At 32.0% G+C, this 57,671-nt stretch carries 59 protein-coding genes (1 of these 59 running past the window's edge); 37 read left to right on the top strand and 22 right to left on the bottom strand.

Annotated elements, in window-relative coordinates:
- From AC15TD_RS12830 to AC15TD_RS12795, 8 genes are all read left to right on the top strand, one after another.
- Positions 1 to 117: the 3' end of a TonB-dependent receptor family protein gene (locus tag AC15TD_RS12830; RefSeq protein WP_484452553.1), read on the top strand. Its footprint begins 2,184 nt before the window's first position; the window shows 117 of its 2,301 coding nt (coding positions 2,185-2,301); the start codon falls outside the window, past its left edge; it ends in the stop codon at positions 115 to 117.
- A 23-nt stretch (positions 118 to 140) separates the two neighbouring features.
- On the top strand, positions 141 to 1,262 hold the full coding sequence (locus AC15TD_RS12825) for a PQQ-dependent sugar dehydrogenase (protein ID WP_484452552.1): 1,122 nt from the start codon (positions 141 to 143) through the stop codon (positions 1,260 to 1,262).
- 4 nt (positions 1,263 to 1,266) lie between these two features.
- Positions 1,267 to 1,683, top strand: coding sequence for a c-type cytochrome (locus tag AC15TD_RS12820; protein ID WP_484452551.1), 417 nt, complete (start codon positions 1,267 to 1,269; stop codon positions 1,681 to 1,683).
- A gap of 64 nt (positions 1,684 to 1,747) precedes the next feature.
- Positions 1,748 to 2,353 carry a uridine kinase gene (gene udk, locus AC15TD_RS12815; protein WP_484452550.1) on the top strand — a complete coding sequence of 202 codons (606 nt, stop codon included), beginning with the start codon at positions 1,748 to 1,750 and terminating at the stop codon, positions 2,351 to 2,353.
- Positions 2,354 to 2,683: an FtsB family cell division protein gene (locus AC15TD_RS12810; protein WP_484452549.1), complete on the top strand. Its 330-nt coding sequence runs from the start codon at positions 2,354 to 2,356 to the stop codon at positions 2,681 to 2,683.
- Positions 2,676 to 4,049 (top strand): methylmalonyl-CoA mutase subunit beta, encoded by a 1,374-nt coding sequence (locus AC15TD_RS12805; RefSeq protein ID WP_484452548.1) that lies wholly within the window; start codon positions 2,676 to 2,678, stop codon positions 4,047 to 4,049. The genes AC15TD_RS12810 and AC15TD_RS12805 overlap by 8 nt, the downstream gene beginning before the upstream one ends.
- 1 nt (position 4,050) lies before the next feature.
- Entirely contained in the window at positions 4,051 to 4,707 is a 657-nt protein-coding gene (locus tag AC15TD_RS12800) for a hypothetical protein (protein WP_484452547.1), read from the top strand.
- Positions 4,708 to 5,131: 424 nt separating this feature from the next.
- Positions 5,132 to 5,608 carry a hypothetical protein gene (locus AC15TD_RS12795; RefSeq protein ID WP_484452546.1) on the top strand — a complete coding sequence of 159 codons (477 nt, stop codon included), beginning with the start codon at positions 5,132 to 5,134 and terminating at the stop codon, positions 5,606 to 5,608.
- A 93-nt stretch (positions 5,609 to 5,701) separates the two neighbouring features.
- Here the strand turns inward: AC15TD_RS12795 and hemL are convergent, their stop codons facing one another.
- From hemL to AC15TD_RS12775, 4 genes are read right to left on the bottom strand one after another with little or no spacing between them, the layout of a single operon-like run.
- A complete protein-coding gene (gene hemL, locus AC15TD_RS12790) occupies positions 5,702 to 6,991 on the bottom strand; it encodes a glutamate-1-semialdehyde 2,1-aminomutase (protein ID WP_484452545.1) in 1,290 nt (429 codons plus the stop codon).
- 17 nt (positions 6,992 to 7,008) lie between these two features.
- Entirely contained in the window at positions 7,009 to 7,794 is a 786-nt protein-coding gene (locus AC15TD_RS12785; RefSeq protein ID WP_484452544.1) for a glucosaminidase domain-containing protein, read from the bottom strand.
- A gap of 1 nt (position 7,795) precedes the next feature.
- Complete coding sequence (locus tag AC15TD_RS12780; protein WP_484452543.1) at positions 7,796 to 8,710, bottom strand: 1-aminocyclopropane-1-carboxylate deaminase/D-cysteine desulfhydrase; 915 nt, start codon at positions 8,708 to 8,710, stop codon at positions 7,796 to 7,798.
- A complete protein-coding gene (locus AC15TD_RS12775; protein ID WP_484452542.1) occupies positions 8,691 to 9,050 on the bottom strand; it encodes a hypothetical protein in 360 nt (119 codons plus the stop codon). The genes AC15TD_RS12780 and AC15TD_RS12775 overlap by 20 nt, the downstream gene beginning before the upstream one ends.
- 38 nt (positions 9,051 to 9,088) lie before the next feature.
- Here AC15TD_RS12775 and AC15TD_RS12770 point away from each other — a divergent pair, with 38 nt between their 5' ends.
- The 3 genes from AC15TD_RS12770 to AC15TD_RS12760 all read left to right on the top strand — a co-directional run bounded on the left by AC15TD_RS12770 (position 9,089) and on the right by AC15TD_RS12760 (position 11,760).
- Positions 9,089 to 9,247 (top strand): C1orf53 family protein, encoded by a 159-nt coding sequence (locus AC15TD_RS12770; RefSeq protein ID WP_484452541.1) that lies wholly within the window; start codon positions 9,089 to 9,091, stop codon positions 9,245 to 9,247.
- An 82-nt stretch (positions 9,248 to 9,329) separates the two neighbouring features.
- Positions 9,330 to 9,899 (top strand): DUF4136 domain-containing protein, encoded by a 570-nt coding sequence (locus AC15TD_RS12765; RefSeq protein ID WP_484452540.1) that lies wholly within the window; start codon positions 9,330 to 9,332, stop codon positions 9,897 to 9,899.
- Positions 9,900 to 10,002: 103 nt separating this feature from the next.
- Positions 10,003 to 11,760 carry an aromatic amino acid hydroxylase gene (locus AC15TD_RS12760; RefSeq protein ID WP_484452539.1) on the top strand — a complete coding sequence of 586 codons (1,758 nt, stop codon included), beginning with the start codon at positions 10,003 to 10,005 and terminating at the stop codon, positions 11,758 to 11,760.
- Between the two features lies 1 nt (position 11,761).
- Here AC15TD_RS12760 and AC15TD_RS12755 read toward each other — a convergent pair whose 3' ends face one another.
- Genes AC15TD_RS12755 through AC15TD_RS12745 form a run of 3 tightly spaced genes read right to left on the bottom strand, consistent with a single transcriptional unit; the run spans position 11,762 to position 13,856 of the window.
- The gene (locus AC15TD_RS12755; RefSeq protein ID WP_484452538.1) at positions 11,762 to 12,514 is read right to left on the bottom strand and encodes an enoyl-CoA hydratase/isomerase family protein; all 753 of its coding nucleotides are present in this window, start codon (positions 12,512 to 12,514) and stop codon (positions 11,762 to 11,764) included.
- Between the two features lie 54 nt (positions 12,515 to 12,568).
- On the bottom strand, positions 12,569 to 13,504 hold the full coding sequence (locus AC15TD_RS12750) for a pyridoxal-phosphate dependent enzyme (protein WP_484452537.1): 936 nt from the start codon (positions 13,502 to 13,504) through the stop codon (positions 12,569 to 12,571).
- Positions 13,497 to 13,856, bottom strand: coding sequence for a VOC family protein (locus tag AC15TD_RS12745; RefSeq protein ID WP_484452536.1), 360 nt, complete (start codon positions 13,854 to 13,856; stop codon positions 13,497 to 13,499). The genes AC15TD_RS12750 and AC15TD_RS12745 overlap by 8 nt, the downstream gene beginning before the upstream one ends.
- A gap of 119 nt (positions 13,857 to 13,975) precedes the next feature.
- Here AC15TD_RS12745 and AC15TD_RS12740 point away from each other — a divergent pair, with 119 nt between their 5' ends.
- Positions 13,976 to 14,281, top strand: a complete 306-nt coding sequence (locus tag AC15TD_RS12740) for a rhodanese-like domain-containing protein (protein WP_484452535.1) — start codon at positions 13,976 to 13,978, stop codon at positions 14,279 to 14,281.
- Here AC15TD_RS12740 and AC15TD_RS12735 read toward each other — a convergent pair.
- The 3 genes from AC15TD_RS12735 to alaS form a co-directional block, all read right to left on the bottom strand.
- On the bottom strand, positions 14,276 to 14,893 hold the full coding sequence (locus tag AC15TD_RS12735; RefSeq protein ID WP_484452534.1) for a DUF4230 domain-containing protein: 618 nt from the start codon (positions 14,891 to 14,893) through the stop codon (positions 14,276 to 14,278). The genes AC15TD_RS12740 and AC15TD_RS12735 overlap by 6 nt on opposite strands.
- Positions 14,894 to 15,366: 473 nt before the next feature.
- Positions 15,367 to 16,311, bottom strand: a complete 945-nt coding sequence (locus tag AC15TD_RS12730) for a GSCFA domain-containing protein (RefSeq protein ID WP_484452533.1) — start codon at positions 16,309 to 16,311, stop codon at positions 15,367 to 15,369.
- 3 nt (positions 16,312 to 16,314) lie between these two features.
- The gene (alaS, locus tag AC15TD_RS12725) at positions 16,315 to 18,927 is read right to left on the bottom strand and encodes an alanine--tRNA ligase (protein WP_484452532.1); all 2,613 of its coding nucleotides are present in this window, start codon (positions 18,925 to 18,927) and stop codon (positions 16,315 to 16,317) included.
- A 217-nt stretch (positions 18,928 to 19,144) separates the two neighbouring features.
- Between alaS and AC15TD_RS12720 the strand changes: the two genes are divergently transcribed.
- The 6 genes from AC15TD_RS12720 to AC15TD_RS12695 all read left to right on the top strand — a co-directional run bounded on the left by AC15TD_RS12720 (position 19,145) and on the right by AC15TD_RS12695 (position 23,605).
- A complete protein-coding gene (locus tag AC15TD_RS12720) occupies positions 19,145 to 20,116 on the top strand; it encodes a M23 family metallopeptidase (RefSeq protein ID WP_484452531.1) in 972 nt (323 codons plus the stop codon).
- Entirely contained in the window at positions 20,116 to 20,445 is a 330-nt protein-coding gene (locus AC15TD_RS12715) for a MerR family transcriptional regulator (protein ID WP_484452530.1), read from the top strand. Before AC15TD_RS12720 ends, AC15TD_RS12715 begins: the two co-directional genes overlap by 1 nt.
- Before the next feature lie 72 nt (positions 20,446 to 20,517).
- Positions 20,518 to 21,117, top strand: coding sequence for a LemA family protein (locus AC15TD_RS12710; RefSeq protein ID WP_484452529.1), 600 nt, complete (start codon positions 20,518 to 20,520; stop codon positions 21,115 to 21,117).
- Between the two features lie 6 nt (positions 21,118 to 21,123).
- A complete protein-coding gene (locus tag AC15TD_RS12705; RefSeq protein ID WP_484452528.1) occupies positions 21,124 to 21,561 on the top strand; it encodes a TPM domain-containing protein in 438 nt (145 codons plus the stop codon).
- 28 nt (positions 21,562 to 21,589) lie between these two features.
- On the top strand, positions 21,590 to 22,402 hold the full coding sequence (locus AC15TD_RS12700) for a TPM domain-containing protein (protein WP_484452527.1): 813 nt from the start codon (positions 21,590 to 21,592) through the stop codon (positions 22,400 to 22,402).
- Between the two features lie 54 nt (positions 22,403 to 22,456).
- A complete protein-coding gene (locus AC15TD_RS12695) occupies positions 22,457 to 23,605 on the top strand; it encodes a T9SS type A sorting domain-containing protein (RefSeq protein WP_484452526.1) in 1,149 nt (382 codons plus the stop codon).
- A gap of 4 nt (positions 23,606 to 23,609) precedes the next feature.
- Here the strand turns inward: AC15TD_RS12695 and AC15TD_RS12690 are convergent, their stop codons facing one another.
- From AC15TD_RS12690 to der, 3 genes are all read right to left on the bottom strand, one after another.
- Complete coding sequence (locus AC15TD_RS12690) at positions 23,610 to 23,795, bottom strand: hypothetical protein (RefSeq protein ID WP_484452525.1); 186 nt, start codon at positions 23,793 to 23,795, stop codon at positions 23,610 to 23,612.
- Positions 23,767 to 26,526, bottom strand: coding sequence for an outer membrane beta-barrel protein (locus AC15TD_RS12685; protein WP_484452524.1), 2,760 nt, complete (start codon positions 26,524 to 26,526; stop codon positions 23,767 to 23,769). The genes AC15TD_RS12690 and AC15TD_RS12685 overlap by 29 nt, the downstream gene beginning before the upstream one ends.
- Before the next feature lie 151 nt (positions 26,527 to 26,677).
- Positions 26,678 to 27,982 carry a ribosome biogenesis GTPase Der gene (gene der, locus AC15TD_RS12680; RefSeq protein ID WP_484452523.1) on the bottom strand — a complete coding sequence of 435 codons (1,305 nt, stop codon included), beginning with the start codon at positions 27,980 to 27,982 and terminating at the stop codon, positions 26,678 to 26,680.
- A 174-nt stretch (positions 27,983 to 28,156) separates the two neighbouring features.
- On the opposite strand from der, the gene AC15TD_RS12675 reads away from it, so the two are divergent.
- Positions 28,157 to 28,651: a GTP-binding protein gene (locus AC15TD_RS12675; RefSeq protein WP_484452522.1), complete on the top strand. Its 495-nt coding sequence runs from the start codon at positions 28,157 to 28,159 to the stop codon at positions 28,649 to 28,651.
- A 15-nt stretch (positions 28,652 to 28,666) separates the two neighbouring features.
- Here the strand turns inward: AC15TD_RS12675 and era are convergent, their stop codons facing one another.
- Positions 28,667 to 29,548, bottom strand: coding sequence for a GTPase Era (era, locus tag AC15TD_RS12670; RefSeq protein WP_484452521.1), 882 nt, complete (start codon positions 29,546 to 29,548; stop codon positions 28,667 to 28,669).
- Between the two features lie 152 nt (positions 29,549 to 29,700).
- Between era and AC15TD_RS12665 the strand changes: the two genes are divergently transcribed.
- Positions 29,701 to 32,940: a S41 family peptidase gene (locus tag AC15TD_RS12665; RefSeq protein WP_484452520.1), complete on the top strand. Its 3,240-nt coding sequence runs from the start codon at positions 29,701 to 29,703 to the stop codon at positions 32,938 to 32,940.
- A gap of 67 nt (positions 32,941 to 33,007) precedes the next feature.
- Here AC15TD_RS12665 and bamJ read toward each other — a convergent pair whose 3' ends face one another.
- Positions 33,008 to 33,736, bottom strand: coding sequence for a BamJ family beta-barrel-assembly machinery protein (gene bamJ / locus AC15TD_RS12660; RefSeq protein WP_484452519.1), 729 nt, complete (start codon positions 33,734 to 33,736; stop codon positions 33,008 to 33,010).
- Between the two features lie 644 nt (positions 33,737 to 34,380).
- Between bamJ and AC15TD_RS12655 the strand changes: the two genes are divergently transcribed.
- The 13 genes from AC15TD_RS12655 to AC15TD_RS12595 all read left to right on the top strand — a co-directional run bounded on the left by AC15TD_RS12655 (position 34,381) and on the right by AC15TD_RS12595 (position 49,019).
- Positions 34,381 to 36,576 (top strand): heavy metal translocating P-type ATPase, encoded by a 2,196-nt coding sequence (locus AC15TD_RS12655; RefSeq protein ID WP_484452518.1) that lies wholly within the window; start codon positions 34,381 to 34,383, stop codon positions 36,574 to 36,576.
- A 224-nt stretch (positions 36,577 to 36,800) separates the two neighbouring features.
- Positions 36,801 to 38,114, top strand: coding sequence for a TolC family protein (locus AC15TD_RS12650; RefSeq protein WP_484452517.1), 1,314 nt, complete (start codon positions 36,801 to 36,803; stop codon positions 38,112 to 38,114).
- 102 nt (positions 38,115 to 38,216) lie between these two features.
- A complete protein-coding gene (locus AC15TD_RS12645; protein ID WP_484452516.1) occupies positions 38,217 to 39,290 on the top strand; it encodes an efflux RND transporter periplasmic adaptor subunit in 1,074 nt (357 codons plus the stop codon).
- Between the two features lie 197 nt (positions 39,291 to 39,487).
- Positions 39,488 to 42,682, top strand: a complete 3,195-nt coding sequence (locus AC15TD_RS12640) for an efflux RND transporter permease subunit (protein ID WP_484452515.1) — start codon at positions 39,488 to 39,490, stop codon at positions 42,680 to 42,682.
- An 11-nt stretch (positions 42,683 to 42,693) separates the two neighbouring features.
- Positions 42,694 to 42,999: a hypothetical protein gene (locus AC15TD_RS12635; RefSeq protein WP_484452514.1), complete on the top strand. Its 306-nt coding sequence runs from the start codon at positions 42,694 to 42,696 to the stop codon at positions 42,997 to 42,999.
- Between the two features lie 101 nt (positions 43,000 to 43,100).
- The gene (locus AC15TD_RS12630; protein WP_484452513.1) at positions 43,101 to 43,289 is read left to right on the top strand and encodes a YgaP family membrane protein; all 189 of its coding nucleotides are present in this window, start codon (positions 43,101 to 43,103) and stop codon (positions 43,287 to 43,289) included.
- Positions 43,290 to 43,465: 176 nt separating this feature from the next.
- Positions 43,466 to 44,230: a ParA family protein gene (locus AC15TD_RS12625; protein ID WP_484452512.1), complete on the top strand. Its 765-nt coding sequence runs from the start codon at positions 43,466 to 43,468 to the stop codon at positions 44,228 to 44,230.
- A 3-nt stretch (positions 44,231 to 44,233) separates the two neighbouring features.
- Positions 44,234 to 45,145: a ParB/RepB/Spo0J family partition protein gene (locus tag AC15TD_RS12620; protein ID WP_484452511.1), complete on the top strand. Its 912-nt coding sequence runs from the start codon at positions 44,234 to 44,236 to the stop codon at positions 45,143 to 45,145.
- On the top strand, positions 45,135 to 45,719 hold the full coding sequence (locus tag AC15TD_RS12615; protein WP_484452510.1) for a DUF5683 domain-containing protein: 585 nt from the start codon (positions 45,135 to 45,137) through the stop codon (positions 45,717 to 45,719). Before AC15TD_RS12620 ends, AC15TD_RS12615 begins: the two co-directional genes overlap by 11 nt.
- An 11-nt stretch (positions 45,720 to 45,730) precedes the next feature.
- Complete coding sequence (gene dapB, locus AC15TD_RS12610) at positions 45,731 to 46,435, top strand: 4-hydroxy-tetrahydrodipicolinate reductase (protein ID WP_484452509.1); 705 nt, start codon at positions 45,731 to 45,733, stop codon at positions 46,433 to 46,435.
- 59 nt (positions 46,436 to 46,494) lie between these two features.
- The gene (gene lepB, locus AC15TD_RS12605) at positions 46,495 to 48,045 is read left to right on the top strand and encodes a signal peptidase I (RefSeq protein WP_484452508.1); all 1,551 of its coding nucleotides are present in this window, start codon (positions 46,495 to 46,497) and stop codon (positions 48,043 to 48,045) included.
- A gap of 45 nt (positions 48,046 to 48,090) precedes the next feature.
- Complete coding sequence (locus AC15TD_RS12600) at positions 48,091 to 48,711, top strand: WbqC family protein (RefSeq protein WP_484452507.1); 621 nt, start codon at positions 48,091 to 48,093, stop codon at positions 48,709 to 48,711.
- Positions 48,711 to 49,019: a DUF6122 family protein gene (locus AC15TD_RS12595; protein ID WP_484452506.1), complete on the top strand. Its 309-nt coding sequence runs from the start codon at positions 48,711 to 48,713 to the stop codon at positions 49,017 to 49,019. The genes AC15TD_RS12600 and AC15TD_RS12595 overlap by 1 nt, the downstream gene beginning before the upstream one ends.
- Before the next feature lie 8 nt (positions 49,020 to 49,027).
- Here the strand turns inward: AC15TD_RS12595 and AC15TD_RS12590 are convergent, their stop codons facing one another.
- From AC15TD_RS12590 to AC15TD_RS12560, 7 genes are all read right to left on the bottom strand, one after another.
- Positions 49,028 to 50,053, bottom strand: coding sequence for an endonuclease/exonuclease/phosphatase family protein (locus AC15TD_RS12590; protein ID WP_484452505.1), 1,026 nt, complete (start codon positions 50,051 to 50,053; stop codon positions 49,028 to 49,030).
- Positions 50,054 to 50,058: 5 nt separating this feature from the next.
- Positions 50,059 to 50,928: a rhomboid family intramembrane serine protease gene (locus AC15TD_RS12585; protein ID WP_484452504.1), complete on the bottom strand. Its 870-nt coding sequence runs from the start codon at positions 50,926 to 50,928 to the stop codon at positions 50,059 to 50,061.
- Positions 50,928 to 51,677, bottom strand: a complete 750-nt coding sequence (locus AC15TD_RS12580) for a rhomboid family intramembrane serine protease (RefSeq protein ID WP_484452503.1) — start codon at positions 51,675 to 51,677, stop codon at positions 50,928 to 50,930. Before AC15TD_RS12580 ends, AC15TD_RS12585 begins: the two co-directional genes overlap by 1 nt.
- 2 nt (positions 51,678 to 51,679) lie before the next feature.
- Complete coding sequence (gene mutL / locus AC15TD_RS12575; protein ID WP_484452502.1) at positions 51,680 to 53,530, bottom strand: DNA mismatch repair endonuclease MutL; 1,851 nt, start codon at positions 53,528 to 53,530, stop codon at positions 51,680 to 51,682.
- On the bottom strand, positions 53,531 to 53,821 hold the full coding sequence (locus tag AC15TD_RS12570; protein ID WP_484452501.1) for a riboflavin synthase subunit beta: 291 nt from the start codon (positions 53,819 to 53,821) through the stop codon (positions 53,531 to 53,533).
- 382 nt (positions 53,822 to 54,203) lie between these two features.
- Positions 54,204 to 54,689, bottom strand: coding sequence for a 6,7-dimethyl-8-ribityllumazine synthase (gene ribH, locus AC15TD_RS12565; RefSeq protein WP_484452500.1), 486 nt, complete (start codon positions 54,687 to 54,689; stop codon positions 54,204 to 54,206).
- A 1-nt stretch (position 54,690) separates the two neighbouring features.
- Positions 54,691 to 55,464: a tetratricopeptide repeat protein gene (locus AC15TD_RS12560; RefSeq protein ID WP_484452554.1), complete on the bottom strand. Its 774-nt coding sequence runs from the start codon at positions 55,462 to 55,464 to the stop codon at positions 54,691 to 54,693.
- A gap of 132 nt (positions 55,465 to 55,596) precedes the next feature.
- Between AC15TD_RS12560 and recF the strand changes: the two genes are divergently transcribed.
- The 4 genes from recF to AC15TD_RS12540 all read left to right on the top strand — a co-directional run bounded on the left by recF (position 55,597) and on the right by AC15TD_RS12540 (position 57,671).
- On the top strand, positions 55,597 to 56,676 hold the full coding sequence (gene recF / locus AC15TD_RS12555) for a DNA replication/repair protein RecF (protein WP_484452499.1): 1,080 nt from the start codon (positions 55,597 to 55,599) through the stop codon (positions 56,674 to 56,676).
- Between the two features lie 4 nt (positions 56,677 to 56,680).
- A complete protein-coding gene (locus tag AC15TD_RS12550) occupies positions 56,681 to 57,097 on the top strand; it encodes a lipocalin family protein (protein ID WP_484452498.1) in 417 nt (138 codons plus the stop codon).
- Entirely contained in the window at positions 57,097 to 57,393 is a 297-nt protein-coding gene (locus AC15TD_RS12545) for a DciA family protein (protein ID WP_484452497.1), read from the top strand. The genes AC15TD_RS12550 and AC15TD_RS12545 overlap by 1 nt, the downstream gene beginning before the upstream one ends.
- 86 nt (positions 57,394 to 57,479) lie before the next feature.
- Complete coding sequence (locus tag AC15TD_RS12540; RefSeq protein ID WP_303304059.1) at positions 57,480 to 57,671, top strand: cold-shock protein; 192 nt, start codon at positions 57,480 to 57,482, stop codon at positions 57,669 to 57,671.

The raw sequence follows: 57,671 nt of genomic DNA, 5'->3' as shown, positions 1-57,671 counted from the left end.
TATGCATCTCAAATCTTGATAAATGCATCAGGTTTTGGTGGTAGTGCACCACGTTACTACTATCCTGGAAACCCTTTAAATTATTTCACCGGAATTAATTTAAACTATATTTTTTAATGTATATTAAAAGCAAAAACAACATGAGGCACATTCATACATTACTTATTTTTACTTTTATTGCTTTTAGTGCTTGTGCACAACAAGCAGATTCTGAAGTAAAAGCAATAGACCCAGTAAATATTAATTATACGACAGAATTAGTGGTCCCTGATTTAAACATCCCTTGGGGAATGGTTTTTTTACCAGATGGTAGCATGTTGATTACTGAAAAAACTGGAGAAATAATTCATTTTAAAGATGGTGAAAAAACAGCCATTAATGGTGTTCCAGAAGTATATGTCCGTGGTCAAGGTGGATTATTAGACATAGAAATTCATCCAGATTATGAAACTAATGGGTGGATTTACATAACTTTTAGTTCAGCCGAAGGCGATAGCGAAGGTGGTAATACCGCTTTAATGAGAGCTAAGCTAATTGGTAATTCTCTAGTTGAAAAACAATTACTTTACAAAGCCAGTCCAAACACCAAAAAGGGACAACATTTTGGTTCTCGTATAGAATTTGATAATGATGGCTACTTATATTTTTCTATTGGTGAGCGAGGAGAACGTGATGTAAACCCACAAGATATCACCAGAGATTGCGGTAAAATTTACAGATTAAATGATGATGGTAGTATTCCTTCTGACAATCCTTTTGTTGGAACAGAAAATGCCAAAACTGCTATTTTTAGTTACGGGCACAGAAACCCTCAAGGCATGGTCAAAAACCCGTCAACGGGAGCTATTTGGGTTAATGAACACGGTCCACGAGGTGGTGATGAAATCAATATCATTGAAAAAGGAAAAAATTATGGATGGCCCGTTATTTCATACGGTATTAATTATAGCGGAACACCGTTTACAGATATCACAGAAAAAGAAGGTATGGAGCAGCCCCTATTTTATTGGGTGCCTTCTATCGCACCAAGTGGCATGGCTTTTGTTTCATCTGATAAATATCCAGAATGGGAAGGAAGCGTATTAGTTGGATCATTAAAATTTGAATACCTCGAACGACTCGTTTTAGAAAATAATAAAGTTATCAAACGAGAAAAATTATTTGAAAAAATAGGTCGTGTTAGAAACGTCATGCAAGGACCTGATGGTTACATCTATTTTGCTGTAGAAGGTAAAGGAATATTTAAAATTATTGAAAAATAAAAATATGAACTTATTCGCAACCTACTTTTTTGTAATTACATCTTTACCTTTATTAAACGCTGATAAAGACAATTACCAACAAATAGACCTTTTAAAAGAAAGCATAAAACGGGGTAGTGACATTTATGCCGATTTTTGTGTGTCCTGTCATTTACCTAATGGAGAAGGTGTCGAAAATGTATATCCTCCATTAGCAAAATCAGATTACCTTTTAAAAAACCGAGAAGCGAGTATTAGTGGTATTAAGTATGGACAACAAAAGGAAATAGTTGTTAATGGAAAAACATACAATGGCTATATGGCTCCTCTAGGTTTAAGCGATGATGAAGTAGCCGATGTCATGAATTACATCACAAATAGTTGGGGAAATAAAAATGACAAAATGGTTACAGAAGAAGAAGTTTCTAATATTAAAAAATAGATATATTACGCTTAAATGGTTTAACATTTAACTAACTTTGTAAACGTTTTTTAAACAAAAAATCATGCTTATAATAGGAATTGCAGGCGGTACAGGGTGTGGAAAGACAACAGTTGTAAACAAAATTATTGATGAACTTCCAGAAGGAGAAGTTGGTGTTATTTCGCAAGATTCTTATTATAAAGACACCTCACATTTAAGTTATGAGGAACGTATCAAGGTTAATTTTGATCATCCAAGATCTATAGATTTCACGCTTCTCGTTGAACATTTAGACTGTTTAAAGAGAAACATACCGATACCCCAACCTGTTTACTCGTTTGTAAAACACAATAGAACTGGAGATACAGTTTTAACACATCCAAGAAAAGTTATGATTGTTGAAGGGATTTTAATTTTTACAAATCCTGAATTGAGAGACATGTTTGATATAAAACTCTTTGTACATGCTGATACTGATGAACGTTTAATAAGGCGTTTAAAACGTGATATTACAGAACGAGGCAGAGATATTGAAGAAGTATTATCACGCTACCAAAACACCTTAAAACCAATGCATATGCAGTTTATTGAACCAATGAAGGAATATGCCGATATGATTATACCCAACAATAAACATAACCACGTAGCCATAGATATAGTTAAATCAATTATAACTCAAAAATTATAAATGTCAATTTTAAAGAGAAAATCAAAATTTCTAAAACCCTTCAAAAATGTGTTTCTACTCATTTTAGTTGTTTTTATTATTTGGATGCTTTTTTTTGATGCTAATTCTTACCTGATCCATCATGAATTAAATTCAGATATTGATGCTCTAGAAACTGAAAAGGAATATTACCAAAAAGAAATTGAGAAAGACAAAAAAGCGATAAAAAAATTAAGTACAGAAGACGGTGTAGAAAAATTTGCGCGTGAAGAATATTACATGAAACGTGATAATGAAGAGATATTCATTATTGAATATGAAGACAGCTTAAAAACTAGTAATAATGAGTAAGTTATTATTCGATGAATTTGATGCTGTTACTTCAAAGCAGTGGAAACAAAAAATACAATTTGACTTAAAAGGCGCGGACTACAACGATTTATTAATATGGAAAACGAGTGAAGCCATAAGTGTAAAGCCGTTTTATAATTCTGAAGATTTAAAAGATGTAATAACTTTTTCTAATACCAAAACTTCACAATGGAATATTTGTCAATCCATTTATGTGAATAATGTTGAGAAATCTAATAAAAAGGCACTTGATGTTATCAAAAAAGGAACTGACACCATAAAATTTATTATTCCTGATGATACCGTTTCAATACAAACACTTCTTGAAAATATAGATATTTCATTAACACCTATCCATTTTGAATTCCAATTTCTTTCAGAAACCTATATTCAGCAATTTTCTAAAATTCAAAATAAAGAAACCCTTTATATTCATAATGACATCATAGGAAATCTAGCTAAAAGTGGAAATTGGTTTAGTAATATTACAGATGATCATTTAAAATTTGAAAGTGCTGTTAACACATTAAATACTGTAAGTATAAATACATCTTTATATCAAAATGCAGGAGCAAGCATGCTACAACAATTAGCCTACGGATTATCTCATGCAAATGAATACCTAAATTATTTTGATTCTAAACTAAAAGAAGACACAAAAGAAAAATTAAAAGTTGTTTTTAATGTTGCTGTTGGAACTAATTACTTTTTTGAAATAGCAAAACTAAGAGCACTAAGAATTCTTTGGAGCACATTAGCCTCAGAATATGGATTTAACAACTCATGCTTTATAATTACAGAACCTACAAAACGCAATAAAACCTTATATGATTATAATACAAATTTGTTAAGAACCACAACAGAATGTATGAGCGCTGTTTTAGGTGGATCGAATACAGTTAATAATTTGCCATATGATGCCATATATCATAAAAATAATAAGTTTAGTGAAAGAATTTCACGGAATCAATTATTGATTTTAAAACATGAAAGTTATTTTTCGAAAGTAGATAATCCTTGTGACGGTTCGTACTACATAGAAAGCTTAACGAATCAATTATCAGAAAAGGCCTTAGAATTATTTAAAAATATTGAAGCTCATGGAGGTTTTCTTAAACAATTAAAAGAAGGCACCATACAGCGAAAAATAAAAGAAAGTGCTCATGCCGAGCAAAAATATTTTGACCAAGGAAAAAAAATTATATTAGGAAGCAATAAACATCCTAACCCAAATGATACTATGAAACATGAATTAGAACTTTATCCTTTTGTAAAAACTAATCAGAGGAAAACTTTAATTGAACCTATTATAGGAAAACGATTAACTGAAACATTAGAACAAGAACGATTAAAAAAAGAAATTTAAAATGAAAACAAAAATTCACCTTATTACTTTACTACTTCTCTTTACTATTTCTAGTTGTAAAAAAGAAAAATCATTTACTGATTTTAAATTTTCAGATAAGCCTTCAACGTTAGCATGTGAAAATATCAACATAAAACTATATAACGAAGCCCTTTATAGCTTTGAAGAAGATATTACTAATTACTTTGGAAAAGGCAGACTAAATACTCAATCCGCTTATTCACAATTTCTCAGACTATCTACTTACAATAGAATACCCTTCAAGGACTTAGTTTCTGAGCATAGCTATAAAGTATTTCAAGCACTAAAAGAGGATTCTAATTTGTGGGATTTAAACAATAGCAAAAGCCATTTAAATTATAATAGTAGTTTAATTAGTTGCATCTCTAAAAACATTTCTGATCTAAATTTAAAAACAACATTTAATGCCTTATTATCAACTAATAGCATGAGTCCCGAATTATTTGGCGCTCCTTTAGCATCAAATTTTAGATTAGCATTTAGTGATAAATATTTAGCCTCCTATATTGCTTTTGACTTGTTCTATGCCAAAATGCTAGACGTTGATTTTTCTCAAGTTGATTTTAATTCTGTTGAAAAAACAAATAAAGTAGAAAGAAAGATTGAAAATAGTCTTAAAGAAGATATAAATGAATAAATGTAACGTATTCAAAAATTAAAAAGCCAGCAATTTATAATTGCTGGCTTTTTATAACTAACCAATTTAACTAAACTAACTTAAAAATCTAAACTTAAATCCTTTTAAACTTTCTAAAAAAAGGGCTATGACTTTGATTTCTTATGCAAAGACACATAAAATTGACCTAACAAGATCTATAATTTAGAAATGTTTAACATCAAATTCCAAAATTTTATATCTTCCTTAAGACTTACTTGAACAAGTGTTAATTTTTTAAGATAAAAGTCACTTGATTACCTAATTATTTAGTACAACAAAGTTTATGTTTTGAATTTCATAAACATTCATATTTATGTTAAACCAAAGTTAAAATTTATCACACCATTAAACCTTTTCAGAAATATAAAGTCCTAAAGGCAATAAACACTTAAATAAATACATTATGAAAAAAATAGTTTTTATAGCTCTTTTATTAATAGTTAACCAGGTAAATGCGCAACAAAAGCAACGTGCTAATAAAGAACGTGGTGAAAAAATGGAACGGTTTAGCGACATGACTCCAGACGAAATAGCAACATTACAAACAAAAAAAATGACTTTACATTTAGATTTAAATGAATCTCAACAAAAAGAGATTAAAAAATTAAATGTTGAAAATGCTAAATCAAGAAAAGCTAAGATGGAAGCTTTTAAAGCTCAGAAAGAAAATGGTGACATGCAAAAACCTTCAAAAGAGGAACGTCTTAAAAGGATGAATGAACGTTTAGACAACCAGATTGAGATGAAAGCAAAAATGAAAAAGATTTTAAATGACGAACAATATGATAAATGGGAGAAATCTCAAGAGCGTATGAAAAATAAAAACGAAAGAATGCCAAAACGAAAAGGCCAAAAACAAGGTCAGCGTCTCGGCAAATAAAAAACAAACATGTTAGTTAGATATATAGTTTGTTGATTGATTTTAGTTTAGTTTAAAGCCTTTCCGTATTTGGAAAGGCTTTTTTTTTTAACATTACAACAATGTGCTTGTTACTTTTTTAACAGCTTCAATGGTGGCATCTAAATCTTTATAAGTTAATGCATCGGTAATAAACCAAGTTTCAAAAGCACTAGGCGCTATATAAATGCCCTCATTTAACATCCCATGAAAGAATTTTTTAAAGCTTTCATTATTACCTTTTGCCGATGTTTCGAAATCAACAACCTCATCTTCTGCAAAATGAATAGAAATCATAGATCCTACTCTGTTAATGGTATGAACAATATTATTCTCATTTAATACTTTAGTAAAACCTTCATGTAAATAGGCAGTTTTTTCGGCCAGTCTTTTAAAAATCTCCGAATCGTTATTTAATGTTTCTAGCATAGCTAAACCTGCTGCCATAGCTAATGGATTCCCACTTAAAGTTCCTGCTTGATATACGGGCCCTAAGGGAGCCAAATGATTCATAATTTCTTCCCTAGCAGCAAAGGCTCCAACCGGCAAACCACCTCCAATAACTTTTCCAAAACACACGATATCTGCACTGATATTAAAAAGTTCTTGAGCGCCTCCTTTTGCTAATCTAAAACCCGTCATAACCTCATCAAAGATGAGCAAAATATCATGTTCGTTACAAAGTAATCTTAGCGCTTGTAAAAAACCTTCTTTTGGCGGTATGCAACCCATATTTCCTGCTACTGGCTCAATAATAACACAAGCTATTTCACCCTTATTAGCATCTAAAAGTTCTTTCACATTATCAATATTATTATAGGTTGCTAGTAAGGTATCCTTAGCTGTTCCCTCTGTAACTCCCGGACTATTAGGTGAACCAAAAGTAACGGCGCCACTTCCTGCTTGAATTAAAAAAGAATCACTATGCCCATGGTAACAACCAGCAAACTTTACAATTTTATCTTTTCCAGTAAAACCTCTAGCTAGTCTGATAGCACTCATACAAGCTTCTGTTCCTGAATTAACAAAACGAATTTTGTCAATATTTGGTACCATAGATACAGCTAGCTCTGCAATTTGAGTTTCAATTTCCGTAGGCATACCAAAAGACGTTCCTTTTTTTGCTTTTTCTACAACGGCATTAACCACAGGTTCATAGGCATGTCCTAAAATCATTGGCCCCCATGAATTGATATAATCTATCAACTTATTACCATCTTCATCGTATAAATAAGCGCCTTTGGCTTCTTTTACAAAAATAGGCGTTCCGCCTACTGCTTTAAAAGCTCTCACTGGTGAATTCACACCACCCGGAATCACTTTTTCAGCTTGTGCAAATAAGTCACTACTACGTTTATAATTCATAAACTATCTTAATTTATTTAATTAGAACTTACAACCAGTTCTTGTCCTATGTTTATTTCTATTCCTGTTAATCTGTTTAAATTTTTAAGCTCTTCAACTGTCAATTTATATTTTCTTGAAATAGAATACAACGTATCTCCTTTAACTACGACATATGTTTTAGCCGTGTTGTCTTCTTTAATATTATAGGTTTTATCGTCTTTTAATATGTCTCTATCAAATTTATACAACTCATAACGTTCAATCAAACTAATTAACTTATCAGGATATTTTCTATCTGTTGCATAACCGGCTGCTTTTAATTCTTTTGCCCATCGTTTATAATCATCTTTATCTAAATCAAATAGCTTAGAATAACGACTGCGAGTTGACAAAAACAAAGAATGATCTCTGTATGAATATTTTGCATTCTTATATTTTCTGAAACATTCTTGTGATTTATCATCATCATGGTAAATTCTTGCGCCAGTCCAATCATGACATTTTATTCCAAAATGATTATTGGCTTCTAATGAAAGACGACCTCTTCCAGAATTAGACTCAAGTATTCCTTGCGCTAATGTTATACTTGCAGGAATTCCATATAAATGCATTTCATTTTGAGCAATGGCACTAAAAACATCTATATATTCTGGAGTAGAATTAATTTTAATACTTATATAATCGGAATCATTATCGCCATTTTCCACTGTTACAACCTTCTCTATTGTTGTTTTTGATGTGCGTTTACTTGAACTGCTTTTCCTCGAACCACAGCTAAATACAAAAGCTCCTAAAAACAACAGCACTACTATTTTCTTCATTTTAATAATCAATTAATGGCATTTTTTTTTGTTTTAAAACCATATTCATTCCTAATATTCCTTGTAATCCTCCTGTATGAACTGCAAGAATTTTTGAGCCTTCAGGAAAATATCCTTTTTCAATTAGATCATAAATCCCGTACATCATTTTTCCTGTATAAACAGGATCAAGTTGTATTTTATTGTCTATTTTAAATTGATTTATAAATTCAATTAATTCTATATTAATTTTAGCATAACCACCAAAATGGTAATCTGTAATAATATTCCAATTTTTATTGTCTACAAATTTACTAATATCTTCTTTTAAAAAAGAACCTTTTAAGACAGGAAATCCTAAAATTTGTTGACTAACATAAGAACTATTAATAATACCTGCAATAGTACCACCAGTTCCAACAGCTGTGCATACAAAATTAAAAACCTTATCTTCTTTTGCTAATATTTCCTCCGTACCTCTTATAGCTAAGGCATTAGTTCCTCCTTCAGGAACCAAATAAAATTCAAGAAATTCTTCCTGTAATTTTTTAATAAAAGAAGGTTTATACTTTTCTCTATAAAATTCTCTAGTTATAAACTTAAACTGCATTCCACAAGACTCTGCAAATAATAACGTTGGATTATCCTGAATCTTATCTCTAAGTTCGTTACCTCTAATAACACCAATGGTATTAAGACCAAATTCTTTACCTGCATATGCAACTGCCGCTATATGGTTTGAAAACGCCCCTCCAAATGTGAGCAATGTTTTAAAGTCCAACTTTTTAGCTTCTAGAATATTGTATTTTAATTTTCTGTATTTATTGCCAGAAATGAATGGATGAATCTTGTCTTCACGCTTTAAAAATAATTCAACACCATAATCTCTAGGCAACAAAATGGGTTGATTTATACTTTTATTTAATTGAAAAACCATGGCCACGAAGATACTTTAAAAATTTCCAAATATCCCTTTCATTAAGATACTTTGCATTGGACTCATTAAAAAATGCTTCTCGTTCAAAAGAAATATTTTTATAGGCCAAATGCCGATTCTTATAATATAATAATCCAATTAAATATTCAACACCATACCATATAAAAAATGGAACAATTAGTAACTCTACCTGCTGTTTTAAATGAATTCTTTCATGGTTTATTAAAACCTTATCTTTTTTAAAATGCAGATCTCTTACAAATATAAAAGGAAAGATAGCGATACCTTCATACCCTTTTGGAACTAGATATTTAGAACATGAAATCATAACCGTTAGCATTTAAAAATCAATCCAATTTACATTATCTTTGTAATAATATGAAGAAAATTATTCCCATTGAAGAAGGAGATTACTATTTAACACCTGAAGGTTATAGGTGTTTTACAGAACAATATCTTTTAAAAAGAGGTTATTGTTGTGAGAGTGGTTGCAGACACTGCCCTTATGGGTTTAACAAAAAAACTAACAACTTATAAAACAGAACATAAACCAATATATACGACTAGCCTTGGTATGATTATTGATGATAATTTGACAAATAAACTAATTTATATAGCTATGAAAAAATTAATAAAAACACTCTCTTTTTTAGCATTGCTTATAGTTTTAACCTCCTGTAGCTCAGTAAGAGTTGCTGCAGATTATGATAAAAATGCAAATTTTGAAAATTACAAAACCTTTGCTTTCTTTAAAACAGGAATAGACAAAGCTGAAATTAACGATTTAGATAAGCGTAGAATTTTACGCGCTATTGAATCAGAACTTTTAGCAAAAGGATTTACAAAATCTGAAACACCAGATTTACTGGTAAGCCTTTTCACTAAGTCCAACCAACGTGTTGATGTTTACAACAATGCGTGGGGCATGGGCGCATGGGGATGGGGCGGTTTTGGTCCATGGGGAGGATATGGCCCTGGTTGGGGCTGGGGTTGGAACCAACAACCTACCGTTTCAACATCAACAGAGGGAACACTGTTTGTAGACCTTATCGATGCTAAAAAGAAAGAATTGGTTTGGCAAGGAATGGGTACTGGCTATTTAAGCAGAAACATGGAGAAAAAAGAAGAACGTATTAAAGAGTTTGTATCTTCAATAATGGAAAAATATCCACCTGGATTATCCAAATAAAACTTAAAAAAGCGACTCTATGGGGTCGCTTTTTTATTTAACATCTTGCGCTTCAAATTATTATACTTTATTTGTATTTTTACTAAAACCACCAATAAAAAATATGGATAACTCTATAGAATCGAACGACATATTAAATCGCTTACCCAAGCATTTGAGGCAGTTTATAAAACCTCAAAATTACCAAGACTATTCCGCTATTAACCAAGCCGTTTGGCGTTATGTGATGCGAAAAAATGTAGATTTTTTAAGTAGCGTTGCGCATCAGTCTTATTTAGATGGTTTAAAAAAAACAGGGATTTCAATAGATAGCATTCCAAATATGTACGGTATGAATCGTATTTTAAAAGATATTGGTTGGGCTGCGGTTGCAGTAGACGGTTTTATTCCTCCCAATGCATTTATGGAATTTCAGGCCTATAACGTATTGGTTATAGCCAGTGACATCAGACAATTAGAACATATTGAATATACACCTGCACCCGATATTATTCATGAGGGCGCTGGGCATGCACCCATTATTGCCAATCCAGAATATGCTGAATATTTGCGCAGGTTTGGCGAAATAGGCTGTAAAGCCATTTCTTCAGCTAAAGATTATGAGTTGTATGAAGCCGTAAGACATTTATCTATTATTAAAGAAGCTCCAAACTCTAATAAAGACGATATCGCTTCTGCGGAAAAAAAAGTTGAGACATTACAACTAAACATGGGTGAACCTAGTGAAATGGCTCTTATTAGAAACCTTCATTGGTGGACTGTTGAGTATGGACTGATAGGAACAATAGAAAACCCAAAAATATATGGTGCTGGTTTATTGTCATCTATTGGAGAAAGTGCTTGGTGCATGACAAATAAGGTTGAAAAAATCCCTTACACCATTGAAGCAACCTATAAAGATTTTGATATTACAAAGCCACAACCTCAACTTTATGTAACCCCAGATTTTGCCCATTTAAGTTTAGTCTTAGAAGAATTTGCTAATACCATGGCATTGCGTAAGGGTAGACTTTCTGGTGTGAAAAAATTAATTAATTCACAAGCATTAGGAACAGTTGAACTAAGCACGGGTATTCAAATTTCTGGCATTTTTAGCGAAATTATTGAAACTAATGGAAACCTCATATATATTCAAACTAATGGAGAAACTGCCTTGTCATACAGAGAAAAAGAACTTGTTGGACATGGCACTAAAAACCATAAAAATGGTTTTGGCTCTCCTATAGGAAAACTTAAAGGTATCAATATAGCGATTGAAGATATGAGTCCGCGCGATTTAAGTGCTTATAACATTTATGAAGAAAAAACAGTGACCTTAGAGTTTGAAGGAGGTTTAACGGTTACTGGCGAAATTATTACAGGAAAGCGTAACTTACAAGGAAAAATAATACTTATCAGTTTTAAAAACTGCACGGTTAAACATCATGATACTGTTTTGTTTAAACCTGAATGGGGAATTTATGATATGGCAGTTGGAAAACAAGTTGTTTCAGCCTTTTCTGGACCAGCCGATTTAAATAGTTTTAACTTGATTACGCATATCCCAACTTCTAAAACCATTCATATAAAAAAGTCTAAAAAACAATTAGAATTAGAAGGCTTGTATCAGCAAATTAGGGACTATAGAGAAGAAAAAAACAAGACCATCTCAAGAACAAAAGTTTTAGAACAGTTAATTGATAAACATCCTACCGATTGGTTATTACCTGTAGAAATTTATGAATTAGCTTATATAGGAAATGAAAAAAATCTGTGTAATAGTATTTTAAAACATTTAGAAACCATTAAACAAAATCGACCAGACGTTGGAAAATTAATTGATGATGGTTTATCAATTATTAAAAAACCTATTAAAGTTTAAATTATTCCCTGAAACGTTTTAAAGTTTCTTTTGTAAACTTGCTTAATACGAATTTACCACTAATTTGGGCTCGCTTTTCAAGTAACTTATCCCAATGCGCAGTATTTTCCCAAAAAACAGTTTTGATTTCTTTTAAAACTTCAGGATTATAGCCTGCTAATCTTTCAGCAAGACCTTTTACAGCTGCATCCAATGCTACTGTGGTTTCAAAAACTTCGGCATATAAGCCTTTATCCTTTGCGAAATCTGTAGAAAAAAATGTTTCTGCATCGATAGTCATTTGAGACATGGCTGTTTTACCCATTTTTCTTGAAACAACAGGTTCAATAACAAAAGGACCAATACCAATACTTAACTCACTTAATCTTATGGAGGCGTAATGCGTTGCTAAGCAATAATCTGTGGCAGCCGCTAAACCAACACCACCACCAACCGTTTTTCCTTGAATACGACCAATAATAAGTTTAGGGCATTCACGCATAGCGTTTATAACCTTGGCAAAACCAAGAAAAAAATATTTACCGGTTTCTTCATCATTAATAGCTATAAGCTCATTAAAACTAGCACCAGCACAAAATGTTCTATCGCCTCCGCTTTTTAAAACAATAACTTTTACATCGTCATTAGTTCCTGCATCAAAAATAGTTTGTTGTAAACGTGACAACAAATCACTTGGCATAGAGTTTCTATTAGGATGAAAAAACTCAATGTAACCAACTTTATTTTCTATGTTAAGTGTTACGTAAGGCTGCATATTTTTTTATTAAAACGATAAATCATATTTTATTCAAACTTAATAATAAATTCATCAAAATGGCAGGTTTGACAAATCAACATTTCCGCCTGAAAGAATAATACCAATACTTTTATTTTTAAAATCTTCTTTGTTTTTTAATAATGCCGCAAAGGCCACAGCACTAGAAGGTTCAACAACAATCTTCATGCGTTCCCAGATAAATTTCATAGCTCGAATAATATCTTCCTCTTCTACTCTAATTATTTTTTCAACATACTTTTTAATAATTGGAAAATTTCTATCTCCTAAAAAAGTTCTTAAACCATCTGCAATCGTATTAACTTGCTCATTAAATTCAATATTGCCGCTTAACAAAGACCGATAAGCATCATCAGCATTTTTAGGTTCACCGCCAATAACTTTACAATACTTTGAGAAATAGTTCGCTGCTAAAGCAGTACCAGCAATTAAACCGCCACCACCAACAGGAGAAAATACATAATCTAAATCTGGATACTCTTCAAACAATTCAATTGCTGCAGTACCTTGACCGTAAATCACCTGATCATCATTCGAAGGATGAATAAATGTGGCGCCTGTTTCCTTCTGAACTTTTTCCGCCATTTCTTCTCGTGCTATAGGAGTTGAATCACATTCTATGATGTTGCCTAAATAGGTTTTAACTGCATTTTTTTTAACTTGTGGTGCATTTTTAGGCATGACAATATAAGCTTTAATACCTATTTTTTTTGCTGCCAAAGATAAGGCCTGAGCAAAATTCCCAGAAGAATGCGTGACAACACCTTTACGTCGTCCTTCATCAGACAAACTTAAAATAGCATTAGTAGCACCACGTATTTTAAAAGCACCCATTTTTTGAAAATTCTCGCATTTGAAATACACCTTTGCTTGAGTCATTTCATTTAAAAGCTCTGAAGTTAATATTGGTGTTCTATGAATATAAGGCTTTATACGTTCATGAACTTGTGTAAGTAGCTCTTTATTCATTATCTAATTTAAAGTGTGGATTATAAATAATACCTATAATATTCTGCCATGGATCATAAACTGAAGCAACCATTAATTCTCCGCCAACATTATTTGGTGCTTCGTGGGATTCAGCGCCTAAATCAATTAAGTGCGCATAGGTTTTAAAAATATCATCAACACCCCAATATGATATAACACTTTCTCCTTTTTCTTTTTCTTCTGGCAATAAACCTAATTCATACCCTTTAATGTTAAAGCCCACATAAAAAGGTTCGTCAAAGTATGGTTCAGTTTCAAAAGCTTTAGAATACCACAATTTTGCGGCTTTTAAATCCCCTATTTTATAAACTGTTGTTCTTAGTCCTAACATGCGTAAAAAAAAATATATTCTCTATTTTAAGGTTTGAAGATAATAAAAATTTAGGTTGTAACACTTGTTACACACGTTTCAAAAAAAATTAAAGTAATTTGCGTAAAATTTTAAAACATATGGGATTATTAGATTTTCTAACAGGAAATAAAACTGAAAAAATAAATGACTTTACTTCAAGAGGTGCAGTAATTATTGACGTAAGAACTAAGGAAGAGTATAGACAAGGTGCTATTCCTGGTTCAAAAAATATTCCTTTACAGATTATAAATTCACAAATTACTACAATAAAAAAGTTAAACAAACCTATTATAACGTGCTGTGCGAGTGGAATGCGTTCTGGTAATGCTGCTAGCATTTTAAATAACAACGGAATTGAAAGCATTAACGGTGGCGGTTGGACCAGTTTAAGGGCTAAACTATAATTTAATAGTTTTTTGTAGTCCCTCAAAATTACGTATTGGACTTTCGTTATATTGAAGTTTCCAGCCTAAAGAATTTGTTAAAATATAGAATTTCGACAATTCACTTATTAATCGGTTTTTAGCGTTTAACTTTAAATCAGACGCGTCTAACTTTTTAATAAGTGATGCTTTTACGGCATTCTTTATCTGGTTATAATCTTTGGCTTCAAAAGGGTTTAAAAAATCAGATTTTATATCGTAATATTCTAAATCTGGATTTATTTTTATTTCTTCTTTTGGAATACTTATAATAGTTAGTGTTTTTGATACTTTATCTACAGAATATTCAATTTTACTTAAATCATATGATATCGTAACATCTGCATTAACTACCACGAGTGCCTTTTTTTCTGAAGTAAAATAATCACCAAAAATCTCCTTTGAATTTCTGTAATTAAACACTTCGCTAAAATGACCTTCGGTAACAATAAGCTTTCCAACATTCTTAATTTGCCCTTGAATAAGTTCAGAACTTTCTTGAAGCACTATGTTGTCTGTTTTTTTATCTCCACAATATTTAAAAGTGAACAGTATAACAATCGTAATAAAAACACCAAATAAAATTTTTCGCATGTGCTAAATTAACAATATTTCAGGATTTTAAGTCTTTTAATTGTTATCACAGACTTGAAGTTGTATAAAAAGAAAAAACATCAGTTTCATTGGACTAAAAAAGTCTATCTAATATTTATCTCAAATTATTCCGTTTTGCTTTTTGTTAGTTTTCTTTCTTATGTTGAAAAAAATAAAAACACTATAAAACGAATCAGAACAAATAATGTGATTATTTCTTTCGAAGATTGTCACTGATTTATAATATTTACTTAAATGGTTAATAAAAAAACACCAGTTGTAAATCATTTAAGTGATTTTGCAACTGGTGTTTAATATTTGAACTGATTAATAGCAATGTTAATTTAACTCAATAAAAAGTAGTTTAATCAATTTTTCGTTAAAAATATGATTAAAAAAGATTAAGTGTTTTTTTTTAGAGAGGACACTATCACTCCAAATTTAACAAAAGGCTCAAAAACAAGATTACTTTTTTAAAAATTGATATAAAGAAACTTTTTTTGAAGTTCTATTTTTTTAGTTTCTAAATTTTGCAGAAATAACTGATGTGCTTTTGACTCTGGATTAAAAGGTTTATGTAGCAATCCTTTTTGAATAACATCAACCTCATCCATAGTTTTTAAAGCTTGTTCTGAAATCCATCCCTTTATGAATTTATCCCATATATAATTGATAGCCGTGTTATTTGGATGAATCATATCTTCTTCATAAAAACGATAATCACGAAGTTCATCCATCATAAGTTCATAAGAAGGAAAATAATACAATTGATTATTTATTACCTTATGAATTGCAGAAATTAAATGGGCTTTACTTTGGGCATTCTCAATAAAACCATCTTTTAAATGCCGCACTGGAGATACTGTAAAAATAATAGAGGCCTCAGAATTAACTTTTTTAACAAGATTTATAATATTTTCAAGTGATTGAATCACTTCTTCAAGGCTCATCAATTCTTTTCGAAACTGTTTTTGCGGAACTTTATGGCAATTGGCAACTATCGAGTTTGTTTCAATAAAACGATACATCCATGTAGTTCCTAATGTAATGATAATATGCGTAGATGCCCGTATTTGTTCATTTGTTGATTTAATAATTGTATTTAAATCATTTAACAAATTTTCTTTTGAAGTATTGCTTAGTTTAGAATGCGTATCAAAACAATGCCACTGTTCATTATGAAAAAATATATCATTTTCTGAATAAATTTTTCCTTCAATAGCATGAGATATTAAGTTTTCAATACCCTTTGGATGAAATAAAATACCAAACGGATTTTGAAGATTCTGAAACTTAAAATAGTCTAACTTTTTGCCAATATTATCTGAAAAACAAGACCCTAATAACAACACATTAGAACCGTAGTCTATTAAATTATGAGACTGCTTTTCTATTGGTATTTGGGTTTGTAGTTGCAAATTTTATAATATATAATCTTTTGCTTTTTCTAAGGCATCATTAATTCCTTCAGGTTTTTTACCACCTGCCGTTGCAAAAAATGGTTGTCCGCCGCCGCCACCTTGAATAAATTTACCTAGTTCCCTAACTACCAAACCCGCATTTAGATTTTTTTCTGCTACTAATTCTTTTGATATATAACAGGTGAGTAACGCTTTTCCGTCATTTTCTGAAGCAAAAAGTAAGAATAAATTTTTTAATTCACTTCCTAATTCGAAACATAAATCCTTCATTCCTGAAGTATCTAAATCGAGTTTCTTTGCTAAAAACTGAATACCATTTATTTCGGTTAATTCACTTTTAAGTTCACTTTTTATGTTTTTGGCTTTGTCCTTTAGTAAACTTTCAATCTGTTTTTTCAGACTTGTATTTTCTTCTTGTAAATGTTGAAGTGCTTTAACAGGTTCTTTAGCATTATTAAGCAAACTTTTTATTTCAAAATAAGCACGGTTATTTTCAAAATAAAAATCTTTAACGGCGTCGTTAGTAATCGCTTCAATACGACGAATCCCAGAGGCTACAGCTCCTTCGGACACAATCTTAAAATGCCAGATATCGGCGGTGTTTTTAACGTGTGTACCTCCACATAGCTCAATAGATTGACCAAAACGAATAGCCCTAACCGTATCACCATATTTCTCGCCAAACAAGCTCATAGCACCTTCTGCAATAGCATCTTCCTTTGAGATATTTCGCTTTTCGATTAAGGGTAATTTACCTTCAATTCTTGAGTTTACAAAGTTTTCAACGTCACGTAATTCTTCAACCGTTAATTTTGAGAAATGTGAAAAATCAAATCGTAAATGTTTTGAGTGAACAGCACTTCCCTTTTGTTCTACATGAGTTCCTAAAATTTCGCGTAATGCCTGATGTAATAAATGCGTTGCTGTATGATTGCACTCTGTTCTATATCGCTGTTTTGCATCTACAACCGCTTTAAAGTTTTCGCTGATATGATTGGGTAAACTTTTAGCAAAATGAATAATCACATTATTTTCCTTTTTAGTATCAACAATATATACCACCTCACCATGAATATCCTCTAAATACCCTTTATCACCAACTTGTCCGCCACCTTCTGGATAAAATGGTGTTAAATTGAACACCAATTGATAGACATCACCGTCTTTCTTTGAAGTTACTTTTCTATATCTCGTAAGTTTTACATCTGCTTGTAACGCATCATATCCAATAAATTCTTGTTCGGCATCTTCAAGTAAAACCGTCCAGTCTTCAGTTGATGTTTCACTTGCAGCTCTTGACCGATTTTTTTGCTTTTGAAGTTCTGCTTCAAAACGCTTTTCGTCTAATTTCAAACCCTTTTCACTTAAAATAAGAGCCGTTAAATCTATGGGAAACCCATAAGTGTCATATAATTCGAATGCTTTTTCTCCTGAAACAGTATCGCCTTTTGTCTCTTCAACAATACGATTTAATAAGACTAAACCTTGATCTAAGGTTCTTAAAAAAGAGTGTTCTTCCTCTCTAATCACATTTTCAATGAGGTGTTTTTGTACTTTTAATTCGGGAAACGCTGAGCCCATTTTTTTACTTAAGATATCAACTAAACGATAAATAAAAGGTTCCTTTTGGTCTAAAAACGTAAAACTATAACGAATAGCCCTACGTAGAATTCTTCTAATTACATAACCCGCACCTGTATTGCTGGGCAACTGACCGTCTGCTATTGAAAATGCTACAGCTCGAACATGGTCTGAAATCACGCGAATAGCCACATCTACCTTTTCATCTTTACCATAGGCTTTATCAGTAATGGTTTCAACCTCTCTAATTATTGGTGTAAACACATCAGTATCATAATTAGATTGTACGCCTTGTAATACCATACACAAACGTTCAAAACCCATACCTGTATCAATATGCTTATTTGGCAACGGTTCTAAACAACCATTAGCTTTACGATTGTATTGCATAAACACCAAATTCCATATCTCTACTACTTGAGGATGATCTTTATTTACTAAATCTTTTCCTGGTATTTTTGCTTTTTCTTCATCAGAACGAATATCAACATGAATTTCGCTACAAGGGCCACAAGGACCTTGATCTCCCATTTCCCAGAAGTTATCCTTTTTATTTCCCATAAGGATACGATCTTCAGATATTAATACTTTCCATAAATCGTATGCTTCTTGATCCAATGGAATACCATCGGCCTCATCGCCTTCAAAAACAGAGACATAAAGAATGTCTTTATTTATACTGAAAACCTCAGTCAAAAGTTCCCAAGACCAAGCGATTGCCTCTTTTTTAAAATAATCACCAAAACTCCAGTTACCAAGCATTTCAAAAAGTGTATGATGATAGGTATCATAACCAACTTCTTCTAAATCGTTATGTTTTCCTGAAACACGTAAACATTTTTGAGAATCTGCAATTCTGTTACTTTTTGGCTTGGCATTTCCTAAGAAATACTCTTTAAAAGGTGCCATTCCTGAATTAACAAACATTAAGGTTGGATCATCTTTTAAAACCATAGGCGCAGATGGTACTATACGATGCTTTTTATCTTCAAAAAACTTTAAAAATTTAGAACGAATATCTTGAGATTTCATTGATATAAAATGGTTACTATGTTGTTAAATTATATTAATTGCAAAACAATCTTTATCTTTACTCTTCATTTTTAAAAATTTATTTTGGAGAGACAAAGCTACAATTATACTGGCATAATGGTATTATAATAATATTTTTGTAGGTTTAATCGTTTGCTTATAAAATTTAATAATAAATTGCGTGATATTAAAATGCAAAAATAGTATAATTTAAGTAATGAGTAAGGTAAAATATTATTACGATTCTGAATCGCTTTCTTACCGAAAAATAGTCCGCCAAAAAAGGACTACGGTAAAATATGCATTCATGTTTTTATTAGGTTCTGCTCTTTTTGGTTTTCTTTTTGTTTTCATTGCTAGCCAGTACGTTGAATCTCCTAAAGAAAGAGCTTTAAAAAGAGAATTGCAAAACGCTCAACTTCAGTTTCAATTACTCAATAAAAAAATGCAAGAAGCAGAAACTGTTTTAGCGCAATTAGAAGATAGAGATAATAATATTTATCGAGTTTATTTTGAAGCAAACCCAATACCAGACGAGCAGAGAAAAGCAGGGTTTGGAGGTATAAACAGATACAAAAGTTTTGAAGGTTTTGATAATTCAAAACTCATTATTGAATCTAATAAACGTATAGACATTTTACAAAAGCAAATAGTAGTTCAGTCTAAATCACTTGATGAAATTGCTAAACTTGCTGAGGAAAAAGAAAAACTTTTGGCTTCAATACCAGCGATTCAACCCGTAAAAAATGAAGATTTAAAACGTATGGCTTCTGGTTACGGCATGCGTTCAGATCCGTTTACCAAAGTTAGAAAAATGCATTGGGGAATGGACTTTACAGCACCAAGAGGAACACCTATATACGCTACTGGTGATGGCGTTATTGTGAGAGCAGATGCTGGCGCAACAGGGTATGGCAAACACATAAGAATTGATCATGGGTATGGATATGTTAGTTTGTACGCGCATTTATACAAATATAACGTTAAGAAAAATCAGAAAGTTAAACGAGGTGATTTAATTGGGTTTGTAGGAAGCACTGGTCGTTCTCAAGCACCTCATTGCCATTATGAAATTTATAAAGATGGACAAAAAATTAATCCTATTAACTTCTACTACGGAAGTTTAACGGCTGAAGAATTTAATAAGCTTCTAGAACATGCGTCACTAGAAAATCAATCATTAGACTAATGCATATAGACTTACCTGAAAAGCGATATTATGGCATTGGAGAAGTAGCGAAAGCTTTTGGTGTAAATGCATCACTTATCCGATTTTGGGAAAAAGAGTTTGATGTACTAAAACCAAAAAAGAATGCCAAAGGGAACAGAAAATTCACTGCAGAAGATATTAAAAATCTAAAGCTTATTTATCATTTAGTAAAAGAAAGAGGTTTCACTCTTGAAGGTGCAAAAACACATCTTAAAGAAGAAAAGCAAAAAACACTTAATAAATTTGAAATTATTAGTAAATTAGAAGATATTAAGAATAAACTGGTTAAAATAAAAAATCAGATGTAACATTTCTTTAGCTTTTTCAACTAATAATATAATCGCAGGTAATAAAAACGTTAACACTAAAACTTTAAACACATGAAAAAATGGTTGATCCCAGTAATTATAATAGTTGTTGTAATTTTTGGAATATACAAATGGGCTGTTGGATTTAATAATAATGCCGTTAGGTTAAATGAAAATGTAAGTGAAGCTTGGGGAAATGTACAAACCTCATACCAGCGCAGAAATGACCTGATCGGGAATTTAGTAAACACTGTAAAAGGTGCTGCAGATTTCGAACGTAATACATTAACCGATGTTATTGAAGCACGTTCTAAAGCAACACAAACTACAATAGACCCCGCTAATATTACTCCAGAGCAATTAAAACAATTTAACGAAGCACAAGGTGGTTTAAGTAGTGCGCTTTCAAGATTGTTGGTAACTGTAGAACGTTATCCGGAATTAAAAGCCAATCAAAATTTCTTAAAGCTCCAAGACGAATTAACAAGCACAGAAAACACGATTCAAACAGCTAGAACAAGATATAACGAAGCGATTAAGCCTTATAACAATCATGTAAAAACCTTCCCTAATTCCGTTTTAGCAGGGCTTTTTAATTTTGATGATAAACCATATTTTGATGCAGAAGCTGGAGCAGAAAGACCAGTTGATGTAGAATTTGACTTTAACTAAAAAACTATGTCTAAAGTAGAAGGTTTTCTTTCTAAAAAAGAAGAAGAGGAAATCATTGAAGCTATAAGAATAGCGGAATTAAATACGTCTGGCGAAATACGTGTACACATTGAGAAAACAACAAAAAAAGATGCTTTCGACCGTGCCTTAGAAGTATTTCATTATTTAAAGATGGATAACACCAAAGAACAAAATGGTGTACTTATTTATGTTGCTGTTAAAGATAAAACCTTTGTAATCTATGGAGATAAAGGTATTAATGATGTGGTTCCAAAAGATTTTTGGGATAGCACCAAAGATGTTATGCAATCTCATTTTAAATCGGGCAATTTTAAACAAGGACTTATTGATGGTGTTTTAAAAGCTGGTAAAGAATTAGAAAAACATTTCCCATGGGAAAAAGGCGATGTAAACGAACTATCAGATGAAATTTCTAAAGGTTAATTCTAACATGCTCAACTCTGTTTTAAACATGGAACTATCAAAAAAGTTAAACATCTTATTTCTAACTTTTTTTATAGGGCTTTTTTCATTCAACACTACGTTTGCACAATTTGATATTCCACCAATTCCTGAAGAGCAAACTAGCGTCTACGATTATAATAAGCTCTTAAAAAATTCAGAAAAGTCTACGCTCGAAAACAAACTTATTAAATACTCAGACACGACCTCTACTCAAATCGTTGTCGTTATAATAAGCACAACAAAAGGCGAAAATATTGGCCTTTTAACGCCAAGATGGGCGCAAAAATGGGGTATTGGACAAGCTAAAGAAGATAATGGTGTTTTTATTTTATTGGCTGAAGATGATAGAAAAATATGGATTTCACCAGGTTATGGTGTTGAGGACAGATTAACGGCTGGTATTGTTGGAGAAATTACTAGAAACGTAATTATTCCAGAATTCAAAAAAGGAGATTACTATCAAGGATTGAATCGAGGTGTCGATACTATTTTTCAAGTTTTAACCGGCGCTTATGAAGGTACCAGAAAGGTTGATTCGCCTTCTTTTCCGCCGCAATTACTATTTATACTTTTCATTATTTTTATTATTATCATTATTTCCATTTCTAAAAACAAACGTGGAGGTGGAAACGGAAGAGGTGGTAATAAAAATGGTGGTTTTGATATTTGGGATGCCATTATTCTAAGCAATATGGGTAGAGGCAGCTTCGGAGGTCGTTCATCGGGCAGCGGTTGGGGCGGAAGCTCTGGTGGCGGTGGCTTCGGTGGTGGCTTTGGCGGTGGCGGATTCTCTGGTGGTGGTGCTGGTGGTAGTTGGTAGGTTTTTCTATAAGTATTTTTCTTATCTTTCACCGAAAGAAAATTACAACCAACCATGAAATATATTCTACTATTATTAATCAGCTTTTATACTGGATTTGTTTTAAATGCGCAATCTGTAACATCTTCAGATAAATTTAATTTACCTGAAACCGTTAAAGAAACATCTGGTCTTATTTTTTATAACAATACTTTAATTACACATAACGACAGCGGAAATGCTGCCGAATTATATGAAATTAACACCATCAACGGGAGTATTACGCGCACAGTGACCATTACTAATGCAACCAATACAGACTGGGAAGATATTGCGCAAGATGATACTTATATATACATAGGCGATATTGGGAATAATAATGGTACCAGAACTGATTTAAAATTTTATCGCGTTTTAAAATCTGATTTTGAATTGAATACTAGCATAACCGCCGACATTATTAATTATTCGTACGCCGACCAAACCGATTTTACTTTAAGTCCACAAAACAATAATTGGGATGCTGAAGCTTTTGTGGTTTATAATGATTATTTATTAATCTTTTCAAAAAACTGGGTTAATAACGAGGTGGATGTATATGCCATTCCAAAAACTATTGGAATGCAGAGCGCTGCTAAAGTTAGCAGCTATAATTCGCAAGGCCTAGTTACAGGAGCCGATTTAGTAGATACTAATAAAATATATCTTTCAGGTTATTCAATAGCTACGAATATTACACCGTTTTTAATTGAAATTTATAATTTAAATATAAGTACACCTTCAAACCTTGATGTCTTTGCAAATAGCGATACCATTAAATTGAATAACTTTTTACCTTTGGGAAATCAAGTAGAAGGCATCTGCTTTATTGAGACGATTAATTCAACAGACAAACTTTATATCTCTAATGAAGAACTCTCAATTACGTCACCTTTCGCTTTAACTTTCCCTTCGAAACTTAGAGAGTTAACCATGGATAATTCAACTTTAAACACAAAAAAAGTTGGCATGCCAAGTAATATTCAGTTGTACCCTAATCCTTTCGTTAATGATATCCGATTGAATAAAAAAGTAGATGAAATAAAAATTTACAATAGTTTAGGAATATGCGTTTTAAAAACAAAAAAGACTGATATTATGGACACTTCGTTTCTATCTTCAGGTGTCTATATAATTTCTTTACAGGATCAAAACGCCATTATTACAAAGAAAATAATAAAGTAACCTATTACTTTTTACGCATATATACATTAATAGAAACTCCAGTAAAATCAAAATGCCCTCTTAATTTATTCTCAAGAAAGCGCATATATGGTTCTTTTAGGTATGGTGGTGAATTTCGAAATAATGCATTAAATTTAATAATAAAAAAAATAGTAACATTCTTAATGTTTGTGAAACCTTTCTCTATCATTTCCTATTTCTCCTGCCTTTCCTAAACTATTAAATTTCCAACTAAAGCTTAGCATAAAATATTGTTCTAAAACAGTACTTTGTGAATCTTCAATATAATTTGAAGTTGCTATGCGTCTTGCATTCGTATTCTGGTTCAATAAATCGTAAACTTTGAATGTTATATTTCCATTGTTTTTAAGCACAGAATAGGCCAATGTTGAATTCCAAAACCAAGCGCTTTTTTGAAAACCTGGTGCAATATTAGGATTGTAGTTAAACTGGATATCGTTTCGCCACTCGAATCCTTTTGGGAAAAAAGTGGCTGAATTTAAATTAAGAGAATGGCTAATAAATTCTTGATTATCAATATTTTCAATATCAAATGTATTTTTGGTAAAAGACAAATTGTATCGTGGATTAAATTCTAATACATCTTTCCAAACGAAACGAAGTCCAAGTCTTGGAGATATTGAAGTATTTGTACTAGTATATTGTATTCCATTATTAAAATTCACAGACCGTGTAATATTGGGGCCCACTCCAGCATCAAAACTAACCGTTCTTAAACTATCTATTTTAACTTTTTTATTTACTGACAAATACCCATTTAATTGATAAGCCCCATTTACATTTGCAAATGTCGTTTCTCTAACTAAATTTTCATCAATTATCGTTTTTCTAACAACGGTATTATTGTCAAAATTCGCACTTAAATACCCATAAAACCCAGATCCTTTTTGAAAATCGAAAGCATTAAAACGCATATAAACACGGTGACTATTCTCTGGTTCTAAATTAGGATTACCGACAACGGTATTTAATGGATTTGAAACATTTCTGAATGGTTGTAAATTGGATAGTTGAGGCGGATTATTATTTAATCTATAACCAAACCTAAGCGAGGATTTAGGACTAAATCTATAACGAAATCTAGATCTTAATTCAATAGCTTCAAAATCGCGTTTTATACTAAATTCTGGTCTAAGATTATCATTGTTTTCTAAAATTCTAAATACATAAGATGTTTCAAAACTAGCTGACCAATCTTTTTTTTTATATTCAAGTTCAATGGATGGTGTACTCCTTTCATTTATATATTGAAAATCAGTACTCAATTCAGTATTAAAAATAGAATACTCATTTGTGATTTCATCCTTATCAAATGTGCTTTTTCTATCCTCTTGTTTATTTCTGTCATAATCATATTGTAATTCTAAAAAGAACTCTTTCCCAATTAATGGCAGTCTATATGTTACTCTTGAATTAAAACTATTAATCTTGTTTTCACCATCAGTATATTGATCTCTAATAATATCTTCAGGATTATCTCCCAAAATATTGGTTTCAGAGTTTAAGTAATCATCACTTTCTCTAATATTTATTCCATTTTCTATACTAAATCTCAAAAATGCCCCATTTGAACCAAATCGTTTTGTTATATCAATATCATTGTTAAAATTTTTACCAAATGTTTCAACACTTGATGCTAACATAGATTGATTAATTAATACATTTAATTCATCTGACGACGTTTCATCTTCCGAAAAAACCGTTTTACTTTTTGAATATCTAAAAGAAGGCTCTATATTTATCAATAAAGTAGAATCAACTTTTATATCAAACTCAAAATTTGCGCTGTGACTATCACTATCATTAAAACTATTACTATTAGATGTTGTAAAATATCTAGAATCTGCTAAAATATTCTCTCTATTACTCGTACTTTTATTCTCTGAGTTACTTCCTGAATAAAAATAATTTGCAGCAACATCAAATTTTTCGCCAAACTTATCTGCATAGTTTGTACCATAGTTTTGAGATTCAGTAATTCCTTGTCCGCCACCAAAAGATCGTCCGTTAAAGTTAATATTACCCCCACCAAACATTTTTCGTATTTCTCCAAAACTAAACCCAGGAGAATTAATATCATTACCGCCTGCTAAAAAACTAATGCGCCGGTCATTATCAAAATAATTAAACATGCCTGCATATTCATAATGATTATCTGTACCAGCACCAGCTGCCACACGACCAAAAATACCCTTATTATTTTCCTTCTTAATTACTAGGTTTATGGTTTTATTTTCACCATCTACTTCTTCACCCGTAAAGGCTTGATCTTTTGTTTTAGTATCTAAAACCTGGATTTTTTCAACAATATCTTTGGTTAAATTTCTAGTCGTGATAGTTGGGTCGCTACCAAAAAACGGTTTGCCGTTTACCAATATCTTATTAACTTCTTTTCCATTAACTGTAATGGTTCCTTCTTCACTAATTTCAACCCCTGGTAGCTCTTTTAATAAATCTTCAACGTTAGCATCTTTTTTAGTTTTAAAAGAATTAACATTAAATTCCATGGTATCTCTTTTTATTATAATAGGTGCAACAGATGTAATGATGATTTCGTCTAATGTATTTGTACTTGATTTAAGAATGATATTCCCTAAATCTATTGTTTCTGTATCTAAACTAATAGCTTTAAAATAGGTTTGATACCCAATGTAAGAAACATAAAAATTCGCTTTTTTATATGGTGTTTTATTTTCTAATATAAATTTTCCGTCCTTATCTGAAATGGTATAAGTAATTAAAGTACTATCATTAACTTGTTGAAGATATATAGTTGCAGATTCTAGAGGTATTTTATCTTCTTCGGAAATTAAAGTGCCTGAAATTTTAAAGGGTTTAGATTGAGCAAAAGAGTTGATAAAAAATAACATCAATATAAATCCACAAAAATACGTTCTCATTTTGTTGTTGTTCTAGGCTAAAAATGTTTGACCTTCTGGGTTTTAAAAGGTTTAAATGTGATTACTTGTTTTATGAAAACATTAACATTTATCAAAAAAAAACCAAATTTAGATTTCAAGAAAAAAAATGCTCTTAAAAAGAGCAAATAACCTATTTCTTTCTCATATACACACTAATAGGCACCCCATGAAAATCAAAATGCTCACGCAACTTGTTTTCGAGAAAGCGTTTGTAAGGTTCTTTTACATATTGCGGTAAGTTGCAAAAGAAGGCAAATTGTGGTTGTGGTGTTGGCAACTGCATGATATATTTTATTTTTACATACTTTGCTTTATACGCAGGCGGTGGATAGTTTTCAATAATGGGCAGTAAGATTTCATTAAGCTTACTGGTTTTTATCTTTTTAGAACGATTTTTATATACTTCAACAGCCGTTTCTATGGCTTTATAAATACGTTGTTTTGTGAGTGCAGATATAAAAACAATAGGGATATCTGTAAACGGTTCCATTTGTTTTCTTATCGTTTTTTCATAATCTTTTACAGATTTATGGTCTTTTTCTACCGTATCCCATTTATTAACTAAAATAACAATCCCTTTTCGGTTTCGCTCAGCCAACCAAAATATATTCTGAACCTGTCCATCAAATCCACGATTGGCATCTAAAACGATTAAACACACGTCTGAATGTTCAATAGCACGCACACTTCGCATAACAGAATAAAACTCTAAATCTTCTTTAACTTTTGCTTTACGTCTTATACCAGCTGTATCAACCAAATTAAACTCAAATCCGAAGCTATTATATTTTGTGTCAATAGAATCACGAGTTGTTCCAGCGATATCGGTAACAATATATCTATCCACACCCATCAACGCATTAATAAACGATGATTTTCCTGCATTTGGGCGACCAACTACAGCAAATCTTGGCAGTTCATCTTCTACAATAGTCTCTTTTTCCGGTAAGGCTTTAACTAAAGCATCTAGTAAATCACCTGTTCCGCTACCATTTATACTAGCAATAGTAAAATATTCACCCAATCCTAATGAGTAAAATTCTACAGCATCTTCAGCTCGTTTCGCATTATCAACTTTATTAACAACAAGAAATACGGGCTTATTTACCTTTCGTAATAACTTAGCAACATCTTCATCCATACCAGTAACACCAGTCTCTACATCAACCATAAAAATAATAGCATCAGCTTCATCAATAGCCAATTCTACTTGTTTATCAATCTCTGCCTCAAAAACATCATCACTTCCTAAAACATAACCACCAGTGTCAATAAGCGAAAACTCTTTACCATTCCAATCACTCTTTCCGTAATGCCTATCTCTTGTAACGCCACTTACGGCATCTACAATGGCTTCTCTGCGTTGTATCAATCGATTGAAAAATGTTGACTTCCCTACATTTGGCCGTCCTACTATGGCAACTATATTACTCATGTTGTTTATGTTAATTGTAACAGCCTAAGGCTGATTTAATTATTTAGCATGGTTGGCTAAATTTTTTGCAAAAATAGAAAATATACCCTACGTAATTGTCTTTTTTACCAACTATTAAATTGTTTAGTTTTTTGAAGAAAAAATAGTATTTTACTATCCTTAAAACCAAACTAGATGTCAACCGCCAATACCATTGTATTAAGACCACGTTTTAAAATAGAAATAGAACGTGATAATGAAACTGTTTTAAAAGCTTTTGAAATTGCTAAAACATCACAAAAAAAATTTATTGTAAACCTCATTGATAATCATGTTTTTATAAAATTCCCAAAACAAGAACAGCATTTTTGGTCACCTCAGCTTCACCTTGAAATTGATAACGAAACACATAATTCTTGTGTTCTACATGGGTTATATGGTCCAAGTCCAACCGTTTGGACGCTTTTTATGTTTTTGCATTTTATGGTTGCAGGTTTATTTATTGCCTCTTGTATTTGGGCATATACTAACTGGCGTTTAAATTCTAGTTACTCGTTACAAGTAAGCCTCATGATTTTTATGGTAATCGTTTGGTTTGTGCTTTATTTTGCCGGCAGCATTGGTAAAGTTTCTAGCAAAAGTGACATATTAGAACTTCAAAAGTTTATGAACGGTATTTTAGAAAACTAACGCTCTCTTTCTTTTTTACTTCTGATTGTAACCGAAACGTTTTAGCTGGTTTGCATTAGAACGCCAATTTTTATTTACCTTAACATACAACTCAATATGTATTTGTTTTCCAAAGAATTTTTCAAGATCTTTTCTAGCCTCTACTCCTACACGTTTTAAAGCACTTCCTTTATGACCAATAATAATTCCCTTTTGAGTTTCGCGCTCCACCATAATGACTGAGCGAATTCTAATAATAGTTTCTTCTTCAAAAAATTCTTCTGTATCTACCTCTACGGCATATGGAATTTCTTTTTTATAATGAATAAGAATTTTTTCTCGTATGGTTTCATTAATAAAAAAACGTTCGGGTTTATCTGTCAACTGATCCTTCGGATAAAACGCAGGTGATTCTGGAAGTAATTCAATAATTCTATTAAAGACTTCCTTCACATTAAAACCTTGTAATGCAGACATTGGGAAAATTTCCGCATTAGGGACCTTTTGCGTCCATAATTGAACCTGTGTTTCAAGTTGGTCTTGATTGGAAATGTCTATTTTATTTAAAAGGAGTAATACTGGTATTTTAGAACTTGTAATTTTATTAAAAAAAACCTCATCCTTTAACTCTTGTTCCCCTATTTCAACCATATACAATAACACATCAGCATCCTCAAAGGCCGATTTCACAAAACCCATCATAGATTCCTGGAGCTCATATGCAGGCTTAATAATCCCTGGGGTATCTGATAAAACCACTTGAAAATTCTCGCCATTTACAATGCCCAAAATTCGATGCCTAGTTGTTTGGGCTTTAGATGTGATGATAGATAATTTCTCACCTACAAAGGCATTCATAAGTGTAGATTTACCTACATTTGGATTCCCAATAATATTTACAAAACCTGCTTTATGCATTCTAATCTTAAATTAAATACAAATATAGTACTTATAGATTTGTAACTAAAAAGCATATTGATTTATTAAAATATAATTTGATTAGGAAACTTTTATTCTTAAGATTTATAGTAACTTGTTAAACTGAATTTTTATCAATCAAAGCAGATCTTATGAAAAATTTATCCTTTTTACTTACTTTTTTATTTTTGGGGTCAATCCACGCCCAAATAAGTGGAAAATTAATGCAGTATCCAGATGTTTCAGATACACATATTACTTTTGTTTATGGCGATGATGTTTGGATTATGCCGAAATCTGGAGGAGTCGCAAATCGACTAAGCTCTCCCGAAGGTGCTGAAAGTTTTCCTCGATTTTCTCCTGATGGAAACATGATTGCTTACACAGCTAATTATCAAGGCAATGATGATGTATTCGTTATTGAAGTGAATGGAGGAATCCCAAAAAGATTGACTTATCACGGTATGCCGGATCGCGTTTTAGGATGGTCACCAGATGGGAATTCTGTTTTGTTTGCTTCGTCACGGGAAAGTGGACGCCAACGATATAGCCAGTTTTACACAATTTCTATAACAGACGGAACACTTACTAAATTACCTGTTCCATATGGAGAGTACGCTTCATTTTCTGCTGATGGACAAAAAATAGCCTATACAGACAGAACGAGAGTACATAGAAATTGGAAACGATATCGTGGTGGCACAGCTCCGGACATTACCGTTTTTGATCTTAAAACATTTAAAAGTGAAAATATTACCAATAATATCGCTAATGATGAATTACCAATGTGGGTTGGAAACACGATATACTACATGTCTGATAACGGCCCCAACAAAAGAAATAATCTTTGGAAACATAACAATGAAACTAAAATCAATACGCAATTGACGCATTTTGTTGATTATGATATTACATATCCAGAAAGCAGTACTTCAGATATTATTTTTGAAGCTGGCGGCAAATTATATCTATTTAATTTGGAAACTGAAAAAAGCAGTGAAGTTAATGTTCAAATAATTTCAGATCAAAAAAATCTCATTTCTCAACAAAAAAATGTTGCCGCATTTATGTATGGTGCAACGCTTTCCCCAGACGGGAACAGGGTTATTGTTGAAGCAAGAGGAGACTTATTTAATTTACCTGCTAGCGAAGGATTTGTATCAGACATAACAGCTTCATCAGGAATAGCCGAAAGAGAACCTTCTTGGTCTCCAGATGGAAAACATTTAGCCTATTGGAGTGATGCTTCAGGTGAATACCAGTTGGTTTTACACGATGTAAAAGGTATTCAAAAATCAAAATCTCTAACCAATTTTAAAACCGGGTTTAATTATTCCATTTTTTGGTCGCCAGATAGTAAAAAAATTATGTATGTTGATCAAGCAATGAATATTAATTGTGTTGATATTAATACTGGAGATGTTGTTCAAGCTGATAAAGGAAATTATATGTTTGAAGGAAACTTACAAAATTTTAAAGTTAGTTGGTCTCCAGACAGTAATTGGGCTGTGTATTCTAGAAGTAGAGATAATCGTTCTAAATCAGCTCTATTCCTTTATAATGTTCAAAACAAAAAAGTGTCTCAGCTTACTTCAGGATACTATAGTGATAGTAATCCTACTTTTAGTACCGATGGTAAATATCTATTCTTTACAACTAGTAGAACGTTTAATCCTGTTTATTCAGATTTAGATAATACCTTTATTTATCCAAACTCTACCACGGTTGCTGTTGGAACCTTAAATACCAAAGAGGCGTCTTTATTAGAAGTTAAAAATGATGCGATAGGGGATTCGAAGAAAGAAGAAGAAAAAGAAAAAGATTCCGATAAAGAAGCTAAAAAAGAGATAGCCAAAACAGTTATAGACATCAACGGATTCGAAAATAGAGTAGAAATATTGGATATACCTGCAGGTCGGGTAACCAATTTACAAGCAGTTGATGGCAAATTATTGTTTACAAGGTTTCCAAATTCTGGGGCTAGTGAAGAGGAATCACCTAAATTAAATTATTATGATTTTAAAGAACGGGAAGTTAAAACAATAATAAACAAAGTTTCTAATTATAAAGTTTCGGCTAATGGAAAAAAAATATTAGTGTTTCAAGAACAAAAACTTGCCGTTATAGAGATTAAAGCAGATCAAAAAATAGACAAAACCGTTCCTACTGATAAAATGATTATGAATGTTGTTCCTAAAGAAGAATGGAAGCAAATTTTTAATGATGTTTGGCGATTTGAACGAGATTACTTCTATGATCCTAACATGCATGGCGTAGACTGGAATACGATGAGAACCCGTTATGGTAATTTAGTGGACCAAGCTAACTCTCGAAATGATGTAAACATTATTATTGGCGATTTAATTGCCGAATTAAATGCCTCTCACACCTACAATGGCGGTGGTGATATTGAGCGTGCACCTAGAATGAACGTTGGGTATTTAGGTGCTGATATTAGTTTAGAAAATAGTTACTATCAAATTAAAAAAATTATTTCTGGAGCTCCATGGGACACAGAAGTGCACTCTCCATTATCTAAACCAGGTGTGAGCATAAATGAAGGAGATTACATATTAGCAGTAAATGGTCTTCCTATTGACACCACAAAACCTTTTTCATCATCACTACAAGGATTAGGAGATGCTACCGTACAGTTAACAGTCAACAATACACCGTCAATAATTAATTCAAAAAAAATTATTATTAAAACCATGTCTTCCGAAACAAGGTTGCGCCATTTAGCCTGGATTGAAACTAATAGAAAAAGAGTGGATGAAGCAACAAAGGGTAAAATAGGATATGTGTATGTACGTAGCACAGGAATTGATGGTCAAAATGAATTAATCAGACAATTTTATGCACAAATGAACAAAGAAGGTTTGATTATAGATGAAAGATTCAATAGTGGAGGACAAATTCCTGACAGGTTTGTAGAATTATTAGATAGAGATCCATTGGCTTTCTTTGCGGTAAGAGACGGAAAAGACTGGGCGTGGCCACCATCAGGTAATTTTGGCCCAAAAATTATGCTTATTAATGGGTTTAGTGGTTCTGGCGGTGATGCCTTTCCTGATTATTTTAGAAAAAGAGGCTTGGGCCCTTTAATTGGAACACGTACTTGGGGTGGTTTAATTGGTATTTCTGGTGCGCCTAGCTTAGTTGATAACGGGCGCATAACAATACCAACTTTTAGAATGTATGATTCAAACGGTGAATGGTTTAAAGAAGGACATGGTGTAGATCCCGATATAGAAGTTATTGAAGATTTTGAAAAACTGGCAAATGGGACAGATATTCAGCTTGAAGCTGGAATTGAAGAAGTCTTAAAATTGCTTAACAGCAATAATACATTTAAAAAACCTGAAAGACCAGCGTACGAAAACCGAAACTAAGGTCTTTAAACAAAAAAACAGGAAGCTAAACTTCCTGTTTTTATTTATAATTTATGTTTAAATAATTTTAATTAACTATTTCTAAAAGCTCAACTTCAAATACTAAAGCAGTAAATGGTTTTATTGGTCCTCCTTGACGTGGAGTCCCACCATAAGCTAATTCTTGTGGAATAAAGAATTTATATTTTGATCCAACTGGCATTAATTGCAATCCTTCAGTCCAACCTTTAATTACCTGTGTTACTCCAAATTCAGCCGGTGTACCTCTGTCTACAGAACTATCAAATACAGTTCCATCGATTAAGGTTCCATGATAATGAACTTTTACTTTCGACGCTGTTGTAGGTTTTTCTCCAGAACCTTCTTTCATAACGATATACTGTAAGCCGGTTTCAGTAACTTTTACACCTTCTTTAGTTTTATTTTCTTCTAAGAATTTCTCACCAGCCACTTTATTATCATTAAATTGCTCTTCAGCTTTTGCTAAAGCTTCTGCTTGTTGTTTTTCTCTATCTGCCTGCTGCTTTTTGGTCATATAACTTTTTATAATCTCTTGAACAGCTTCTTTGTCAATTAATACATCTGATGAATCAACAACTGACATGTATCCTTGAATAAATAAATCGTTGTCAAACTCTGTGAATGATGTTCCAACATTTCTAGCAACATCCATTCCTATTGCGTAACTAACAGAATCAATTTCTGTTTCTAATGATTTTTTTGAAACACCTTGACTATTACATGAAGATACTATTGCTGTTAAAAATAGAACTCCTAAAAACTTAATTAATTTCATTTGTCTTTATTATTTAAAATTTGAGCAAAAGTAATAAATTTTATATGAGAAAGGAAACAGTGTTTGTTACAATTTTCTTAAATAAAAAATGTGCTTGCAATTTATAGGTTCTTTTAAATAATTAAATACTAAAATTCTGCAACAAAAGTAATATTTATATTAATAAAGAGTTTTAAGATTTAAATACTTCTTCAGAAGACTAAAGCCGAGGATATAAGAAAATGGAGTGTTTCAATTTTATAATATCATGATTTAGACAAGAATATTCATTATTGTTATTTCATTTTATGGCTGTTTTTTTTTGGTGGTGAGGGAAATCTTTTTATCGATTTACATTTGATGAGGTAAATCCATGTTCCACATAAAAATAATGTTATTATTACTAGAAGACATTGCAACACCTCAAAATAAATTAACCTTCATATTTGGAATATTTTTTTTTATTTGATTTCTAAATGAAGTAATCTTTGGTATTTCTAAGTTTGCTTTACTTTTTTTTAAAACAAATCCTATTAATTGTTTAAAGGCGTACATCCTAATAGCTAACAAAAATCATATTTATTTTCATCTTCAATCTTTATCTTGTAGTTATTCAACAATAAAACAAAAAACAAATTTAAAAAATACCTAAATTATCTATACTAATGAATAAACTAAAGTTAGAAATAGGTGAAATTAAACATATTCGAAAAGCTCGAAAAATTGAGCAAATTTTGTGTAAAAAAAAAGGTATTAATCATGTTTCCGTTTCAACTTTAGGATTAGTACAATTGGAATGGGATGAGAACAAGACAAATCAATCTGAGATTATTGAATCGATTAAAAAATTAGGTTTAATTATTAATCATTTACAGAATGGCAAGGAGCAAGTTAATCAAGAACACAGCAAACAGATATCTTCCATTCTCCAAATTTTAGGAGAAAACACTGAACTCTATTTTGCGATAATTAGTGGTGTATTCTGGATATTAGGCGTTATTTTTTCATTTATGTATAGTACTCCAGAAAATGCCTCTACCATTCTTTATATTATTGGAGGTGTTTTTGGAGGCGTATTTACTTTAATTACAGCAGGTAAAGATTTAATTAAGGGAAAATTTGAAATAGATTTTCTAATGCTTTTTGCAGCAGTAGGCGCATCCATACTAGGAAAATGGGGAGAAGCTGCTTTGTTGCTTTTTTTGTTTAGTTTGGGACATGCTCTCGAGCATTATGCCATGAAGCGGGCAAAGAAGTCTATTACCGCTCTTTACGATTTAGTCCCTCCTATGGCCTTGGTTAAACGAAATGGAGAATTGACCGAAGTACATATTGAACAGCTCAAATTAGGAGATATTATTACGGTAAAGCCAAATTCAAAAATTGCTGCAGATGGTGCAGTTACAAAAGGAACAAGCCCCGTGAATCAAGCATCTATCACTGGCGAAAGCATACCTGTAGATAAAAGACCCAATCACAATTGGCAAAATGAAAATGAGATTAATAAACTTCTTCCACAACACCGGGTTTTTGCAGGCACTATCAATGGCAGTGGCGTACTGGAAATTAAAGTATTAAAGGAAGCAAAGGATAGTACACTTTCCCGACTCATTACCTTGGTAAAAGAAGCTGAAACACAAAAATCACCAACACAACATCTCACTGATAAGTTTGAAAAATATTATGTTCCTTCTGTTTTAGTTTTAGTTGTTTTATTACTGTTCGTATTCGTCGTTTTTGATGAAAACTTTCAAGAAAGTTTTTACAGAGCAATGTCTGTGCTAATAGGGGCGTCACCTTGTGCATTGGCAATCTCTACACCAAGTGCAGTATTAGCCGGGATTTCTTGCGCCGCCCGCCATGGTGTTTTAATTAAAGGGGGGCGTCCCCTTGAGGATTTAGGTGGATTAAAGGCAATAGCTTTTGACAAAACAGGAACGCTCACCAAAGGTAAACCCACCTTGACTCATGCCATTCCATTTGGAAACACCACCCAATCACAACTATTAAAAATTGCGGTTGCTGTGGAAGCGATGAGTGACCATCCATTGGCTGCCGCGATAGTTGAAGGAGGGAAAAAAGAATTATTAGACATCACTGTTCCTAAAGCTGAAAACCTAAAATCATTAACTGCAATGGGTATTCAAGCTAATTTAAAGGGTAGCTTAGTCCATATTGGTAATCGAAGACTTTTTGAAGAATTGACGGGAGAAAAGGTTCCTGAAGAACTTGACTTAAAAATGGCAGAACTCGAATCGGGAGGACATACTACCATGATTATCCATAAAGATAATGAATACCTAGGAATTGTTTCTGTGATGGATATTGCCCGCCCTGAAGCTGCTTCCACCCTTGCTACTTTGAAAAAAATGGGAATTAAACGTATGATTATGCTGACTGGTGATAATCAAAAAGTAGCTAATGCAATCGCCAAGCACATTGGAATTACAGACCCAATGGGTAGTTTATTACCTGAAGATAAAGTAAATGCCATAGAACAATTAAAACAACAATTAGGAAAGGTAGCAATGGTTGGAGACGGTGTAAATGATGCTCCTGCTATGGCAAAAAGTACAGTCGGTATTGCTATGGGTGCGGCCGGTTCAGACGTTGCTTTGGAGACAGCGGATATTGCTCTAATGGCTGACAAACTTAGTAATCTTCCTTTTGCAATCGGTCTTAGCAGAAAAGCAAAACAAATCATAAAACAAAATTTAGTTATCAGTTTGGGAATGGTAGCCATTTTAGTTCCAATGACTATCATAGGAACAATAGCTATTGGACCAGCCATAGTGGGTCATGAAGGTTCAACTTTATTAGTCGTAATTAATGCTTTGAGGTTGTTGAGATATGAAATTTAAAATGTTTAAAAAAAATAAAGATGATGTAGAACTATGTATACACAAAACTCTATTTCTATAATTCTAAGTAACAAAGGTTACTAAATAACTATAGGAACACCTATACATTTGCACTGTTAAATAAATTTAAATTATAACATGTGTATAATCATATAATTAAATGATAATCAAAGATATTTTTTATGCCAATTACATATAACCTCTAAAACAAACAATATAAACAAATGAAAATCACCATAAGCACATTAACTTTAAGTTTTTTAGGCTTTGTTTCTATACTGAATGCACAAGATATTGTTACAATATCTAAAACGGAGGTATTTAACAGGGTTAAAGAAGACAACCAGACAATAAAAATTTCTCAAGAAGATTTTAATCAGGCTCAAGCAGATTTCAGGCAAACCAATGCCGTTTTTTTACCAAATATTGCCATTTCACACACGGGTATTTCAACAACCAATCCGCTAATGGCCTTTGGATCTAAATTAAATCAAGAAGTATTAACTGCAGCCGATTTTAATCCTGCCTTATTAAATGATCCCGATCGCATCGAAAACTTTTCAACACGCATTGAAGTTAAGCAACCACTTATTAATGTAGATGGTTTTTATCAGCGTAAAGCAGCTAAAAATAAAATGGAAGCCATGAACTTAAAAACGGAACGTACTCAAGATTATTTGATGTTTGAAGTTGATAAGGCTTACATGCAACTTCAATTAGCTTATAAAGCCTTAGATGTTATTGAAAAAGCACTTAAAGCTGCCGAGTCTAACAAAGAATTAGCCGATAACAGTTTTAAACAAGGCTATTTACAACAAGCCGATGTATTGGCTGTAGAGGTTAGAGTTACTGAAGTGAAAAATCAATTACAAATGGCTAAAAGTAATGTTGAAAATGCTTCGAATTATCTATCATTTTTAATGAACGATCTTAGTAATGCCATATTAAAACCATCAGATAGCTTAACAATTACTAAACTTAACTTAGTCACAGCGTCTCAAGTCTCTGAAGACCGATCGGATATTAAAGCCATGCAAATGGCTGCTGCTGCTTATGAAAGCATGAATAAAGCAGATAAAATGACATTCCTCCCTACTTTAAATGCCTTTGGAAGTTATGAAATATATGACGACCAGATATTTCAAGGCGATGCGAACGGCTACTTAGTTGGCGCACAATTGAGCTGGACTATTTTAGACGGTACTAAGCGTTTTGGAAAAGCTCAAAAAAGTAGAGCTGAATATGAAAAATCAAAGCTTCAATATGAACAATATATTTCTCAAAGTCAATTAGAACTTAATAAAGCCAAGCGCATGCTTATTGATGCTCAAAACAAATTAAAACTCACAAAACTTGCTATGGAGCAATCTCATGAGTCTCTAAGAATACGGACGAATCGATTTAAAGAAGGTCTAGAAAAAACATCAGATTTATTAATAGTAGAAACACAATTTGCACAAAAGCAACTAGAATATTACCAAACCATTTTTGAATATAACTATGCGCAAGCATACTTACAATTTTTAACGAAAGCATAAAAAATTAATATAGATGAAATGAGCTTCCTCAATACTGTTGATATCGACAAAAAATGTATTAGCGAATTACATCTAACCTCTAAAACAATAAAATTAATATAGATGAAAACAAAATATACAATAGCCTTTTTAGCCTTCACCTTTTTTGCCACTAGTTGTGGTAGTGAAGAGAAAAAAACCATGGCAGACAATACGCCAATTTCGGTAATTATAAGTTCTGAAAACGAAAATAACAACAACCCTTTTATCACTACAAGCGGAACCATTCAAGCTGTTAACAGCGCTAATTTAAGCACACGTATGATGGGTTTTGTTACCAAAATACCTGTCAATGTTGGTGACAACGTAAAAAAAGGACAGTTATTAGTCGCTATTAATAACGCAGATTTACAAGCAAAACTATCGCAAGTTAATGCAGGTATTATTGAAGCGACTGCTGCATTTACTAATGCTGAGAAGGATTATAATCGCTTTAAAAACTTGTTTGCAGAAAACAGTGCCTCTCAAAAAGAACTTGATGACATGACGGCTCATTACAATATGGCTAAAGCCAGATTAGAAGGTGCCAAACAAATGAAAAACGAAGTCGATGCACAATTCGCTTATGCTAATATTCGCGCGCCTTTTGATGGTGTTGTTACCGGTACCTTTATAAAAAATGGCGATATGGCAAACCCTGGGATGCCTTTAGTTTCTATGGAAGTCCCAGGACATTTTGAAGTGATGGCTATGGTACCAGAAAGTGAAATCTCAAAAATAACATCGGGTACCTCAGTAAATGTCATTGTAAAATCAATTGACAAAACTGTAAAAGGTACGGTTACTGAAATTAGCACCTCTGCTAAAAATACAGGCGGTCAATATCTCACAAAAGTATCTTTAGGAAAAACAGATGCTTCTATTTTATCAGGCATGTTTGTAACGGTTCAATTCCCTATTGAAAAACAAGAAAAACCAGATATGGTTTTAATATCAAAAGAAGCACTAGTTACTAAAGGTCAGCTTTATGGTGTTTACACCGTTAGTGAAAGTAACACTGCCTTATTACGCTGGTTGCGTATAGGAAGAACCTATGGAGACCAAGTGGAAGTATTGTCGGGATTATCATCAAATGAATCCTATATTATTTCCGCTGACGGCAAATTATATAATGGAGCTAAAGTTACTATTCAATAATTTAAAAAAACGCGTTAAGGATAGAAGCGGCATCCTTTTTTGAAATAGAAAAGTCAATACGAGAAGCAATAGCGACGAAGTAACCTGCTTGTTATTAGACAGATTGCCACAGTAAATTTAAAAATTACTTTGTAATGACCAAATCAAAAAAGATACAGCGGATAGCCTGTTAAAACGCCAAAAAAAAATACAAAACCATGCAAGAAGGAATTTCAGGTAAAATTGCCCATTTTTTCATCAATTCAAAACTAACTATTTTACTGATGATTGGCCTGATGGCCATTGGTGTATACAGTTCATTTCTTATACCAAGAGAAGAAGAACCACAAATAAATGTCCCGATGGCCGACGTGATGGTTGGTTACCCAGGCGCAAATCCAACCGAGGTTGAAAACAGGGTTGTAAAACCTTTAGAAAAAATCATATCAAACATTAAAGGCGTTGAACACGTTCATAGTATGGCCATGAATGGCCAAGCTGTTATGGTGGTTCAGTTTTATGTTGGTGAAGATACCGAACGCTCTTATGTAAAGTTATATGATGAGTTGATGAAGCATGAAAACATGTTTCCAGAAGGTGTTTATAAACCCATCATTAAAACGCGCTCTATTGATGATGTCCCTATGCTTGGCTTAACACTTTGGAGCGAAAACTATGACGACTATCAATTACGTCAAATTGCAGAAGAGTTAACATCTGAAATTGAAAAAGTAAAAGATGTGTCTATCACAAAAGTGATTGGCGGAAGAAACAGAGAATTAAAAGTCATTCTTGATAAAGATAAAATGACTGGAAATAGTGTTGATGCATTGGGAATTATGCAGATGATTAAAGCCAACAATAGTAGCTCTCAATCTGGAAGTTTTATAAATAACGATACTGAATATTTGATTACAACCGGACGTTTTTTAGAAACAGCTAAAGATGTTGAAAATTTAGTGATCGGTGTGAATCAAAACCTGCCCGTTTATTTAAAACAGGTAGCTACAATTCAAGACGGTCCATCGTCACCAAAAACCTATGTGTCTTTTGGCTTTGGAAAAGCCAATGAGGATTTTAAAGACTACAAATCAGATTATCCAGCGGTTACTATTTCTGTTTCAAAAGTAAAAGGTGCTGATGCCATGAAAATATCTGAAAAGATATTAACCCATGTTGATAGATTAAAAGCAACCCTAATTCCAAGTGATGTTCATATTAATGTTACCAGAAATTATGGAGAAACAGCATCTGATAAAGTAGGCGAATTACTTTTGCATTTAGGTGTTGCCATATTAGCAGTAACCATTTTAGTGATGCTTGCTATGGGATGGCGTGGAGGATTAGTGGTATTCTTCTCTGTACCGTTAACCTTTGCCTTAACTCTATTTGCTTATTATATGTTAGGCTATACCCTAAATAGAATTACGTTGTTTGCTCTAGTATTTGTCGTTGGTATTGTAGTAGATGACAGTATTATTATAGCCGAAAATATGCATAGGCATTTTAAAATGAAGCGCTTACCGTTTAAACAAGCTGCCATTTATGCCATTAATGAAGTAGGTAACCCAACTATTTTAGCAACTTTTACCGTAATCGCTGCCATATTACCTATGGCATTTGTTTCTGGGATGATGGGGCCTTATATGAGTCCCATGCCCATTGGCGCCTCTATTGCTATGATCTTGTCATTATTTGTTGCCTTGACAGTGACGCCTTATTTGGGTTACCACTTATTACAAGAAAAAGATACCCAAGCCCACAAGGAAGAGGAAGGTTTAGAAACAAGTAAAATCTACAAAGTTTACAAAAAAATTGAACAGCCCTTTTTAGATAGTTCTAAAAAACGTAACATCATGTTTATCATTACCATCGTTTTACTTTTAGGCTCTGTCTTAATGTTCTTTACAAAATCGGTGACTGTAAAAATGTTACCGTTTGATAATAAAAATGAGTTTCAAGTGGTGATTGATATGCCCGAAGGCACTACCTTAGAACGAACTGCTGTAGTTACTAAAGAGATATCACAATACTTAACTACCATTCCCGAAGTCGTAGATTACCAAAACTATATTGGAGATTCTGCTCCTATAACATTTAATGGTTTAGTACGTCATTACGATTTACGCGGTGGCAGTAACGTGGCCGATATACAAGTAAACCTTTTACATAAAGGTGATAGAAACTTGCAGAGTCATGATATTGCTAAAATTGTACGTCCTAATATTCAAAAAATTGCTAAAAAGTATGGCGCCAATGTAAAAATTGTTGAAGTTCCGCCGGGACCACCAGTACTTTCAACTTTAGTTGCCGAAGTTTATGGAGGTCCAGATTACAATGAGCAAATTAAAGTTGCAAATCAGGTAAAAAACATCTTAGAAAATACCGTAGATGTTGTTGATACCGATTGGATGGTAGAAGCTAATCAAATTGAATACAAATTAGAAATAGATAAAGAGAAAGCCATGCTTAACGGTATTGCACCCCAACAAGTGGTTGGAAATTTAACCTATTTACTGAGAGAGTTTCCTGTTGCAAATTTATATGATGAAACCTCAAATGACAATGTAAGTATTGTATTGGCCTTAGATGATAAAGACATAACATCCCTTAATGATATTCAAAATTTAAAAATAAAAGGCAATAATGGCAATATGGTTTCTGTTAGTGATTTAGTGACTATTAAGAAAGAAACTCTAGAACATACTATTTATCGAAAAGACCAAAAACGTGTAGTTTATGTTCTTGCCGACATGGCTGGTGTGCTTGAAAGTCCTGTTTATGCTATTTTAGGAATGAATGAAAAACTTAAAAATATAAAACTTCCTAAAGGCTATGAAATTAACGAATTGTACTTGGGCGCCCCGACAGAAGAAACCGATTTCACGGTGAAATGGGATGGTGAGTGGCAAATTACTTTAGAAGTATTCCGAGATTTAGGAACCGCCTTTTTAATAGTTATCGTCATTATTTATATGCTTATTGTAGGGTGGTTTCAAAACTTTAAAACACCTTTGGTAATGATGGTTGCTATACCGTTATCGTTAGTAGGCATTGTTCTTGGTCACTGGATTTTAGGCGCTTTCTTTACGGCAACTTCGTTTATTGGAATGATTGCTTTGGCTGGTGTTATGGTAAGAAACTCAGTGCTTTTAATTGATTTTATTGAAATTAGATTAAATGATGGTATTCCAATTAAACAAGCTATTATTGATGCTGGAGCCGTAAGAACAACACCAATCCTATTAACCACTGGCGCCGTTGTAATTGGGGCTTCTATTATTTTATTTGATCCAATATTTCAAGGGTTAGCCATTTCTTTGGTTGCAGGAGCTATTGTTTCAACAATTCTAACATTGATTGTAGTACCGCTAATATATTATATTACTGAACGCAAAAAATGGGAAAACTAAAAACTTAACAAATGAAACTAGTTATTATTACTGCCATTAGAGAATTTGAAAAAGATATCAAATTACACCTTAAAAAAGCCAATGTAAAGACATTCTCATTTAGAGACGTTACAGGATATAGAGACAGTACTGAAGATGCTATTGAAACTAATTGGTTTTCAAGTGAAATGAATCAAACAGAATCTATTCTATTTTACGCCTTTGTAAAAAAAGAAAACGTAGATTTATTATTTGAATTAATTACTGATTTTAATAACAGTCAAAAAACAAAGTCACATATTCATGTGGCTGTCATGAACATAGAAAAATCAAACTAAAAGTATCATATTATGAAATGATCGTGCTAAAAAGCTTATCACCAAAAAAATAATTAATAGCGAACAGCATGTGACCATTGAAAAACAATAAAATAAAACACATGAAAAACAGAATTGTTAGAGGTATTGCAGGAACATTTATATTAATAAGTTTATTACTTGCCATTTATGTAAATATAAATTGGCTTTGGTTTACAGCCTTTGTAGGGGCCAATTTATTACAATCATCATTAACGAAGTGGTGTTTGATGGATACGATTTTAGAAAAAGTATTTAAAGTAAAGAATTAAATAACATCACAATAAACTTTAAGTAGTAATGATATTATTAAATATTGGCCTTTTACCTAAAAAAATAGTTTATTAAAAAATTTCCTTTTTCGACAAAACTAAATTAATGTTAACAATTTGGGTTTTTATTACTCGTAAATAATTGTATTTTTACCGTTCATAAAACCAAATTATTAATGGGTAAAATCATTGCAATTGCTAACCAAAAAGGTGGAGTTGGGAAAACAACTACATCAATAAATTTGGCAGCTTCTCTTGGAGTTCTTGAAAAAAAAGTTTTACTAATAGATGCTGACCCTCAAGCAAATGCAACATCCGGATTAGGAATTAATGTTGAGACTGTTGAAGTAGGAACTTATCAACTTTTAGAACATTCAAATACTGCTAAAGAAGCTATCATACCTACTGACACCCCTAATTTAGATATTATTCCTTCGCACATTGACTTAGTGGCTATTGAAATTGAACTGGTTGACAAAGACAAAAGAGAATATATGCTAAAAACAGCGCTGGCAGATATTAAAAATGAGTACGACTATATTTTAATAGATTGTGCTCCTTCTTTAGGTTTGCTTACCTTAAACGCTTTAACGGCTGCTGATGCCGTCATCATTCCTATACAATGTGAATATTTTGCTTTAGAGGGTTTAGGAAAACTTTTAAACACTATAAAAAGTGTTCAAAAAATCCATAATCCGGAATTAGATATTGAAGGCTTATTATTAACCATGTACGATTCAAGACTAAGATTGTCTAATCAAGTAGTTGAAGAAGTTCAAAAACATTTTAATAATATGGTTTTTCAAACCATTATACAACGAAATGTGCGCTTAAGCGAAGCGCCTAGTTACGGTGAGAATATAATAAAATATGATGCCAGTAGTAAAGGTGCAACTAATTACTTAAGTTTGGCAAAAGAAATTATCAATAAAAACTCTTAAAATATGGCTAAAGCAACGAAGAAGCAAGCTTTAGGAAGAGGCTTGTCAGCACTATTAAAAGACCCTAGTAACGACATACAATCTGTACAAGATAAGAATGCCGATAAAGTTATTGGTAATATTGTTGAGCTAGATATTGATTCTATAGAGGTGAATCCTTTTCAGCCTAGAACCAATTTTAATGAGGAAACTTTACGTGAATTAGCATCTTCTATAAAAGAACTTGGTGTTATTCAGCCAATAACCGTTAGGAAATTAGACTTCAATAGTTATCAATTAGTATCTGGCGAACGCCGTTTTAGAGCATCCAAACTTATTGGTCTTGAAACGATTCCGTCTTACATCAGAATTGCCAACGATCAAGAATCTTTAGAAATGGCCTTGGTTGAAAATATCCAACGTCAAGATTTAGATCCTATTGAAATTGCACTTTCTTACCAACGGTTAATTGATGAAATTAATCTTACTCAAGAGCAAATGAGTGAGCGCGTTGGTAAAAAAAGATCTACCATATCCAACTATTTACGATTATTAAAACTAGACCCAATTATACAAACAGGTATGCGTGATGGTTTTATATCTATGGGTCATGGTCGTGCTATTATTACCATTGAAGACTACGCCACGCAACTCGATATTTACGAAAATATTTTATCAAAAAAACTTTCCGTAAGAGATACTGAAGAACTAGTAAGAAATTTTAATAATCCTGAAAGTTTTGCTACCACTAAAAAGGCTGACACTAAAACTAAAGTTCCGGAATACATTCAAAATGGAATAAAAGAATTTTCAGAATACTTTGGGCATAAAATAGACGTTAAAGTTTCTAATAATGGAAAAGGAAAGATTACAATTCCTTTCCATTCTGAAGAGGATTTTAATCGTCTTAAAAAATTAGTTGAACGTGCTAAATAAATTCTTTATAATTAATGCTATCTGTTTTTTGTTTTGCTTTTCAATATTTGGACAAGACAATGAAAAAATAAAGAAAGTAGATACTGATACATTAATTGTTGAAGAAACCACAAAGGTTGCAGAACCTATTAACCCGCTATCTCCTGCTAAAGCTGCCTTTTATTCAGCTATCTTACCAGGCTTAGGACAAGCCTACAATAAAAAGTATTGGAAAATACCTCTAGTATATGGGGCATTAGGTACTGGAATTTATTTTTATACAACAAATAATAAAAACTATAACCGATATAGAGATGCTTATAAAAGAAGATTGGCCGGATTTGAAGATGATGAGTTTATTGATCGAGTTACTTTAGACGGCTTACAACGAGGTCAAAAATTTTACAGAAAAAATAAAGAAGTATCACTTTTAGTAACCATCGGTATTTATGCGCTTAATATTATAGATGCCAATGTTGATGCACATCTTCTTCAATATAATATTGATGAAAATTTATCCTTATCACCTCATTTCAAAGTCAACGAATTTGATGCTAAAAGTGATCTCGGACTAACATTAAATTTTAAATTTTAAAAACAGTAAGAATGAATATTGCTTTACTTGGTTACGGAAAAATGGGGAAAACCATTGAAAAAACAGCAATTGAACGCGGTCACAACATTGTTCTTAAAATAGACAAAGGTGATCATGATTATGATATCACAAAAGCAGACGTTGCTATAGACTTTAGCATTCCAACAGTTGCTTTTAACAATATATCAAACTGTTTAAACAATAACGTTCCTGTTATTTCAGGAACTACTGGCTGGTTAGAAAATTATAAAAATGCCGTTACGCTTTGTAAAGAAAAACAAGGCGCTTTTATATATGCATCCAATTTTAGTTTAGGAGTTAACATTTTCTTTGAACTCAATAAAACTTTAGCGAGAATGATGAGCCAACTAAAACAATATAATGTGAGTATAGAAGAAATACATCATACACAAAAATTAGATGCACCGAGCGGAACAGCAATATCATTAGCAAACGATATTATTATTGAACATTCAAGTTATAACGAATGGAAACTTAATGAACGTACTGAAAACACTATAAATATTACAGCAAAACGCATTGAAGATGTTCCAGGAACACATACGATTACTTACAAAAGCGAAGTAGATACGATTACTATAGATCATATTGCTCATAACAGACAAGGGTTTGCCCTTGGAGCTGTAATCGCTGCTGAATGGATTCATGGCAAAACAGGCGTTTTCACAATGAATGATGTGTTAAATATTGGTTAAGAGCTTTTAATCGTGTAACGTTTAAAAACTAAAAACCTCTAACAATAAAAATTATAATTATGACTCTAATGCAATGGTTTATTTTTTTCTTGATTATTCAAGGAATTCATGGTTTAGGAACCTGGAAATTATATGTAAAAGCTGGTAGACAGGCATGGGAAGCATTTATACCAGTTTATAATGCTGTTATTTTAATGAAAATAATAAATAGACCTTGGTGGTGGACTTTTCTATTATTTCTACCTATTGTAAACCTTATTATGTTTGCTGTTATTTGGGTAGAAACTGCCAGAAGTTTTGGTAAAAATTCTAATGCAGATACTATTCTAGAAGTTATTACACTTGGTTTTTATAATTACTATTTAAATTATGCAACCGATGTAACCCATCTTAAAGACAGGAGTTTACATCCAAAAACTGGTTTAGGAGACTGGATAAGTTCTATTTTATTTGCTATTGTAGCGGCGACTATTGTGCATACCTATTTTATACAACCATTTACCATACCAACGTCATCATTAGAAAAAACATTATTAGTTGGCGATTTCTTGTTTGTTAGCAAATTTCATTATGGAGCTAGAGTGCCAATGACAACCATTGCAGCGCCTATGGTACATGATACCATTCCTGTTTTAAATATAAAATCTTATTCTTCAAAATATGAGTTACCCTATTTGAGAATTCCTGGTTTTCAAAAGATAAAACATAATGATATTGTTGTTTTTAACTGGCCTGTTGATACGATGTTAGACATGAGACATACAGATAAGTTTTACTACAAACCTATTGACAAAAAAACCAATTATGTAAAACGCTGTGTTGGGCTTCCGGGAGATTCACTTGAAGTTAGAGATGGTTTTGTGTACATTAATGGAAAACAAAATGAATTACCTGAACGCGCCAAACTTCAGTTTTCTTATATGATTGAAACAAAAAATGGGGCATTTAACAACTATCAATTGGCTAATAGATATAATATCACCGATTTTCCTCAGTACAATCAAGATAGATCTGTAAGTTATTTTCCTGCAATTACAGATGAAGATTTATCCAGATTCAAAAATCATCCAAATATTAAAAGTATTAAACCTTTAAAAGAAGAAAAAGGCGTTAGGAATTCTAATATTTTTCCAAATAACCCTGAATACAATTGGAATAATGATTTTTTTGGTCCACTTTACATACCTAAAGCTGGGAAAACTATAGATATTAATTTAAATAATTTACCGCTTTACAAACGCGCTCTAACAGCTTATGAGGGTAACACTTTAGAGGTTCAAGGCAATCAAATTTTAATTAATGGTGAAGTCACTTCAACCTATACCTTTAAAAAAGATTACTATTGGATGATGGGTGATAACCGCCATAACTCACAAGATGCTAGGGTTTGGGGATTTGTGCCTTTTGACCACGTTGTTGGTAAACCAGTGTTTATTTGGATGAGCTGGAATACCAATGGAACTGGCTTTGATAAAATTAGATGGGACCGATTGTTCACAACCGTTGGAGGCGGTGGGCAACCTGTATCGTATTTAATTCCGTTTTTAGTGGTGCTTATTGGATGGACAGGTTTTAATAAATGGCGTAAACGCAAGAAAGAAAACACATAAACTATTTTCTGAAGAGAAAGTAAGTTGTGATATATTAATTAGTATATGAACATCTTAATACATCCTATATACTTTCCTAATATTGCTCATTTTACAGCTATTGTAAAAGCCAAAGAGGTTACGTTTGAGATGGATGATAATTTCCTAAAGCAAACCTTCCGAAGTAGAACCTATATTTATGCTTCTAACGGAAAGTTGCTCTTGAACATTCCTGTAATTCACACACAGAAAAATCGTCAGAAATACCGTGATGTGAAAATAGCTCAAGATACAAATTGGCAATTACTTCATTGGAAATCGTTAATTTCGGCCTATAGCACCTCACCTTTTTTTGAGTTTTATAAAGATGAATTACAACCTTTATTCGAAATGAAAACCAATTTTATACTCGACTTTAATTTAAAATGTTTTGAGATAATTTGTGACTGTTTACAATTGGATATAAACCAATCGAAAACAGCGACTTACCAAAAGATTGTTGATAATAAGCAAGATTTTAGATATTTAGTAAATGCTAAAAGTCAAAGTCCGCAATTTGAAAATTACACACAAGTATTTAGCAATAAACATGGCTTTATAAACAATCTTAGCATCTTAGATTTACTATTTAATGAGGGTACAAATGCTATTACTTATTTGGAATCGCAAACCATAAGCACCCATTAATGCTTCAAACAATAATTCATTATAGTTGTCATTTGATTCTGCCACTTTTAGTTGCATTGGTTGCGTATAGAAAAATGTGGGTGATGGCGTTTTTAATTATGCTTTCAGGGCTATGGATTGATATCGATCATTTACTGGCAAATCCTGTTTTTGATCCAAATAGGTGCAGTATCAATTTTCATCCCTTACATTCATATCTTTCTATTGGAATTTATGTGGTGCTTTTAATTCCGAAGAAAACCCGTTTAGTAGCCTTGGGTTTAGTCATTCATATCATCTCAGATATCGTTGATTGCTCTTTGATATAAATCGAAATCTACTCTTCTAATCCTAAAGACGTCATAATTGGATAATGATCTGAAAGATGCTCGTCAAATGTTTTAAAAGTATTAACAGTAAAAGCTTCATCAGCAAAAATAAAATCGATTCTAACGGGAAAAAACTTAAAATCGTAGGTTCTTCCAAAGCCACTACCTGCCTCTTTAAACGTATCTATTAAATCGCCTTTTATGTTTCTATACACATAAGAATAAGCCGTATTATTAAAATCACCGCAAATAATCATTTTATACTTGCACTTTTTTTTATGTAAAAGAAATAATTCAGATTGAAATTGTTGTCTTTTAAAAGTAGTTCCTGCCTGCTTAAAAAGACGTTCTGATCCTTCCTCTTTAAGTTTTTCGGCATCCGTATCAATTCTTAAAGACTCCAAATGAATGTTGTAAATCCTGAAGGTATCTCTACCCTTTACAACATCTGCATAAATAGCATTATTAGCGGTATTTGGAAACTCGACAGAACCCGAATTAATAATGGGATATTGAGATAAAATGACTTGGCCATGTTTGATCAACTTTCCAGACAGTTTATCATAACGATATTTAAAAAATGATAAATCCACATTTGAATCTGGATGATATTCTTGAATACACAAAATATCGGGTGATTGAGATTTTAAAAAATTCATAATCTTAAAATCGATATCCGTTTCTTCAATCCAATTGTAAAGGTTAAATAATCTTACATTAAAATTCATCACCTTAATATCCTCATTTTTATTTATCTCTTTTACCAAAGAAAACTTATATAATGAACCATAAAAAATATAACCCACAATAAGAACCATTAAAGACAAAAGCAATTGCTTTTTAATTTTTAAAAGCCAATAAACAAAAAACAAAACATTAAGCAATGTTAACAAAGGCACTCCTAGGCCTAGAACCGATAAAAATAAAAATGTTTTCGGCGGAACATAAGGCAATATATAAGACAAAAGAAGTAGAGTTGCTGCTATGGCATTAACAACAAATATGAGTTTATCAAAAAAAGACAGTTTCTTCATTCCTGCTATTTACCTGCTTTAAATAAAAATTCTTTCTCTTCGGAAGTCAAACTGTCGTAACCGCTTTTACTTATTTTATCTAAAATAACATCTATCTTCTTTTGATTATTAAGGGCATCAAAATCTGTTTTTGAATAACCGCCAACTTTAGATTTATTTTTATGAACCGTTTTTAAAGGTGATTTTTTTGTTACTTTAAAGAGGCTTATAACCCAATCGATAAAACGCTCAAAACCCTTACCAATATCAGTCCCTTTTCGTAATTGAATGGCATAAAAATAGCCAAGTGCAGCACCACCAATATGTGCCAAATTACCCCCGGCATTATTACCAAAAAGTCCCAAAACATCAATAATGACAATAGCCAATCCAAAATACCAAAGTTTTAAATTAAAGGTAAAAAATCTTATTTCTTTAGTTGGTAAATAGGCACATAAAAAAATTAATAACGATCTAACGGCTGCAGAAGCGCCAACCAATCTATTTCCAGTCATAAACACCTGTGGAAATAAATTATAGCAAAGTATAAATAAAAGTCCACCAAAAATAGCACCTAAAAAATAAACGTTTAATGCTAGTTTAGGGCCAAATAAATTTAAAAACATTTGACCAATAACATACAACCAAAGCATATTAAAGAGCAAATGCAAAAAGTCATAATGAGCAAAGGCATAGGTAATAATAGTCCATGGTTTAATTATAAAATCAAAAACATCACTTGGTAACTCTAACCAACTTAAACTTGATTGTTGAAAAGAACCATTAATTAACTGCAATAACAATCCTAATAAAAAAATTACCACGTTAACAGCAATAATTTTTTCTAAAACATTAAGTCTTGATAATTTATCTTTTAAATCTTGAGTGAGAGACATTAATACCAACGGTTTTTGTTAAACTGTGTTTTTTTCCAATACCACATAATGATAAATCCTGTTAAAGCGCCACCAACATGAGCCATATATGCTGTATTACTCGGACTAAAAAATGATTGTCCTGTAATACCAGAAATCAAATCTAATATAATAATACCTGGGATAAAATATTTTGCTTTTATAGGAATTGGTAAAAAAATCATCATCAATTTGGCTTCTGGATTCATCATTCCAAAAGCAACTAAAATACCCATAATACAGCCAGAAGCTCCAACCATAGAAGCGTTAAAAATGGGAAATATATTTTGAAGCTCTGCAAATTGAGCTTTTGAAACACCGCTTGTAACTTGATTATTTGTTAATATTTTAATTATTTCATCGGGACTAATACCTGAACTAACTAAGCTGCTATACGAAGGTAAAAAGTTAAAATAATAATAACCAAGCTGTAAAGACACAGCGCCTAATCCTGCAGATATATAAATAAATAAAAACTTTTTTCCTCCTAAATATTGCTCAACAGGGGTTCCAAACATCCATAGAGCGAACATGTTAAATAAAATATGCATAAAACCTCCATGCATAAACATATGTGTTATAATTTGCCAGAATTCAAAGTTTGGGTTCTTAGGAAAGTGTAAAGCAAATAAATCAAAAAATAAGGTTCCATTCCCTATGGCTAATGTACCAATAAACATAATCGCGTTAATAATTAATAAATGTTTAACGGTTTCTGAAATTCTCATCATAACTAAATAAATTTTTTATCCAACTCATCTACACTCATCGTCACAAATGTTGTTCTATTAGTAGGAGACGCATTGGGTTCTTTACAAGCAAACAATCTATTCACTAAATGTTCTTGTTCACTTTTTTTAAGTGGTTGACCATTTTTAATGGCTAAACTTTTTGCCAAAGACTTTGCGAGTAAGTCTGTAACACTAAAATTACTATCAGGCACTTCATTTTCTACATCACTGATCAATTGTTCTAAAATAATAGAGACTTCGCTTTCAGGAATACCAATAGGGACACCTATAATTTCTATAGTTTCATTAGTTACGTTAGAAAATACAAAACCTGTATATTCTAGGTCTTCTTGTAGCTGCTTTATAATTTCAATCTCTTGAATTGAAAAATGAATTTGTAATGGAAATAAAAGCTGTTGACTGGAAGCGCCTTTCACAGTTAAATTTGTTAAAAAGTCTTCATATAAAATACGTTGATGTGCGCGATGCTGATCTATTAACAACATACCAGATTTTATAGTGCTTACAATATATTTATTATGGAGCTGATATGTTGTTTGAATATTGTCTAGATGATTATCATCTCGAAATAATGATTCTGTATTATTAACACTTTCAAAATGTACTTCACTAAAATCTTGCTGTGATTTAGTGCCTTTTGACTCTAAACCAACATATAGACTTTCCCAACTAGTTGTAGGTTCCTTTTTATAAAAACCTGAATTAGAAGATGATTTTCTCTCTTCCCGAAATGGGTTAAACGACCTATCGACTTCAATACTAGGCCCCTTATTTTCTTTCTGGTTGTAATTGTAAGGAGTATCAAGATTAGGATCGCGCTCAAAGTCTAAAACAGGTGCAATATTAAACTGTCCTAAACTGTGTTTAACAGCCGAACGCAACAATGCATATAGGGTATGTTCGTCATCGAACTTAATCTCAGTTTTTGTAGGATGAATGTTGATATCAATACTTTGGGGATTGACTTTTAAGTTTAAAAAATAACTAGGGTGAAATCCGTTTTTTAGCAATCCATCAAAGGCAGAACTTATAGCATGATTGAGATAGGCACTTTTTATAAACCTATCATTAACAAAAAAATATTGTTCACCGCGTGTTTTCTTAGCAAATTCTGGTTTACCCACAAAACCCGAAATTTTAAGGACTTCGGTATCCTCTGAAACAGGTACCAATTTTTCATTAGTTTTACTTCCAAAAATATTTACAATACGTTGTCTGTAATTACTAACGGGCAAATTAAATGTTTCACTGCCATTATTATATAAGGCAAATGAAATATTAGGATGTGCCAAGGCTACTCTATGAAACTCATCAATAACATGACGTAATTCTACTGTGTTTGATTTTAGAAAATTTCTCCTAGCTGGAATATTAAAAAATAAGTTCTTTACTGACAAAGACGTTCCTTTAGGTGTTACGACAACATCCTGAGCAGTCACATCACTACCTTCTATAACAATACAAGTACCTAACTCTTCATGGTCCTGTTTGGTTTTTAATTCAACATGAGCAATAGCCGCAATACTCGCTAAGGCTTCTCCGCGAAACCCTTTTGTATTCAAATGAAATAAATCATCAGCATTTCTAATTTTTGACGTGGCATGGCGCTCGAAACTTAATCTGGCGTCTGTTGCGCTCATTCCTTTACCATCATCAATAACTTGAACCAAAGTTTTGCCAGCATCTTTAATAATGAGTTTTATAACCGTTGCATCAGCATCAATAGCATTTTCCAACAATTCCTTAACAACTGATGAAGGGCGTTGTACGACCTCTCCAGCCGCAATTTGATTTGCAACGTGATCCGGTAATAGTTGAATTATGTCAGCCATTTATTTTTTTGAAAAGAAAATAGACAAATCAAAATCAATAATAATAAGAAATATTAAAATGAGTATACAAACTATAAAGATGATTCTCCTATTAGCCGTTTGGTCTGGATTACTTTTTAAATCGTCAAGAGCATTATTAATTTTGGCTTTCAAACCTGTATTACCTCCAACTGTTTTTCTATAATCATCAAACTTATGTTTAATTTCAAATGGATTCCCTTCTCCTTTATCGTCAAAATGACGAGGTGTATAGTTAAATCTTTTATTTTTTCTTAATTTGAATATTCCCATAACACATTATATTAAGTTACCTAAACTTAATATCCAATATATACATACTAATCAGTAGCAAAACTAAAACGAAAACTAAGACAATTAAAGACATTCCTTTTTTTTGCTTTTTACTACTAAATCCTTGATGTTTTCTCCATTTAGAACTAAAGCCTTCATAATTAGAAGCTTCTTCTTGATTACCTTTAACTTTCTTATCCTCAGAAAATCTCGATGAATAACTAAATGACTTATTTTTTCTTGATTTAAACAAAACAGCGCTTTTGCATGTTGTTCAAAAATACTTAAAAATAGATAGAATCAGTAATAGCAAATGCCAAAAATTGTTAACAAAAACAGATAAAACTTGATATCGGGAATGGAGCAATAGAACTAAAACGAACTAACTATTTTTTCGCAATTCTGCCATTTTAATAGCTGCAACGGCAGCTTCAGTACCTTTATTACCATGTATGCCACCTGAACGATCTATAGCTTGTTGCATGGTATTATCTGTAAGAACACAAAAAATTACAGGTGTTTCATGAATCACGTTAAGGTCTTTAATACCTTGAGAAACAGCTTCGCAAACAAAATCAAAATGTTTAGTCTCACCCCTAATAACGCTACCAATAGCAATGACTACATTAAGCATTTGCTCTTGCATTTTTTTACAACCATAAATAAGCTCAAAGCTTCCTGGAACATCCCAACGAATAATATTCTTAGGCAAAACCCCATTTTCTATTAAGGTTTGATAAGCCCCATTATATAACCCTTCTGTAATAGATGGATTCCACTCTGAAACAACAATCCCAAACCGAAATTTACTCGCGTTTGGGATTGTTGCTTTATCGTAAGTAGATAAATTATGATTTGCCGTAGCCATATTAATATTTATTTGCCAATACTTTTGCTTTTCCAATTAGCACTTCTACCATTGCTGTTTCGGAAGCTGATGGATATTTTTCTTTAATTGTTTCAAGATATCCTAATGCCTTATCTGCTTTATCTAACTCTAACGCAATTATTCCTGCTTTATAAAGGTACATAGGTGTGGTGTACTCATTATCTCTCATTTGTGCTGCTTGCTCGTAATAATCTAAAGCATCTTCTAATTGATTTAACTGTACAAAAGCATCTCCAATATTCCCTTTCGCCAGTGGTGCTAAGACTTCATCATCACTAGAAAAATCGTTTAAATAAGAAACGGCATTTTTATAATCTTTCAATTTTAAATATGCTGTTCCGGCATAATAATTAGCTAAGTTAGCTGCTGGAGTTCCACCATATTCATCAATAATATCAAGCATTCCGAATTTACCTTCGCCGCCATTTAGTGCTAAATTAAATAATGAATCTTTTTCAACACCATTTACAGCCTCATCAAAATATTTTTGAGCTTGAAACATTTCATTCATAGCTGTAGCTTGTTTCGGTTTAGCAATAAACTCAGTATACCCTAAATACCCTAAAACTACTGCAGCAACAACTCCAATAATAATAAAAATGAATTTTTGATTCTTTTCTACAAATGCTTCTGTTTTTGAAGCAGATTCATCGAGCGTATTAAAAACCTCTGCAGTTCTTGAACCCGTTTCAATATCGTGTTCTTTTTGTCCTTTATTTTTTGGTTTGTATCCTCTTTTATTATAAGTGGCCATATATTCTTTATTAATGCGTGGCAAAAATATAATTTTTCTACATAATTTAAAGGTTATTTATTTGTTATTTTTGAATAATTTGCACAGTCTTTTATTTCTAAAGCATTAAAAAGACTTTAAGTAACTTTTTATATGATTTTAAAATCGCTTTCATTACTCAACTATAAAAACTTTGATAGTAAAGTATTCACCTTTAATGACAAAATAAACTGTATTGTTGGCAACAATGGTATTGGAAAAACCAATATTCTTGATGCAATTTATCATTTATCATTTGGCAAAAGTTATTTTAATCCGGTTGCAACACAAAACATTAAGCATGATACAGATTTTTTTGTTATACATGGTGACTATCTAAAATATGATAACTCTGAAAAAATTATTATTAGCCTAAAACGAGGACAAAAAAAAATAATCAAGCGCAATGGCAAAGTTTATGAAAAATTTAGTGAACACATTGGTCTTTTGCCATTAGTAATAATATCTCCCACAGATAGAGATCTAATTATTGAAGGTAGTGACACAAGGCGTAAATTTATTGATAGCGTGATTTCACAAAGTGACAAAGCCTATTTAACAGACTTAATTAACTATAACAAAATTTTAAGCCAGCGCAATGCATTATTAAAATATTTTGCACTTAATCATACCTTTAATAAGGATACACTAGAAATTTACAATAGCCAGTTAATGGATTATGGAACAAATATTTTTAAAAAACGAGAAGCTTTTTTAGAAGAATTTATTCCTGTTTTTAAAGCACGTTACAAAGCTATAAGTAATAATAATGAAGTTGTAAATTTAGTATACCAAAGTGATTTATTTGATACTAATTTAGACGTGCTTTTAAAAAATGTCATTAACAAAGACAAAGCCTTACAATATACAAGTGTAGGAATTCATAAAGATGATTTACATTTTAATATTGAAGAACATCCTATTAAAAAGTTTGGTAGTCAAGGACAGCAAAAATCCTTTTTAATTGCCCTTAAATTAGCCCAATTTGATTTTATTAAAAAGCAAAGTGGTGATATTCCTATTTTATTATTAGATGATATTTTTGATAAATTGGACGAACAACGTGTTACACAAATTATATCTTTGGTAGATAATGAAAATTTTGGACAAATTTTTATAAGCGACACACATGGAGATAGAACCGAAAATGCTATTAAACAAGCACATCAATCTTACGAAATATTTAAGCTTTAACCTTATGAAACATCTCTTTTTAATCTTAATTATTCTTATAACTTGTAGCTGCAACAAACATCCTGAAACGTTTTTAGAACATATTGATGGATACTGGGAAATTGAAAAAGTTTACTTGGCCTCTGGTGAAGAACATGATTATAATTATAATGAATATATTGACTATTTTAGTGTTACAGACAGTTTAACAGGATTTAGAAAAAAGTTAAAACCATTATTAAATGGCACTTTCAAAACCTCAAAAGATTCAGAACAATTTGTTATTAAAATAGAAAACGACAGTTTAAATATTTACTACAATACCCATTTTTCAGATTGGAAAGAAACTATTTTATCAGCTTCAGAAACACAATTAAAAATCATTAATAAGGATAGAAATGTATATCTATACAAACCTTATAAACCCATAAACCTAAACTAATGGCAAAGCGCAACAATGACCATATAAGTATATCAGAAGCCTTAAAAGAATTTGTTCAAACTAATAAATTAGAATCAGGTTTAAACAAAGTAAATGTTGCCGATGCTTGGGCTTCGCTTATGGGTAATGGTGTAAATCAATATACAACATCTGTTCAATTAGAACGAAATACACTTTACGTTCAACTTAGTTCTAGCGTTCTAAGAGAAGAATTAAGTTACGGCAAACAAAAAATAATTGACTTAATTAATGAAGAGTTAGGAAAAGAACTTATTAAAAAACTGATATTGCGTTAATTACAAATAAAAATAAAAATATAATTTTTGTATTTGTTTTAATAATTATTGTATCTTTGTGACTTAATTTTTATAATATTTAAACAATGAGTAAAGGTACAGTAAAATTCTTCAACGATTCTAAAGGTTTTGGATTCATCATTGAAGATGACAACAACAAAGAACATTTTGTACACATTTCTGGATTAATCGATGAAATTCGTGAAGGTGATGCAGTAGAATTCGATTTGCAAGAAGGCAAAAAAGGACTGAACGCAGTAAACGTAAAAGTAATCTAA

It is taken from the genome of Yeosuana sp., from assembly GCF_057126245.1.
The sequence above is the reverse complement of the archived record's forward strand: the minus strand, read 5'-3'. Positions and strand labels throughout refer to the sequence as shown.

What these genes read in the sequence shown, in the direction of transcription:
- AC15TD_RS12590 (WP_484452505.1), bottom strand. Translation starts at nt 50,053, where the DNA reads ATGAAGAAACTGTCTTTTTTTGATAAACTCATATTTGTTGTTAATGCC.
- AC15TD_RS12585 (WP_484452504.1), bottom strand. Translation starts at nt 50,928, where the DNA reads ATGTCTCTCACTCAAGATTTAAAAGATAAATTATCAAGACTTAATGTT.
- AC15TD_RS12650 (WP_484452517.1), top strand. Translation starts at nt 36,801, where the DNA reads ATGAAAATCACCATAAGCACATTAACTTTAAGTTTTTTAGGCTTTGTT.
- AC15TD_RS12690 (WP_484452525.1), bottom strand. Translation starts at nt 23,795, where the DNA reads ATGATAGAGAAAGGTTTCACAAACATTAAGAATGTTACTATTTTTTTT.
- mutL (WP_484452502.1), bottom strand. Translation starts at nt 53,530, where the DNA reads ATGGCTGACATAATTCAACTATTACCGGATCACGTTGCAAATCAAATT.
- AC15TD_RS12805 (WP_484452548.1), top strand. Translation starts at nt 2,676, where the DNA reads ATGAGTAAGTTATTATTCGATGAATTTGATGCTGTTACTTCAAAGCAG.
- AC15TD_RS12820 (WP_484452551.1), top strand. Translation starts at nt 1,267, where the DNA reads ATGAACTTATTCGCAACCTACTTTTTTGTAATTACATCTTTACCTTTA.
- AC15TD_RS12635 (WP_484452514.1), top strand. Translation starts at nt 42,694, where the DNA reads ATGAAACTAGTTATTATTACTGCCATTAGAGAATTTGAAAAAGATATC.
- AC15TD_RS12795 (WP_484452546.1), top strand. Translation starts at nt 5,132, where the DNA reads ATGAAAAAAATAGTTTTTATAGCTCTTTTATTAATAGTTAACCAGGTA.
- AC15TD_RS12685 (WP_484452524.1), bottom strand. Translation starts at nt 26,526, where the DNA reads ATGAGAACGTATTTTTGTGGATTTATATTGATGTTATTTTTTATCAAC.
- AC15TD_RS12675 (WP_484452522.1), top strand. Translation starts at nt 28,157, where the DNA reads ATGTCAACCGCCAATACCATTGTATTAAGACCACGTTTTAAAATAGAA.
- AC15TD_RS12785 (WP_484452544.1), bottom strand. Translation starts at nt 7,794, where the DNA reads ATGAAGAAAATAGTAGTGCTGTTGTTTTTAGGAGCTTTTGTATTTAGC.
- lepB (WP_484452508.1), top strand. Translation starts at nt 46,495, where the DNA reads ATGACTCTAATGCAATGGTTTATTTTTTTCTTGATTATTCAAGGAATT.
- AC15TD_RS12550 (WP_484452498.1), top strand. Translation starts at nt 56,681, where the DNA reads ATGAAACATCTCTTTTTAATCTTAATTATTCTTATAACTTGTAGCTGC.
- AC15TD_RS12540 (WP_303304059.1), top strand. Translation starts at nt 57,480, where the DNA reads ATGAGTAAAGGTACAGTAAAATTCTTCAACGATTCTAAAGGTTTTGGA.
- AC15TD_RS12600 (WP_484452507.1), top strand. Translation starts at nt 48,091, where the DNA reads ATGAACATCTTAATACATCCTATATACTTTCCTAATATTGCTCATTTT.
- AC15TD_RS12705 (WP_484452528.1), top strand. Translation starts at nt 21,124, where the DNA reads ATGTCTAAAGTAGAAGGTTTTCTTTCTAAAAAAGAAGAAGAGGAAATC.
- AC15TD_RS12700 (WP_484452527.1), top strand. Translation starts at nt 21,590, where the DNA reads ATGGAACTATCAAAAAAGTTAAACATCTTATTTCTAACTTTTTTTATA.
- ribH (WP_484452500.1), bottom strand. Translation starts at nt 54,689, where the DNA reads ATGGCTACGGCAAATCATAATTTATCTACTTACGATAAAGCAACAATC.
- AC15TD_RS12760 (WP_484452539.1), top strand. Translation starts at nt 10,003, where the DNA reads ATGGATAACTCTATAGAATCGAACGACATATTAAATCGCTTACCCAAG.
- AC15TD_RS12750 (WP_484452537.1), bottom strand. Translation starts at nt 13,504, where the DNA reads ATGAATAAAGAGCTACTTACACAAGTTCATGAACGTATAAAGCCTTAT.
- AC15TD_RS12695 (WP_484452526.1), top strand. Translation starts at nt 22,457, where the DNA reads ATGAAATATATTCTACTATTATTAATCAGCTTTTATACTGGATTTGTT.
- AC15TD_RS12595 (WP_484452506.1), top strand. Translation starts at nt 48,711, where the DNA reads ATGCTTCAAACAATAATTCATTATAGTTGTCATTTGATTCTGCCACTT.
- AC15TD_RS12755 (WP_484452538.1), bottom strand. Translation starts at nt 12,514, where the DNA reads ATGCAGCCTTACGTAACACTTAACATAGAAAATAAAGTTGGTTACATT.
- AC15TD_RS12545 (WP_484452497.1), top strand. Translation starts at nt 57,097, where the DNA reads ATGGCAAAGCGCAACAATGACCATATAAGTATATCAGAAGCCTTAAAA.
- AC15TD_RS12765 (WP_484452540.1), top strand. Translation starts at nt 9,330, where the DNA reads ATGAAAAAATTAATAAAAACACTCTCTTTTTTAGCATTGCTTATAGTT.
- hemL (WP_484452545.1), bottom strand. Translation starts at nt 6,991, where the DNA reads ATGAATTATAAACGTAGTAGTGACTTATTTGCACAAGCTGAAAAAGTG.
- AC15TD_RS12720 (WP_484452531.1), top strand. Translation starts at nt 19,145, where the DNA reads ATGAGTAAGGTAAAATATTATTACGATTCTGAATCGCTTTCTTACCGA.
- udk (WP_484452550.1), top strand. Translation starts at nt 1,748, where the DNA reads ATGCTTATAATAGGAATTGCAGGCGGTACAGGGTGTGGAAAGACAACA.
- AC15TD_RS12780 (WP_484452543.1), bottom strand. Translation starts at nt 8,710, where the DNA reads ATGGTTTTTCAATTAAATAAAAGTATAAATCAACCCATTTTGTTGCCT.
- era (WP_484452521.1), bottom strand. Translation starts at nt 29,548, where the DNA reads ATGCATAAAGCAGGTTTTGTAAATATTATTGGGAATCCAAATGTAGGT.
- AC15TD_RS12825 (WP_484452552.1), top strand. Translation starts at nt 141, where the DNA reads ATGAGGCACATTCATACATTACTTATTTTTACTTTTATTGCTTTTAGT.
- dapB (WP_484452509.1), top strand. Translation starts at nt 45,731, where the DNA reads ATGAATATTGCTTTACTTGGTTACGGAAAAATGGGGAAAACCATTGAA.
- AC15TD_RS12640 (WP_484452515.1), top strand. Translation starts at nt 39,488, where the DNA reads ATGCAAGAAGGAATTTCAGGTAAAATTGCCCATTTTTTCATCAATTCA.
- recF (WP_484452499.1), top strand. Translation starts at nt 55,597, where the DNA reads ATGATTTTAAAATCGCTTTCATTACTCAACTATAAAAACTTTGATAGT.
- AC15TD_RS12710 (WP_484452529.1), top strand. Translation starts at nt 20,518, where the DNA reads ATGAAAAAATGGTTGATCCCAGTAATTATAATAGTTGTTGTAATTTTT.
- AC15TD_RS12560 (WP_484452554.1), bottom strand. Translation starts at nt 55,464, where the DNA reads ATGGCCACTTATAATAAAAGAGGATACAAACCAAAAAATAAAGGACAA.
- AC15TD_RS12620 (WP_484452511.1), top strand. Translation starts at nt 44,234, where the DNA reads ATGGCTAAAGCAACGAAGAAGCAAGCTTTAGGAAGAGGCTTGTCAGCA.
- AC15TD_RS12810 (WP_484452549.1), top strand. Translation starts at nt 2,354, where the DNA reads ATGTCAATTTTAAAGAGAAAATCAAAATTTCTAAAACCCTTCAAAAAT.
- alaS (WP_484452532.1), bottom strand. Translation starts at nt 18,927, where the DNA reads ATGAAATCTCAAGATATTCGTTCTAAATTTTTAAAGTTTTTTGAAGAT.
- AC15TD_RS12745 (WP_484452536.1), bottom strand. Translation starts at nt 13,856, where the DNA reads ATGTTAGGACTAAGAACAACAGTTTATAAAATAGGGGATTTAAAAGCC.
- AC15TD_RS12800 (WP_484452547.1), top strand. Translation starts at nt 4,051, where the DNA reads ATGAAAACAAAAATTCACCTTATTACTTTACTACTTCTCTTTACTATT.
- AC15TD_RS12665 (WP_484452520.1), top strand. Translation starts at nt 29,701, where the DNA reads ATGAAAAATTTATCCTTTTTACTTACTTTTTTATTTTTGGGGTCAATC.
- AC15TD_RS12740 (WP_484452535.1), top strand. Translation starts at nt 13,976, where the DNA reads ATGGGATTATTAGATTTTCTAACAGGAAATAAAACTGAAAAAATAAAT.
- AC15TD_RS12645 (WP_484452516.1), top strand. Translation starts at nt 38,217, where the DNA reads ATGAAAACAAAATATACAATAGCCTTTTTAGCCTTCACCTTTTTTGCC.
- AC15TD_RS12715 (WP_484452530.1), top strand. Translation starts at nt 20,116, where the DNA reads ATGCATATAGACTTACCTGAAAAGCGATATTATGGCATTGGAGAAGTA.
- AC15TD_RS12655 (WP_484452518.1), top strand. Translation starts at nt 34,381, where the DNA reads ATGAATAAACTAAAGTTAGAAATAGGTGAAATTAAACATATTCGAAAA.
- AC15TD_RS12580 (WP_484452503.1), bottom strand. Translation starts at nt 51,677, where the DNA reads ATGATGAGAATTTCAGAAACCGTTAAACATTTATTAATTATTAACGCG.
- AC15TD_RS12735 (WP_484452534.1), bottom strand. Translation starts at nt 14,893, where the DNA reads ATGCGAAAAATTTTATTTGGTGTTTTTATTACGATTGTTATACTGTTC.
- AC15TD_RS12625 (WP_484452512.1), top strand. Translation starts at nt 43,466, where the DNA reads ATGGGTAAAATCATTGCAATTGCTAACCAAAAAGGTGGAGTTGGGAAA.
- der (WP_484452523.1), bottom strand. Translation starts at nt 27,982, where the DNA reads ATGAGTAATATAGTTGCCATAGTAGGACGGCCAAATGTAGGGAAGTCA.
- AC15TD_RS12570 (WP_484452501.1), bottom strand. Translation starts at nt 53,821, where the DNA reads ATGGGAATATTCAAATTAAGAAAAAATAAAAGATTTAACTATACACCT.
- AC15TD_RS12775 (WP_484452542.1), bottom strand. Translation starts at nt 9,050, where the DNA reads ATGCTAACGGTTATGATTTCATGTTCTAAATATCTAGTTCCAAAAGGG.
- AC15TD_RS12770 (WP_484452541.1), top strand. Translation starts at nt 9,089, where the DNA reads ATGAAGAAAATTATTCCCATTGAAGAAGGAGATTACTATTTAACACCT.
- AC15TD_RS12630 (WP_484452513.1), top strand. Translation starts at nt 43,101, where the DNA reads ATGAAAAACAGAATTGTTAGAGGTATTGCAGGAACATTTATATTAATA.
- bamJ (WP_484452519.1), bottom strand. Translation starts at nt 33,736, where the DNA reads ATGAAATTAATTAAGTTTTTAGGAGTTCTATTTTTAACAGCAATAGTA.